47 protein-coding genes and 3 pseudogenes (1 of these 50 only partly in view) are annotated in these 57671 nt (G+C 62.0%); 12 read left to right on the forward strand and 38 right to left on the reverse strand.

The genetic code is table 11. From position 1 onward, the window contains the following. From DJ563_RS08185 to DJ563_RS08200, 4 genes are all read right to left on the reverse strand, one after another. Positions 1–17: the beginning of an urease subunit beta gene (locus DJ563_RS08185; RefSeq protein WP_186655819.1), read on the reverse strand. It extends 301 nt beyond the left edge of the window; only the first 17 of its 318 coding nucleotides appear in the window; it begins with the start codon at positions 15–17; its stop codon lies off the left edge, out of view. Positions 18–36: 19 nt separating this feature from the next. Further along, positions 37–339, reverse strand: a complete 303-nt coding sequence (locus DJ563_RS08190) for an urease subunit gamma (RefSeq protein ID WP_033698369.1) — start codon at positions 337–339, stop codon at positions 37–39. 10 nt (positions 340–349) lie between these two features. Next, positions 350–1183: an urease accessory protein UreD gene (locus DJ563_RS08195; RefSeq protein ID WP_434519233.1), complete on the reverse strand. Its 834-nt coding sequence runs from the start codon at positions 1181–1183 to the stop codon at positions 350–352. A gap of 242 nt (positions 1184–1425) precedes the next feature. Then, positions 1426–2340 (reverse strand): site-specific integrase, encoded by a 915-nt coding sequence (locus DJ563_RS08200; RefSeq protein ID WP_033698373.1) that lies wholly within the window; start codon positions 2338–2340, stop codon positions 1426–1428. 801 nt (positions 2341–3141) lie between these two features. Between DJ563_RS08200 and DJ563_RS08205 the strand changes: the two genes are divergently transcribed. Then, entirely contained in the window at positions 3142–3471 is a 330-nt protein-coding gene (locus tag DJ563_RS08205; protein WP_434519755.1) for a hypothetical protein, read from the forward strand. On the opposite strand, the gene DJ563_RS08210 is transcribed toward DJ563_RS08205, so the two are convergent. The 3 genes and pseudogenes from DJ563_RS08210 to DJ563_RS08220 all read right to left on the reverse strand — a co-directional run. After that, positions 3367–3615 (reverse strand): transposase, encoded by a 249-nt coding sequence (locus DJ563_RS08210; RefSeq protein ID WP_434519234.1) that lies wholly within the window; start codon positions 3613–3615, stop codon positions 3367–3369. The two genes, DJ563_RS08205 and DJ563_RS08210, sit on opposite strands and share 105 nt — an antisense overlap. Continuing rightward, entirely contained in the window at positions 3563–3847 is a 285-nt protein-coding gene (locus DJ563_RS08215; protein ID WP_434519235.1) for a DDE-type integrase/transposase/recombinase, read from the reverse strand. Before DJ563_RS08215 ends, DJ563_RS08210 begins: the two co-directional genes overlap by 53 nt. Positions 3848–4225: 378 nt before the next feature. Beyond that, positions 4226–4525: pseudogene (locus tag DJ563_RS08220) on the reverse strand (transposase); the annotation flags it as partial. On the opposite strand from DJ563_RS08220, the pseudogene DJ563_RS08225 reads away from it, so the two are divergent. Beyond that, positions 4451–4663: pseudogene (locus DJ563_RS08225) on the forward strand (transposase); the annotation flags it as partial. The pseudogenes DJ563_RS08220 and DJ563_RS08225 sit on opposite strands and share 75 nt — an antisense overlap. 35 nt (positions 4664–4698) lie before the next feature. On the opposite strand, the gene DJ563_RS08230 reads toward DJ563_RS08225, so the two are convergent. The 9 genes from DJ563_RS08230 to DJ563_RS08270 all read right to left on the reverse strand — a co-directional run bounded on the left by DJ563_RS08230 (position 4699) and on the right by DJ563_RS08270 (position 17762). Further along, complete coding sequence (locus tag DJ563_RS08230; RefSeq protein WP_434519236.1) at positions 4699–6960, reverse strand: ATP-dependent DNA helicase; 2262 nt, start codon at positions 6958–6960, stop codon at positions 4699–4701. Beyond that, on the reverse strand, positions 6957–8606 hold the full coding sequence (locus DJ563_RS08235; RefSeq protein WP_434519237.1) for a VRR-NUC domain-containing protein: 1650 nt from the start codon (positions 8604–8606) through the stop codon (positions 6957–6959). The genes DJ563_RS08230 and DJ563_RS08235 overlap by 4 nt, the downstream gene beginning before the upstream one ends. A 148-nt stretch (positions 8607–8754) precedes the next feature. Next, positions 8755–10062: an MFS transporter gene (locus DJ563_RS08240; protein ID WP_050506068.1), complete on the reverse strand. Its 1308-nt coding sequence runs from the start codon at positions 10060–10062 to the stop codon at positions 8755–8757. A gap of 99 nt (positions 10063–10161) precedes the next feature. Further along, positions 10162–11379, reverse strand: coding sequence for a fumarylacetoacetate hydrolase family protein (locus tag DJ563_RS08245; RefSeq protein WP_434519706.1), 1218 nt, complete (start codon positions 11377–11379; stop codon positions 10162–10164). A 26-nt stretch (positions 11380–11405) separates the two neighbouring features. Then, a complete protein-coding gene (locus DJ563_RS08250; protein WP_434519238.1) occupies positions 11406–12476 on the reverse strand; it encodes an Ldh family oxidoreductase in 1071 nt (356 codons plus the stop codon). Between the two features lie 16 nt (positions 12477–12492). Then, positions 12493–14073, reverse strand: a complete 1581-nt coding sequence (locus tag DJ563_RS08255; RefSeq protein WP_434519239.1) for an aldehyde dehydrogenase (NADP(+)) — start codon at positions 14071–14073, stop codon at positions 12493–12495. A gap of 35 nt (positions 14074–14108) precedes the next feature. After that, on the reverse strand, positions 14109–15650 hold the full coding sequence (locus DJ563_RS08260) for a UxaA family hydrolase (protein WP_434519240.1): 1542 nt from the start codon (positions 15648–15650) through the stop codon (positions 14109–14111). Positions 15651–15814: 164 nt separating this feature from the next. Next, a complete protein-coding gene (locus tag DJ563_RS08265; RefSeq protein WP_434519241.1) occupies positions 15815–16780 on the reverse strand; it encodes a LysR family transcriptional regulator in 966 nt (321 codons plus the stop codon). A 34-nt stretch (positions 16781–16814) separates the two neighbouring features. After that, a complete protein-coding gene (locus tag DJ563_RS08270; RefSeq protein ID WP_434519242.1) occupies positions 16815–17762 on the reverse strand; it encodes a LysR family transcriptional regulator in 948 nt (315 codons plus the stop codon). Between the two features lie 101 nt (positions 17763–17863). Between DJ563_RS08270 and DJ563_RS08275 the strand changes: the two genes are divergently transcribed. Together DJ563_RS08275 and DJ563_RS08280 are read left to right on the forward strand one after the other, a co-directional pair. Beyond that, positions 17864–19177: an L-fuconate dehydratase gene (locus tag DJ563_RS08275; RefSeq protein WP_274097971.1), complete on the forward strand. Its 1314-nt coding sequence runs from the start codon at positions 17864–17866 to the stop codon at positions 19175–19177. Positions 19178–19243: 66 nt separating this feature from the next. Then, the gene (locus DJ563_RS08280; protein WP_434519243.1) at positions 19244–20545 is read left to right on the forward strand and encodes an MFS transporter; all 1302 of its coding nucleotides are present in this window, start codon (positions 19244–19246) and stop codon (positions 20543–20545) included. A gap of 61 nt (positions 20546–20606) precedes the next feature. Here the strand turns inward: DJ563_RS08280 and DJ563_RS08285 are convergent, their stop codons facing one another. The 3 genes from DJ563_RS08285 to DJ563_RS08295 form a co-directional block, all read right to left on the reverse strand. Then, entirely contained in the window at positions 20607–21962 is a 1356-nt protein-coding gene (locus DJ563_RS08285) for an aminotransferase class I/II-fold pyridoxal phosphate-dependent enzyme (protein WP_434519244.1), read from the reverse strand. Beyond that, positions 21962–23344 (reverse strand): hypothetical protein, encoded by a 1383-nt coding sequence (locus tag DJ563_RS08290; RefSeq protein ID WP_274097974.1) that lies wholly within the window; start codon positions 23342–23344, stop codon positions 21962–21964. Before DJ563_RS08290 ends, DJ563_RS08285 begins: the two co-directional genes overlap by 1 nt. 513 nt (positions 23345–23857) lie before the next feature. Next, positions 23858–24883: a zinc-dependent alcohol dehydrogenase family protein gene (locus tag DJ563_RS08295; protein ID WP_434519245.1), complete on the reverse strand. Its 1026-nt coding sequence runs from the start codon at positions 24881–24883 to the stop codon at positions 23858–23860. A 204-nt stretch (positions 24884–25087) separates the two neighbouring features. On the opposite strand from DJ563_RS08295, the gene DJ563_RS08300 reads away from it, so the two are divergent. Further along, entirely contained in the window at positions 25088–26002 is a 915-nt protein-coding gene (locus DJ563_RS08300; protein ID WP_033698396.1) for a LysR family transcriptional regulator, read from the forward strand. Between the two features lie 179 nt (positions 26003–26181). On the opposite strand, the gene DJ563_RS08305 is transcribed toward DJ563_RS08300, so the two are convergent. Then, positions 26182–27147 carry a tetratricopeptide repeat protein gene (locus DJ563_RS08305; RefSeq protein WP_434519246.1) on the reverse strand — a complete coding sequence of 322 codons (966 nt, stop codon included), beginning with the start codon at positions 27145–27147 and terminating at the stop codon, positions 26182–26184. Positions 27148–27585: 438 nt separating this feature from the next. Here DJ563_RS08305 and DJ563_RS08310 point away from each other — a divergent pair, with 438 nt between their 5' ends. After that, positions 27586–27903 carry a type II toxin-antitoxin system PrlF family antitoxin gene (locus DJ563_RS08310; protein ID WP_434519247.1) on the forward strand — a complete coding sequence of 106 codons (318 nt, stop codon included), beginning with the start codon at positions 27586–27588 and terminating at the stop codon, positions 27901–27903. Further along, the gene (locus DJ563_RS08315) at positions 27903–28364 is read left to right on the forward strand and encodes a type II toxin-antitoxin system YhaV family toxin (RefSeq protein ID WP_434519248.1); all 462 of its coding nucleotides are present in this window, start codon (positions 27903–27905) and stop codon (positions 28362–28364) included. The genes DJ563_RS08310 and DJ563_RS08315 overlap by 1 nt, the downstream gene beginning before the upstream one ends. Before the next feature lie 275 nt (positions 28365–28639). Here DJ563_RS08315 and DJ563_RS08320 read toward each other — a convergent pair. From DJ563_RS08320 to DJ563_RS08385, 14 genes and pseudogenes are all read right to left on the reverse strand, one after another. Continuing rightward, positions 28640–29671: pseudogene (locus tag DJ563_RS08320) on the reverse strand (type II toxin-antitoxin system HipA family toxin); the annotation flags it as partial. A gap of 219 nt (positions 29672–29890) precedes the next feature. Next, positions 29891–30559 (reverse strand): DUF3313 domain-containing protein, encoded by a 669-nt coding sequence (locus DJ563_RS08325; protein WP_434519249.1) that lies wholly within the window; start codon positions 30557–30559, stop codon positions 29891–29893. A gap of 47 nt (positions 30560–30606) precedes the next feature. After that, a complete protein-coding gene (locus DJ563_RS08330) occupies positions 30607–32466 on the reverse strand; it encodes a diguanylate cyclase domain-containing protein (protein ID WP_434519250.1) in 1860 nt (619 codons plus the stop codon). A gap of 55 nt (positions 32467–32521) precedes the next feature. Next, positions 32522–34210: an aspartate-alanine antiporter gene (gene aspT, locus DJ563_RS08335; protein WP_434519251.1), complete on the reverse strand. Its 1689-nt coding sequence runs from the start codon at positions 34208–34210 to the stop codon at positions 32522–32524. Positions 34211–34329: 119 nt separating this feature from the next. Further along, entirely contained in the window at positions 34330–36786 is a 2457-nt protein-coding gene (locus DJ563_RS08340) for a fused MFS/spermidine synthase (RefSeq protein WP_434519707.1), read from the reverse strand. Between the two features lie 157 nt (positions 36787–36943). Then, complete coding sequence (locus DJ563_RS08345) at positions 36944–38509, reverse strand: arylsulfatase (protein WP_434519252.1); 1566 nt, start codon at positions 38507–38509, stop codon at positions 36944–36946. A gap of 100 nt (positions 38510–38609) precedes the next feature. Next, entirely contained in the window at positions 38610–39611 is a 1002-nt protein-coding gene (locus tag DJ563_RS08350; RefSeq protein WP_434519253.1) for an HAD family hydrolase, read from the reverse strand. 42 nt (positions 39612–39653) lie between these two features. Beyond that, entirely contained in the window at positions 39654–40961 is a 1308-nt protein-coding gene (locus tag DJ563_RS08355) for a hypothetical protein (protein ID WP_434519254.1), read from the reverse strand. Continuing rightward, on the reverse strand, positions 40961–42556 hold the full coding sequence (locus tag DJ563_RS08360) for a VWA domain-containing protein (protein WP_434519255.1): 1596 nt from the start codon (positions 42554–42556) through the stop codon (positions 40961–40963). Before DJ563_RS08360 ends, DJ563_RS08355 begins: the two co-directional genes overlap by 1 nt. 1 nt (position 42557) lies before the next feature. Next, positions 42558–43550 carry a vWA domain-containing protein gene (locus DJ563_RS08365; protein WP_434519256.1) on the reverse strand — a complete coding sequence of 331 codons (993 nt, stop codon included), beginning with the start codon at positions 43548–43550 and terminating at the stop codon, positions 42558–42560. After that, positions 43537–44046, reverse strand: a complete 510-nt coding sequence (locus DJ563_RS08370) for a DUF4381 domain-containing protein (RefSeq protein WP_434519257.1) — start codon at positions 44044–44046, stop codon at positions 43537–43539. The genes DJ563_RS08365 and DJ563_RS08370 overlap by 14 nt, the downstream gene beginning before the upstream one ends. Then, positions 44043–44984: a DUF58 domain-containing protein gene (locus DJ563_RS08375; RefSeq protein ID WP_186655930.1), complete on the reverse strand. Its 942-nt coding sequence runs from the start codon at positions 44982–44984 to the stop codon at positions 44043–44045. The genes DJ563_RS08370 and DJ563_RS08375 overlap by 4 nt, the downstream gene beginning before the upstream one ends. A 13-nt stretch (positions 44985–44997) precedes the next feature. Then, entirely contained in the window at positions 44998–45972 is a 975-nt protein-coding gene (locus DJ563_RS08380; RefSeq protein WP_186655933.1) for an AAA family ATPase, read from the reverse strand. Positions 45973–46077: 105 nt separating this feature from the next. Continuing rightward, a complete protein-coding gene (locus DJ563_RS08385; protein ID WP_434519258.1) occupies positions 46078–48432 on the reverse strand; it encodes a tetratricopeptide repeat protein in 2355 nt (784 codons plus the stop codon). 319 nt (positions 48433–48751) lie between these two features. Here DJ563_RS08385 and DJ563_RS08390 point away from each other — a divergent pair, with 319 nt between their 5' ends. Then, positions 48752–49108, forward strand: coding sequence for a hypothetical protein (locus DJ563_RS08390; RefSeq protein ID WP_434519259.1), 357 nt, complete (start codon positions 48752–48754; stop codon positions 49106–49108). Further along, positions 49081–49533 (forward strand): DEAD/DEAH box helicase, encoded by a 453-nt coding sequence (locus tag DJ563_RS08395; RefSeq protein WP_434519260.1) that lies wholly within the window; start codon positions 49081–49083, stop codon positions 49531–49533. Before DJ563_RS08390 ends, DJ563_RS08395 begins: the two co-directional genes overlap by 28 nt. 393 nt (positions 49534–49926) lie before the next feature. Here the strand turns inward: DJ563_RS08395 and DJ563_RS08400 are convergent, their stop codons facing one another. Further along, positions 49927–50571, reverse strand: coding sequence for a hypothetical protein (locus DJ563_RS08400; protein WP_434519261.1), 645 nt, complete (start codon positions 50569–50571; stop codon positions 49927–49929). Beyond that, positions 50568–51860: an AAA family ATPase gene (locus tag DJ563_RS08405; RefSeq protein ID WP_434519262.1), complete on the reverse strand. Its 1293-nt coding sequence runs from the start codon at positions 51858–51860 to the stop codon at positions 50568–50570. The genes DJ563_RS08400 and DJ563_RS08405 overlap by 4 nt, the downstream gene beginning before the upstream one ends. Before the next feature lie 641 nt (positions 51861–52501). Between DJ563_RS08405 and DJ563_RS08410 the strand changes: the two genes are divergently transcribed. The 3 genes from DJ563_RS08410 (at position 52502) to DJ563_RS08420 (ending at position 54398) form a co-directional block, all read left to right on the forward strand. Then, on the forward strand, positions 52502–53197 hold the full coding sequence (locus DJ563_RS08410) for a 3-oxoacid CoA-transferase subunit A (protein WP_274100069.1): 696 nt from the start codon (positions 52502–52504) through the stop codon (positions 53195–53197). An 8-nt stretch (positions 53198–53205) separates the two neighbouring features. Next, complete coding sequence (locus tag DJ563_RS08415) at positions 53206–53847, forward strand: 3-oxoacid CoA-transferase subunit B (protein WP_434519263.1); 642 nt, start codon at positions 53206–53208, stop codon at positions 53845–53847. Positions 53848–54068: 221 nt separating this feature from the next. Next, a complete protein-coding gene (locus tag DJ563_RS08420; RefSeq protein WP_434519264.1) occupies positions 54069–54398 on the forward strand; it encodes a hypothetical protein in 330 nt (109 codons plus the stop codon). Between the two features lie 137 nt (positions 54399–54535). On the opposite strand, the gene DJ563_RS08425 is transcribed toward DJ563_RS08420, so the two are convergent. Together DJ563_RS08425 and DJ563_RS08430 are read right to left on the reverse strand one after the other, a co-directional pair. After that, positions 54536–56305, reverse strand: coding sequence for an alkaline phosphatase family protein (locus DJ563_RS08425; RefSeq protein WP_434519265.1), 1770 nt, complete (start codon positions 56303–56305; stop codon positions 54536–54538). A gap of 5 nt (positions 56306–56310) precedes the next feature. After that, on the reverse strand, positions 56311–57435 hold the full coding sequence (locus DJ563_RS08430; protein ID WP_434519266.1) for a DUF4062 domain-containing protein: 1125 nt from the start codon (positions 57433–57435) through the stop codon (positions 56311–56313). Positions 57436–57671: the final 236 nt, after the last annotated feature.

Raw genomic sequence — 57671 nt, forward strand, 5'->3', positions numbered from 1 at the left:
ATTTCACCTGGGATCATGCGGGGCTCCTGGCCGGGTTCAGACGATGGGGTCATGCACGGTCACCAGCTTGGTGCCATCCGGGAAGGTCGCCTCGACCTGCACGTCGTGGATCATTTCGGCGATGCCTGGCATGACCTGCTCACGGTTCAGCACTTCGCGGCCCAGGCTCATCAGCTCGGCCACCGTGCGGCCATCACGGGCGCCTTCGAGCACGGCGGCACTGATCAGCGCCACCGCTTCCGGGTAGTTGAGTTTCAGGCCGCGGGCCAGGCGCCGCTCCGCCAACAGCGCGGCGGTGAACAGCAGCAGTTTGTCTTTCTCTCTCGGGGTCAGCTCCATGGCGCTTCTCTCAGGTAGCCCAGATACGCGGCGGGCAAGCAGGCAGGCCGATAACGGCCGGGCGCAGGACATGCCACAGGCGTTGCAAGGTGTGTTGCAGGTGTTGGTTGTCGTGGTCGAGCAGGCGGATCACCAGCAGCGACCCAAGCAAGGTCGCCCCAGCGGGATTGTCCAGTTCGTCGAGCAAGGCCCGGATGTGCTCCAGCAGTGCGGGGTCGGCCGGGCTCGCGCAGAAGGTGGCCAGCAGCGGGTGGCCGGCGAGCTTGTCCAGTTGCCCACCTTCGATGCGCAGCCGTTCGTACAGGCCGGGGTCGTCGGGCATTTCGATGTGCAAGCGGCTGTCGAGGGCGCCGTGATCGAAGCGTTCGTTCATGACCGGGCGGCCCAGGCACAAGGTTTCCCAGGCCAGCAACCGGGCGCCCGGCGCCAGGGTGAAACGGCTGTCGAGGCTGGCGCGGGCACCGGCGAAGAAGATGCTGTCCTGGGGCAACCATTCCAGGGTGCTGTCGGCGCCCAGGTGAAAGCGCTGGGCCAAGCGCGCGGTCGGGCCGATGCTGCGGTAGAACTTGCTGGCGCCAGGCATGGTCAGCAACGCATGGCTGCCAGGCTCAAGGTGGATATCCAGCTCCAGCCGGTCGCCGGCGACGATGCCACCAGGCGGGTGCAGCACATACACATGGCACGGCGCCCCCTCAGGATAGAAAGGCCGCTGCACCAAAAGAGGTCCGAAATGCCGCCGCGCACCAAGGCGGGTCACATCGTCGCGTCGGCTAAAACGCAACTGCAGGTAGGCGCTCCAGCCCGCATCGTCTTGCTGTTGTTCGATCTGCTCCGCGAGCGACATCCTGCGGCCCCTGAAATCCGTGACCTGACGGCCGTTTAGAGGGTCAGGCAGGCGGCACTGAAGCGCTGCCAGCCTGACCACTCGATCAAATTCTCAGGCTGGATATAGCAGGTTGCGGGCCAACTACGCAGGTGAACGAAGATGAAACCGTCAGCGCAGCCGCTCTGGCATCGGGCACACGGGGCTACGGCGCACAAAGCGGGGGCGCGCGCAGGCCCTGTTTCGGTGCCGGGCCAGCGGTTTCAGTAGTCGAAGCGGTCTACGGCCCGCCGGCGTTCGTTGTCATCGCGGCGGTCGTAACTGGCGGTGGTCTGGATATTGGCATGGTGCGCGAGCTTCTGGGCAATCGACAGGTCGTGCTCTTCGATCACCCGGGTGATGAACGCACGGCGAAAATCATGAGGCATGATCTTCACGCCAACCTGCGCACCCCGCTGGCGGGCAATGTAATAGATCGCATGCTTGGTGATGCGTGCGCGGGTAATGTGATTGCCGCGGCGAATGCGGTTGAACAGAAATGGGTCGTCGGATGCGCCCTCCGGCAAGTCATCGCGGCGCAGGTCCAGCCACGCCTGCAGCTTTTCGAACGCCCAAGGTGGCGCGTACTTGATCAGCTGCCGGTTGCCCTTGCCCAGCACCTGCAGGCTGCGGGCTTCGAAGTCTACCTGGCTCAGGTCGATGTCCACCGACTCCGACTTGCGCATACCGGTGCCATACAGCAAGGCGATGATCGCCGCGTCGCGCACGCCTTGCGGCCGGGGATCGGCGGCGCACACCTCCATCAACTCGCGGATCAAGCTGCGGCGCAGGTTGCGCCCCGGTGGCAGGCGGCTGCCGGTGGCGGGCTTGACCTCGCGAATCCTCAGCAACTGTTCGTGGTCGATCAGGCCCTGGCGCCACGCCTCGTTCATCACCCCGCGTATTGCATTCACATACAGCGACGAACTGTTGGGGGCATAGCCATCTTCACGCAACGCAGCCACCAGGGCGATCACGTGGCCAGGGTCGAGCCGGTGCCACGGCACATCGACGATATTGCAGTCGGCAAAGCCCAGCCGGTCAGCGGCGTCCTGAAGGATGTAGCGCATGGTTTGCTGGCTGGAGGGGGCCAGGCGGGCCATGTACTGCAGCAGGGGGTTTTTCGAGAAATCGGTCACAACGTGAATCCTGTAGCGACGCTTGGACCGGTACGGGGACAGGCACAGCGCTAAGCGAGTCGGTGCATGGCCATCACCTTGATATTCAAGGAGATGTGCGAAGGTTCGGGGCGTGATCTTACCCCAATTGACAGCAGCTGAATGAAAGAAGGACTGCCGGCTGGTGTGGTGTTTCAGAAGTACCAATGAAAATTACATGCCCAAGGCCCGTGCCCCACGGGCGATAGAGGCCAGGGTGTCCTCGGCTTTTTCAGGGGGGTTGTGAATGCCTGGAGCTTGTATTCGGGGCCACCACGTGCCTGGCTTGGCATTTTCGTCGCCTATCAGATCGAGCGCCGCGCGGGCGGCGCTCGATTTCCGCCCCACCTCCAAACCCAAGACAGGCACCTGGCCCCCATCACCCTATCTCCCGTCAAGCACATAGCAGCCCCACTCCCCAACATTCCGTGAAAATCCACAAAAAAGCCGAGCACACCCTGGCCTCCGTCGCCCGTGCGGCACGGGCCTTGGGCACGTAATATTCATTGGTACTTCTGAAATACCACACTAGTTCAGAAAACAACTAGCAACCACACATTCGCTTACATCAAAACACTCGACAGAAAAGCAACTATCAGCACATGGTTATTTGCCCTGCTCGCACAGACTAATACACACTTAGTTTACAGCTAAGTTAGAGCGTAGGGCATTTCCTACAAATATCCAGCTTTGATCGCACCACTCAGCAAGTTGCTCCATCAACAATGCAAGCACTAACGCCACGGTAGGCATTGGAATAATTATTGGGAAAAGGGATTTCACATGCCTCGCCAATCCGATCGGCATTACAGCTTTCAGCCACTCGTGGGCGATGTTCAATTCGAAGTCGTGTCGTTCACGCTCAACGAGGGCATCAGCCAGCCAGCTCTATCCGTACCGCTGCAGTGGGAGTATGCGTTCGGCGGAAGCAGCCTTATCTATACCAGCTTGCTTTGCAGTGCTCTGGGTGTTTCCCGCAGCGCATTTTATGACTGGGCGTATCGCCGCTCAAAACCTAATACCGAGCGTGATGCGCTCAGGGCAAAGGTTGTGCAGCTGCATGCTGAAAGCAGAGAAAGTGCCGGGGCGGCCCTTGGCAGGCACCCATTCTGACTTGAGCGTGCCGAAAAATCGCTCCATTGGTGCGTTGTCCCAGCATTGGCCTCTGCGGCTCATGCTTTGGGTTATGCCATGTCCAAGCAGCTCAGACTGGAAGCGTTGACTGGTGTATTGGCAGCCTTGATCCGAATGAAACATCAAACCCCGCAGGGGCGCCCCGAACTTCCACTGCCATTCTCAGAGCCTTGGTGACCAGGTTGGCATCATTGACCAGAGAAAATGCCCAGCCAACGACCCGACGGGCAAACAGGTCAATGACTACGGCCAAGTGATACCAACGCTTCCCGACCATCAGGCTGGTAACGTCGCCGCACCAAACCTGATTGATGGCCGTTGGCTCGAAGTTGCGTTCGAGCAGGTTCTTGGCCACAAATGCCTCGACGCCCCTAGAGCGATATTGGTGGCGGGGAAAAGCAATAAAGAGAAGCGCTAGTACGCTAACGACAGCGGAAAAATCAATACAGAGGGTACCCTCCCCTCCCGCTGCCAAGCCAAACGGCCCCTACCGAGACGGGGCGAAAATTAAAGGATCCGCCGACAACAAGCCTTCACCACCTGAACGTCCAAGCTGGCGTGATTCAGAAACCGATGTAGCCAAAAAACTTGAGGGAGACAACTATCGCACCCAAATTTCATTCAAAGATAGAATGGAAGTCCCTTACGGAACAAAGGGAAGTGTTCGACCAGAGCAATATAAACCCGGAAGTAGCATTGAAGTGAAGAATTACAATCTCGAAACCTCCGCAGGAAGTTTGTCGACCTGGGTGATATAGGCCACATTGGCCGCCGTGCCCACCACGCTGTGCACCAGACCCGACTCATCATCGACACCGATGTGCGCCTTCATGCCGAAGTAGTACTGGTTACCCTTCTTGGTCTGGTGCATTTCTGGGTCGCGATTGCCGTCCTTGTTCTTGGTCGAACTCGGCACATTGATCAGCGTGGCATCGACGATGGTACCTTGGCGCAACGACAGGCCTTGATCACCCACATAGCCATTGATCACGGCCAGGATGCCAGCAGCCAGTTCGTGTTTCTCGAGTATGCGACTCACAAGACCGACAAGATCAAAGCTTGGCTGGCAGCACACCCGCGCTACCAGGTCCATTTCACACCGACGTCGGCGTCTTGGTTGAATAGGGTTGAGCGCTTTTTCTCTACGTTGAGTGAGAAATGGATCAAGCGGATGGAAATTATGAGCGTTATTTCTGAAACACCACACTAGTTAATAGCCGTCTGCCACCATCCGGGAAACATCTGCTGCACCCGCGCCTCGGCGAAGCGTTCGTCGATCAGCACCAGCACGCCTTGGTCCTGATCCCCGCGTATGACCCTGCCCGCCGCCTGAATGACCTTGCGCACGCCTGGGTACAGATAGGCATAGTCAAAACCGGCGCCAAACTGGCGCCCCAGGCGCTGCTTGAACTGTTCGTTGACGGGGTTGACCTGAGGCAGGCCGAGCGTGGCGACAAACGCCCCGATCAACCGTGTGCCGGGTAAATCCACCCCTTCCCCAAACGCCCCGCCCAGCACCGCAAAGCCAACGCCGCAGCCGTCCAGTACAAAACGATCGAGAAATGACTGACGCGCCGCTTCATCCATGCCCGCCGCTTGGGCCCAGTGCGGAATGTGGCCGTAACGCTCAGCCAACAAAGCGGCCACTTGCTGCAAGTATTCGAAGCTGCTGAAAAACGCCAGGTAGTTGCCGGGCTTGCGCTGATACTGCTCGGCGATCAGTTCGACAATCGGTGCCAGCGAGGCGTGGCGCTCACGATAACGGGTCGACACCTGGCTGGCGATGCGCACTTCGAGCTGCTCGGCGCGGAACGGCGCCGCCACTTCCAGCCAGGCCGTGTCGGCCGGCATGCCGAGCAGGTCACTGTAGAAATGCCGTGGGCTCAGCGTGGCGGAAAACAGCGTTACGCTGCGCGCCGCCTGCATGCGAGGCGCCAACAGCCGCGCCGGGGTGATATTGCGCAGGCACAGGGTCGCCAGCCGCCGCTTGCGCAGGCTGTCGCGCACGGTAATGTCGAAGATGAAATGCTCGTCGAACAGTTCAGCGACCCGACTGAATTGCAACGCCTGGTAGAAAAACTGCAGCACCTGCGCATCCACCTCGGCAGGTGCCTGATTCAAGCGCTCCTGAATCAGCCCGATGCATTGCTGCAAGTCACGCAAGAAGGCATCCGGCAACTGCTCGCTGGCCTGATACGGCGCCCGCTGCTCTTTGTACAACGCGTTCCACTGCCGGTTGAGGCGGTCCAGCGCACTGCTCAACCCTTGTGGCTTGCTCTGGCGCAAGGCAAGCAACTGGCCTTGATCCAGGCTGGCGCTGTACATGCCTCGACCGCGCTCGACCAGGTTGTGCGCTTCGTCCACCAGCACCGCCACCCGCCATTGGTTGGCCTGGGCCAGGCTGAACAGCAAGGCATGGGCATCGAAGTAATAGTTGTAATCGGCCACCACCAGGTCCACCCAGCGGGCCATTTCCTGGCCTAAGTAGTACGGGCATACCTGATGCGCCAAGGCCACTTCGCGCAGCTGGGCACGGTCCAGCAAGGGCAACCCTGCCGCCGCCTCGCGGGCAGCGGGCAGGCGGTCGTAGAAACCCTGCGCCAAGGGGCAGGACTCGCCATGGCAGGCCTTGTCGGGGTGCTCGCAGGCCTTGTCACGGGCAATCAGCTCCAGGGTGCGCAAGGCCGGTTGCGGCGTGGCATCGGTAATCTGGCGCATGGCATCGAGGGCCAGCGCCCGGCCCGGTGTCTTGGCGGTGAGGAAGAACACTTTGTCGAGTTGCTGCGGCACCATCGCCTTGAGCAACGGGAACAAGGTACCCAGCGTCTTGCCGATGCCGGTACTGGCCTGCGCCATCAGGCATCGGCCTGTGCTCACCGCCTTGTACAGGGTCTCGGCCAACTGGCGCTGGCCCTGGCGGAACTGTGCATAGGGGAAGCCCAGGGCCTGCAGACCGCGGTCGCGCTCGGCCAGGCGCTGTTGCTGATGCTCGGCCCAGCGCAGAAAGCACCGGCACTGGGTCTCGAAGAAGGCTTGCAGCTCGGCAGCACCGTGGTGCTCGCTGATCAGCGTCTGGCCGTCACTGTCCACGTCCAGGTACACCAAAGCCACATCGATGGCCGGCAATTGCCGCGCCTGGCACATCAGCCAGGCATAGACCTTGGCCTGCGCCCAGTGCAGCTGACGATGGTTGGCCGGCTGGCGCGCGAGGTCGCCGCGGTAGGTCTTGATCTCTTCCAGGCGATTGCAGCTGGGGTCGTAACCGTCGGCGCGGCCTCGCACCCTGAGGCTTTCGAACTGGCCTTCGAGAGCAACTTCCGACTCATAATCGGCGGCGCGCCGCGCCACCACCCGCCGATGCCCTTCCATGCCCTCCTGGGCGGTGGGCGATGGGGTGAAGCGCAGGTCCAGGTCGCCGACCTTGGCACTGAACTCGCACAAGGCGCGCACGGCTACGCTGTAGCTCACGCCGCCTCGCTCCAGCGCACATGGCACACCGCAACGGGCAGGCCCTGCGCACGGCAGAACTCCAGCCAGCGCAACTGGTTGTCTTGCAGGCGGTCGCCCGGCCCCTTGACCTCGACCATGCGATAACCACCCTGGTCGGGCCAGAACTGGATCAGGTCGGGCATGCCGGCGCGGTTGTTGCGGATGTCCTGCAACAGCCGCAGGAAGCATTGCTTCAGATGGGCGGGCGGCAGGCAGGCCAGCGCCTGTTCAAGCAAGGTTTCGCTGAGCATGGGCCAGAACACGAACGGCGACTGCAGGCCTTGCTTGGCGGCATAGCAGTCGAGAATAGCCTGGCGATGGCTGCCATCGTCTAACCGCCCCAGGCAGCGCTCGAACTGGGCACTGCGCCGTTGCTGGAAGTCGCTGTCGTGCAAGTCCTGGGGGGCGGCCTGAAACGGGTTGAAGAACGCGCCCGGTACCGGCGCGAAAATCGCTTCCCAGCACAACAGGCCGAACAGGCTGTTGAACAACGTGTTTTCCACGTAATGAACCTGCCCTCCGGCCTCGGCCAAGTGTTGGCGCACGGCCTCCTCGACGCCCAGGGCGGCGTGCTCGCGGGGCAGCACCAGCTCTATCAGTTGCAGTTGCGCAGCGCGCTGGCGCCGTTGCGGCGGCCCGCCGAGCTTGCGCGCCAGGCGCGGCAGCATGCGTTCGAGCGCCTGCACCTCCAGCGCGTTGGCCGGGGCCGCAGCCAGTTGCAGGGCAAGCGCATGTGCCTGTGGCCACTGTTCGCTGCGCTCCAGCACGCGTACCTGGCGGATACGCGCCTGGGCATGCCTGCACTGGCCATACACGGCCATGGCCTGGTCCCAGTCACCCTGGCGTTCGCATTGCTGGCCCAGGGCGAACAGCAGGCGGGCATGGCGCCGGGCCAACCAGGGGTTGTCACTGTGCAGCCCTGCCATCGCGTTGAGGATCGACAGCGGCTCGTCACCTTGCTCCAGCCGCTCGGCGCACTGGTGCAAGGCCATGGCCAGGTCGACCTCGGCGCGATGGCGCAGGGCCCGCGAATCGCTGCTGAAAGGCACGCGCTCGTAGCGCAACAAGCCAAGGTCGGCGAGTACGAAGTCCGACCAGTCCTGGTACAGGTTGCCGAAGAACAACAGGCGCATGCGGTCACACAACGGTTGCAGGCACCACTGGAAGACGCGCACGTCGCTGCCGGCAAACCACTGTGACAACGGCCGGGGCGCGAGCCCCAGGGGTTGCAGCTGTGCGAGCAGGTCGTGCTTGGCGGCCCGTGGGCGGCTCAACTGCCCGGCGAAGCACTGCGCCAGCTCGTCCTTGCGCAGCATGGTGAACAGCTGTTCCAGCGCCAATTGTGCAGGCTCCCGCACCCACCCCAAGGCCTGCAGCGGCTGCAAGGCCTGCTCGGTATCGCCGACTTCGGCGTACACAAGCTTGTCACTGCGAAACAGCTCGCCCTTGCGCATGACCATACGCACCATCAGGGCCTGGGCGCAGCTGTCCAATTGGGCAAAGGCCTGGATGAACGCCAGCTCCTGCTCGTCGAGCAGGTCGTCATAGCGCTGTTCGACCCATGACAGCACCTGGCGGAAGTTGTGCAGGTAATAGAACGGGTCGTCGACGGAATGGGCAATCACGGGGCGAGGTCGGGCAGTGGAGAATGGATACTGGTTATACATACAGATAGCCGGACCTGGCAATAACCGTAGGTCCGTTCTGTTGTATGGGGGGGCGGACTTGCGTCGCGAAAGGCCGCCCCACAGGGATCTGCGCACGCCCGATCGATTACTCGGTCACACCCGCCAGCGTCCCCGACTCGACCTTGGCACTGCCGATCGGCGCCTTCAGCAGCAGGAAGTAGGCCACCGCCGAGCACAGCGCCACGATCGCGCTGATCATGAACGCCGTGTTGAACGAGCCCGAGTACTGAATGCTGAAGCCGGTGACGATCGGTGCCACGGAGCCTGCAATGTAGCCGCCGAAGTTCTGGATCGAGCCGAATGACGCCACCCGTGGGCTGTCGACGATGGTGTTGACGATCATCCAGGCGGTGGCACTGGCCATGTTGATGCTGAACAGCGCCAGGCACAGCAGGATCACGCAGCCGGTCAGGCCGCTGACGTAGGACAACGGCAGGGTGAACAGCGCGGCCAGCACCAGACCGGTGATGACGCTGAACTTGCGGCTGCCAAGGATGCTCATGCCCCGCTTGACCAGCAGGTCGCAGAAGCGCCCGGCTACGATCGTGCCCGCCGCGCCGAAGCCATAGGCCAGCGACACCACCCAGGCAGTCTTGTACAGGTCCAGCCCGTGCTCACGTTCGAAGTAACCGGGCAACCAGGTCAGGTGCAACCAGAGCATGTAGATCACGCCCATGAAGCCCAGTACCGCACCCCAGGTGCTGCGGTGCTTGAACAGGTCGAGCCAGCCCGCGAAGTACGAAGGCTTCGCCGCCTGCGGGATGGCCGTGGCTGGCGACTGCTTGTGCGCGTTCGGCAGCGGTTTGCCTTCGGCGGCGAGTTCAGCCAGGTACTGCGCCTTGCTCTTGTAGAAGGTCAGCCAGCACAGCGCCAGCACCACGCCGATCAGGCCGGTAATGATGAACATGCCACGCCAGCCGAAATTGACCATGAACAGGGTCAGCAAGGGCGGCGCCAGGCATGGGCCCAGGCAGGTCGAGGACCAGACGATACCAGTCGGGGTACCGCGTTCATTGGCATCGAACCATTCGGACAAGGCCTTGGCCGCCGACGGGAACATCGGCGCCTCGCCAATCCCCAGCAACACACGCAGGCCCATGAAGCCGGCAAAGCTGTTGACCATGCCGAAAGTGGCCTGGGCCACCGACCAGGCCAGCAACGAGGCGCCCAGGGCGATCTTGCTGCCCAGGCGGTCGATGATCATGCCCATCGGCAACTGGGCAAAGGCGTAGGCGATGGAAAACGCCGACAACAGAATGCCCATCTGCGAGGGGCTGATCATCATGTCTTTCTGGATCGAGGTGTTGGCGATCGACAGCGCGCTGCGGTCCAGGTAGTTGACGATGCCGATCAACAGCAGGAACACAACGGTGAGGCGCTGATACTTCTTCATAGGGTTCATTGGGTGGCCTTTATTATTATTGTTGCAGCGCGTTCAGCGCCTTGGCGGTCCGTCTATCCTGTTGCGTTCATCCCTGGGGCACGGCAGCCGTCAAGGCTGGCGTGCCGTCACCGCTGCTTCGAGCAGGCCGCGCCGGCTCAGGCTGTCGATCAGCGCGCGCAGGCCAAAGCCCCATTGCGGCGCCTGGTCGCTGGTGGTCACACGGTTGCACAAGGTACCCAGTTGCGCGTTGCTGATGGCGACCAGGTCGCCTGGCTTGTGGGTGAAGCCGTTGCCGGGCTGGTCGCGGTCCTGCTTGGGGGCGAACAGAGTACCGAGAAACAGCACCAGCCCGTCGGGATACTGGTGGTTTTCGTTGAGGGTCTGCTGCACCAGGTCTTGCGGGTCACGGCTGATCTGGCGCATGGAGCTGCGGCCAGAAAGGATGAAGCCGTCCTGGCCTTCGACACGCAAGTCCACTTCGGCGTTACGCACATCGTCCAGGCCAAAGCTTTCATCAAACAGGCGCAGCAATGGCCCCAGCGCGGTGGAGGCGTTGTTGTCCTTGGCCTTGGACAGCAGCAAGGCACTGCGCCCCTCGAAGTCGCGCAGGTTGACATCGTTACCCAGCATGGCGCCCTTGATGCTGCCGTCGCTCGATACCGCCAGCACCACTTCCGGCTCCGGGTTGTTCCAGCTGGACTTGGGGTGGATGCCGATGTCGGCGCCATGCCCGACCGCCGACAGCGGCTGCGCCTTGGTGAACACTTCGGCGTCCGGGCCAATGCCCACTTCCAGGTATTGCGACCACAGGCCCTGCTCCACCAGCACCTTGCGCAGCGCTTCGGCCTGGGCAGAACCCGGTATGATCTGCGAGAGGTCCGCACCGATGCGGCTGGCCAGGGTGTCGCGGATGGCATCGGCCTTGGCCGGGTCGCCCTTGGCCTGCTCTTCCACCACCCGCTCCAGCAGGCTGGCGGCAAAGGTCACACCGGCGGCCTTGACCGCTTGCAGGTCGATCGGCGCCAGCAGCCAGGGCAAACGTGCGTCACGCTGGTTGGGGTCGCTGTTGCGCAGCAACGCCGGCAGAGCGATCAACGCCTCGGGCAACGGCAGCGCGCGCAGATAAGCTACCGGTTCGGCCACTTCGAGCAAGGCCGAAACGGTCGCTACATGGGCGCTGATATCGTGCACGGCGCCCGCCTTGACCAGCACCACGGCGGGGCCCTGATCGGGCAGCCAGACCCGGCCGACCCAGGTGCCGCTGTCGAACACGGCGATGTCGTGGCTTAGTTGCAGCGGTGGCGTTGCATTCGATTGGTCGGTCATGTGGGTACCCTTGTTGTCATTGTCATTCATTGAGCCAGCGCCTGCGAAAGTGGCGCCAGTTGCAACTGCCCAGCCAACTGGTCGAGGTCATCGAGCACGTGCGCCGACAGGCTCACCCCCTCCTCCAGCGCGTGTCGGCGCAAGGCCAGGCCGGCCTGCCCTGGCAGGCGTACCGGGCGTTCGGGGTCTACCGGGCGGCTGGCGAGGACCAATTGGCCGAGGAAGCTGGTTTCGTCGGTGAATGCTTGCAGGCCGCCGAAAAAGCGCGGGTCGATGACCACGGCGGTGGCCGACGCGCCCCACTGGTCCGGGGCGTCCTTGCGGCCATGGCCGGCCAGCCCCGAGGTCAGCGCCTCGACCAGGATCGCCAAGGCAAAGCCCTTGTGACCAAAGGCCTGGCCGCCCAGCGGCAGGATGCTGCCTTGCGGCTGGCTGAAGAAGTCGCGCGGGTCATCGCTCAGTTGGCCGTCGTTACTCATCAGCACCGGGTGCGGCAGCTTGCTGCCGGCATCACGGCACTGGCCGACCAGGCCCAGGGTCACGGTGGACATGCTCACATCCAGCAGGATCGGCTCGCCCTGGGTCGGTATGCCGGCGGCAATCGGGTTGGGCGTGAACACCGGGTCGACCCCGCCATGGGCACAGACCAGCCCCACCGACGGGTCCGACGAATACACCAGGGCCACCAGGCCACGGTCGGTGTAGGGTTTCAGGTACGCTGCCAGGCAGCCGATGTGCGCGGCCCGGCGCACCACAGCAATGCCGATGCCCTGTGCACTGGCCCCTGTGGCCGCGCAGTCGAGGGCGCGGCTGACGCAGTACGGGCCGAGCAGGTAATGGCCGTCGAACAGGCTGGAGACCCCGCTGTCCGACACCTGCTCCAGCGCCTGGGCTTGCGCCTTGACCTGCCCGCTGAGCATGCCGCCGACATAGCGGCTGACCAGGTTCAGGCCATGGGTGCGATGGCCCAGCAATTCGCCTTCGAGCAGCACCTGGGTCACCACCTGGGCGACCTCGGCATCGGCACCTGCTTTTTCGAACAGTTGCTCGACGAATGCAGTGATTGCCTGCACGTCGTAGCGTCTGGTTTGAGTCATGCCTGGCACTCCACGATCAGTTCAGGGCCGCGCGGCTTGGCTTGCCATCGACCAGGCGCTGGATGCCCAGCGGGTTGGCGTTCTGCAAGGCGACGGGCAGCAAGGCATCCGGCACGTTCTGGTAGCACACCGGGCGCAGGAAGCGGTCGATGGCCAGGGTGCCGACCGAGGTACCACGGGCGTCCGAAGTGGCCGGATACGGGCCACCGTGCACCATCGCATCGCTCACCTCGACCCCGGTGGGGTAGCCGTTGAGCAGAACGCGACCGACTTTCTCTTCCAACGCACCGAGCAGATGGCCGTAGCCCGCGAGGTCCGCATCGTCCGCCAGCAGCGTGGCGGTCAATTGCCCGCGCAAGGCCGCGACCGCACGCAGCAGCTCGGCGTCGTCGGCTACCTGAACCACTACCGTGCAAGGGCCGAACACTTCTTCCTGAAGCAGCTCGTCCTGCTCCAGTAGCAGGCTGACAGCGGCCTCGAACAGGTGCGGCTGGGCCTGGTTACCCTGTTGCGCCAGGCCACTCAACCGCTTCACCCCCGGGTGGGCAGCCAAGGCCTGCAGGCCTTTGCCGTAGCTGTTCAAGGTGCCGGCGTTGAGCATGGTCTGTGGCGCTTGGTCAGCCATGTGCCCGGCCAACTGCTCGATGAAAGCATTGAACGCCGGTGAGCGAATGCCCAGGACCAGGCCCGGGTTGGTGCAGAACTGGCCACAGCCCTGCACCACCGAAGCGGTGAGTTCCTTGGCCAGTTGCGCGCCACGTTTGGCCAAGGCCTGAGGCAGTACCAGCACCGGGTTGATACTCGACATTTCGGCGAACACCGGGATCGGCTGGGGCCTTGCCGCCGCCATGTCGCACAGCGCACGCCCGCCCTTGAGCGAACCGGTGAAACCCACTGCCTGGATGCCAGGGTGCTTGACCAGTGCCTCGCCAACGCCGCCACCGAAGATCATGTTGAACACACCGGCCGGCATGCCGGTGCGTTCAGCGGCCCGGGTCACGGCCTCGGCGACCCGCTCGGCGGTGGCCATATGGCCGCTGTGGGCCTTGAAAACGACCGGGCAACCGGCCGCCAGGGCCGCTGCGGTGTCCCCCCCCGCCGTGGAGAACGCCAGGGGGAAGTTGCTGGCCCCAAATACCGCCACCGGGCCTACGCCAATGCGGTACTGGCGCAAGTCAGGGCGTGGCAGAGGCGTACGGGCAGGCAGTGCCTGGTCGATGCGGGCGCCATAGAAGTCACCCCGGCGCAGCACCTGGGCGAACAGGCGCATCTGCCCGCTGGTACGGCCGCGCTCGCCGAGGATACGGGCCGTTGGCAGGGCCGTTTCCTGGCAGGTCAAGGCGATGAAGTCTTCGCCGAGGGCGTCGAGCTCGTCGGCAATGGCCTCCAGGAACTCGGCGCGGCGCACGGATGCCAGGTTGCGAAACAGCGGGAAGGCCGCAGTGGCAGCATTCACGGCGTTATCGACTTCGGCCAGGGTAGCCTGGTGGAAAGCGACCGGCAGGCGTTCACCGGTGTGGGCATCGACGCTGTAGACCAGGGTCTGGCCCTGAGCGCTGCGCTGGCCGGCAATGAAGTTGTATCCGCTAACGTGCATAGGGGTTGCCTCAAAAATCAGGATTGGGCTGTCGATCAGGTCACGGCGCCGATCTGCCAGGGCACGAACTCGTTCTGCCCGTAGCCGTGCTGTTCGCTTTTGCTGCGCGCGCCGGACGCGATGCGCAGCATCTGTTCGAAGATGTACGCGCCGCGTTCTTCGATGCTGGTGGAGCCATCGGCGATGCCACCGCAGTTGACGTCCATGTCTTCTTCCTGGTGCTCGAACACCCGGTTGTTGGTCGCCAGCTTGATGGACGGTGCCGGCGCGCAGCCGTAGGCCGAGCCGCGGCCGGTGGTGAAGGCGATCAGGTTGGCGCCGCCAGCGACTTGGCCAGTGGCCGAGACCGGGTCGTAGCCTGGCGTGTCCATGAACACCAGGCCCTGGGCCCGCACCGCTTCTGCGTACTGGTAGACATCGACCAGGTTGCTGGAACCGGCCTTGGCCACCGCGCCCAGCGACTTCTCGAGGATGGTGGTGAGGCCACCGGCCTTGTTGCCGGCCGAAGGGTTGTTGTTCAGTTCGGCATTCATGCGCTGGCAGTAGTCTTCCCACCAGTGGATGCGGGCGACCAGCTTCTCGCCCACCTCACGGCTGACCGCGCGACGGGTCAACAGGTGCTCCGCGCCATAGATTTCAGGTGTTTCGGAAAGGATCGCCGTACCACCGGCGGCCACCAAGCGGTCGACGGCATTGCCCAACGCCGGGTTGGCGGTGATCCCCGAGTAGCCATCGGACCCACCACATTGCAGGCCGACGATCAGGTGGCGCGCACTGACCGGTTCGCGCTGCACCTGGTTGGCCTCGGCCAGCAGCCCCTTGACCTGCTCGATACCGGCGGCGATGGTCTTCGAGGTGCCACCGATGCCTTGGATGGTAAAGGCGCGCAGCTGGGTGCTGGTAGTCAGCCCCTGGGTTTCGAGCAGGCTTTCGATCTGGTTGGTTTCACAGCCAAGGCCGATGATCAGCACGGCAGCGAAATTGGCGTGTACGGCGTAACCCGCCAGGGTGCGACGCAACAAGCCCAGCGCCTCGCCAGAGGGGTCGACCGCGCAGCCGGCGCCGTGGGTCAATGCCACCACGCCATCAATATTGGGGTAGTCGGCCAGGGCTTCGGGGTGAATGTCACGGCGAAAGTGGTCGGCCACGGCCCGTGCCACGGTCGCCGAGCAGTTCACCGAGGTGAGAATGCCGATGTAGTTGCGGGTGGCCACCCGCCCGTCGGCACGCACGATGCCCTCGAACACCGCCTCACGGCTCGGCGTGCTGCGGGCATCGACGCCAAAGGCATAGTCACGGGCGAAATCGCCCATCTGCACGTTGTGGACGTGTACATGGTCGCCAGCGTCGATGGGCTGGGACGCAAAACCGATGATCTGGCCATAGCGGCGCAGGGGCTGGCCCTGTTCCACACGCTGCGTGGCCACTTTGTGCCCCGAGGGGATCGCCTGGCGCACGGTGATCGCCTCGGCGTCCAGGTGCAGGCCTTCAGGCAAGGCCTGGCGGGCGATAAGGACGTTGTCCAGCGGGTTGAGGCGGATGACGGCAAGGTCACCGGATCGGGCAATCAGTTGCATGGGACCTCTCAGGGCGGTGCGGCTGACTTCTTGTTATGGCGACGCCCGTTCGATGCCGGGCGAATCTGCGACCACTGTAAGAAGCCTTGCGCAACATTCCCAATGAGATGATCCGATCAAGCGATAACCCTGGGTTATCGATAACGCCTATCAGCGGTCATTTATCAATCGCTTGGCGCACCTGGCGCGTCACGCCGTTGCTGCGCGAAGTCGAGCAGAATGTCGACGAACTCCCGGGCCGACGGGGTCAGCGGCTCGTCCTTGCGGGTGACGATGCCGTATTCCAGTGCCGGCAAGTGCAAGGGGCTTTGCAACTCCTTGAACTGGCCGCTGTTCAGTTGCGCGGTGACCATCGACCTGGGCAGCATGGCGATCATCGGGCCGGACTGCAGCAACTGCAGGAACATCGGCATCGAAATGGTCTCGACGCTGTCCGCCGGCGTGGCAATGCCGGCAACCCTGAACGCCTGCTCCAAGCGGTTGCGGATCGGCGTACCCACGGGGTACAGCACCCATGGCCAGTCACCCAGGGCCTCCAACGGGGTGCTGGCAAGGGCATTGAGCGGGTGGCGGCTGTTGACCACCAGGCTGAAGGGCTCGGGCTCCAGGGGCTGATAATCGAACAACTGGCTGAAGCGCTCTTCGGTGAAGCGGCCAATCATGATGTCGAGCTTGTTCTGCTCCAGCATGGCCAGCAGATGGTCACTGGAGTGCTCCACCACCTCGATCGACAGCAACGGGCTGCGCGCCTTGATGGCGGCAATCGCCTGGGGCAGCACCACGGGGGTAGCCGCGAAGATACCGCCAACCCGGATAAACCCATGCCCGCCTTTGCGCAGCCGGTTGACCTGGTCGACGAACTGCTGCGAGTCGGCCAGCACCCCCTGGGCGTAGCGCACCACGTACTCGCCAAGCTCGGTAGGCGGCATGCTGCGTGGCAGGCGCTCGAACAAAGCGAAGCCGAACTGCTCTTCCAGGTCCCGCAGCATCTTGCTCAGGGCCGGTTGGCTGAGGTTCATGCGGGTGGCGGTGGCGTGCATGTTGCGGGTGCGTGCCAGGGTGTCGATCAGCACCAGGTGCTTGAAGCGGACCCAGTTGCAGAAGCTGGAATGGGTAATGTCCGACGGCATCAGAGGGCAACCTCGAAAAGGTGTGAAGGCATGGCTATTGCGCCCGCAGGTACTGCAGCAAGCGGTTCAGGGCCACGGAATTGGGCCGCGAGCGCAGGGTTAGCAAGCCCAGGTTGGCCATGCTGATCGGCAGCTCCACCGGCAGGATGGCGACCATGCCGTAGCGCGCATAGTGCTGGGCCACATCATTGGGCACCACGGCAATCATTTCGGAGGCTTCGAGCATGGCGGTGGTGGCCAGGATCGAGGCGGTTTCGACGATGTCCAGCGATTGCACCATGCCGCCCGCCTGCAAGGCGCTCTCGACCCGCCGGCGCATGGGGCTGCCGATGGGGTGCAGGATCCAGGTCAAGGCCACCAGGTCTGCCAGCTGCAATGCCTTGGCATTGGCCAACGGGTGCCCGGCGCGAGCGATCACGCGCATCTGCTCACCGCCTTCGAACAGTTCGATGTTCAGGTCCTGGCTGTCGCTCTGGTCTGGCAGGCGCCCGACCACCATGTCGAAATCACCGCGTAACAGCGCCGGCAGCAAGGTGTCGCTGGTCCCGACTTCAAGGGAGATCCGCACCTTGGGGTGGTCGCGCTTGTAGGCCAGCACCGCCTTGGTCAGCAGGCCGGGCACCGGCCCCATGACACTGCCCACCCGGACCAGGCCCGAGGCACCGCGGGCCAGCTCGGCGATCTGGGCCTGGGCATGCTCGAACTCGTGCAGCGCGTTCTGCGCATAGCGAATCATCACCTCGCCATACAGCGTCGGCTGCATGCCGCGCGGCAGGCGCTCGAACAGGCGCACGCCCAGGCGTTCTTCCAGTTGCTGCAACAGAAGGCTGGCCGCCGGTTGCGTGGTGTGCATGGCCGCAGCGGCGCGGCGCAGGTTGCCAAATTCGCCCAGTGCGTTGAGCAAGGTGATCTGGCGGCTGGAAATCTTCAATGTGCCGAGAGATTGCGTCAGCGGCGGCGTGTTCGGGGGCATCTGAGACATATCAATTTCGATATCCCTACTTAGGAATTGGCGATTATGCCTGTATCGCTCGACAACCTACAGTCAGGTCTCCCACTGCCCGACCAGAACAAGAGTCCGCCATGAGCATACGCATTACCCACCTGAGCGTTCGTGACATCCGCTTCCCGACTTCGCTGTCGCTGGACGGCTCCGACGCCATGAACAGCGCCCCTGACTACTCGGCCGCCTACGTCGTGCTGCACACCGACGCCGCTGCCCTGGAAGGCCACGGCCTGACCTTCACCATCGGCCGCGGCAACGAGATCTGCGCGGCGGCGGTGCAGTCGCTGGCACCTATGATCGTTGGCCAGACCCTGGAAGACATCACCGCCGACATGGGCGCGTTCTGGCACCGCTTCACCGTCGGCGACAGCCAGCTGCGCTGGCTGGGCCCGGAAAAAGGCGTGATCCACCTGGCCACGGCGGCCATCATCAACGCCATTTGGGACCTGTGGGCCAAGCACGAAGGCAAACCGGTGTGGAAACTGCTGGCCGACATGACCCCTGAGCAACTGGTACGTTGCCTGGACTTCAGCTACGTGACCGACGTGCTGACCCCCGAAGAGGCCATCGCCCTGCTCCGCCGCCAGGCGCCAGGCAAGGCCCAGCGCGAAGCGCAAATGCTGCGCGAAGGCTACCCCGGCTACACCACCGCACCCGGCTGGCTCGGCTACAGCGAAGAGAAGATGCGCCAACTGGCACGTGAGGCGGTGGCGGACGGCTGGACCCACATCAAGCAGAAGATCGGCGCTGACCTTGAAGAAGACATCCGCCGCGCCAGCATCCTGCGCGACGAAATTGGCTGGGAACGCACCCTGATGATGGACGCCAACCAGGTCTGGAGCGTCGATGAGTCGGTGGCCAACATGCGCCGCCTGGCGGCGTTCGAGCCACTGTGGATCGAAGAACCCACCAGCCCGGACGACATCCTCGGCCACGCCGCCATCCGCCAGCGCATCGCACCCATTGGCGTGGCTACCGGTGAGCACTGCCACAACCGGGTGATGTTCAAGCAGATGTTCCAGGCCGGCGCACTGGACTTCTGCCAGCTGGACGCAGCCCGCCTGGGTGGCCTCAACGAGGTGCTGATCGTGCTGCTGATGGCGGCCAAGTACGATGTGCCGGTCTGCCCGCATGGCGGCGGGGTCGGGCTGTGCGAATATGTGCAGAACATTGCCTTGTTCGACTACATCGCCGTGTCGGCCTCGCTGCACAACCGGGTGCTGGAATACGTCGATCACCTGCACGAACACTTCCTCGACCCGGTGGTGATCCGTCGCGGTCGCTACATGCCACCGCAGCGCCCGGGCTACAGCATCGAAATGCACGCTGAGACCCTGGAGCGCTACCAGTACCCCAATGGCGCGGTGTGGCTCGACATCCACCGTTCCTGACCTACCCACCTTGGTGTGCCGCCATTGTCGCGGCACACCACCAGCACTTTTCACGGGGAAAAAACAATGACAATCCTCACTGGCACGACAGCGGCCGCCGCGCCTGCCGTCGCTACCGAACAGCGCCTTAACGGCCTGTTGCTGCGCAAACTGATGCCGCTGCTTATCGTCGTCTACGTGATGAGCTTTCTCGACCGCACCAACATCGCCCTGGCCAAGGCCAGCATGGGCATCGACCTGGGCCTGTCGGCGGCGGCCTACGGGCTGGGCGCGGGCTTGTTCTTCCTGACCTATGCCTTGGCCGAAGTGCCGAGCAACCTGATCATGCACCGGGTCGGCGCGCGCTTCTGGATCACCCGCATCATGATCACCTGGGGCCTGCTCTCGGCGGGCATGGCGTTCGTCCAGGGCGAAACCTCGTTCTACATCATGCGCCTGCTGCTGGGGGTGGCCGAAGCCGGCCTGTTCCCTGGTGTCATGCTGTACCTGACGTACTGGTTCGACCGCGAACAGCGTGCCCGTGCCACCGGCTACTTCCTGCTGGGGGTATGCGTGGCCAACATCCTCAGCGGGCCGCTGGGCGGCGCCCTGCTGGAAATGGACGGCGTGCTGGGCTGGCACGGCTGGCAATGGCTGTTCGTGCTCGAAGGCCTGCCTGCGGTGGCCCTGGCCTACGTGGTGTGGAAAAAACTGCCCGATGGCCCGGCATCGGCGCCCTGGCTGTCAGCCGCCGATGCCCAGGACATCGAGCGCCGCCTGAACGCCGAACGGGCTGCGGCGCCGCAGCAAAGCAAGCTGGGGCAGATGTTTCGCGACAAGCAGATCTGGTTGGCGATCGCGGTGTACTTCGTGCACCAGATCACCATCTACACGGTGATCTTCTTCTTGCCTGGCATCATCGGCACCTATGCCGCGCTGTCGCCCTTCCAGGTCGGGTTACTGACCTCGGTGCCGTGGATTGCCGCCGCCATTGGCGCTGCGACATTCCCCCGCCTGGCGACCTCGCCCAGCCGTTGCCGCACCCTGCTGTTCTTCGGGTTGCTGACCATGTCGGCCGGGCTGCTGCTCGCCTCGCTGTCCAGTTCGTTCATCGGCCTGATCGGGTTTTCGCTGACCGCGCTGATGCTGTTCGTGGTGCAGTCGATCATCTTCGTCTTCCCCTCCAGCCGCTTGAGCGGCAACGCGCTGGCGGCGGGCCTGGCCTTCGTCACCACGTGCGGCCTGTTTGGCGGCTTCGTCGGGCCGTCGGTGATGGGCCTGATCGAGCAGGCAACCGGCAGCACCCGCAACGGCTTGTGGATCATCGCCTCGATGCTGGTACTGGCGGCATTGATCAGCACCCGCTTGCGCCAGGGGCAGGAACAGTAGGCAGACGGGCACCCGCAACAGGGGCCGCAAAGTGGCCCCTGTTACCATTCACCCTCGACTGCTATCCCACTGGCCGGCCGCAACGCAGCTCCAGCGCCTGCGCCAGCTTCTCCAGAGCCTGTTGCAGCGCATCGAGCCCTTCCCCCACCCACCGCAGCGCCAGGTATTGCTGATGACGCACCTGCAGGCTGTGCTGCCCGCCCGGGACCACACGCAAGGCGGTGCCTGACAGCGCCGCCACGATGCCATCCAACGGCACTGGCCGGCGTAACCGCAGCCACAGGGTCCAACCACCCTCGGGCATCTGGAAGGAGACCTGCTCACCCAGTTGCAACCTGAGTTGTTGGCCTAGGCACTCCATGCGCCATTGCAGTTCTGCGCGCAGCTTTTCTGACTGGCGTTCGATTTCGCCTTTGCCGAGCATCAGCGCCAGCGCCTGCAACCGCAAGGGCGCAAGCTGAAAGGCACGCTGGGCGAAGGCCTCGGTCAGCGTTGCATGCCGCCCCAGCACATAGGCGTAGGGCGCTTCGCCGCCCACCGCAGCCTCGAACGAGCCCATCATCAACAGCCAGCGCGGGTCGACCCAATCGCGCAAGCGCGCAGCCGGCGGCCCACTGAAGCACAACTCGCTGTCCAGGTCGTTCTCCAGCAACCACACCGGGTAGTCGCCCAGCAGTTGGCCTATCTGCTGCTGGTCGTGCTGCGACATCAGCCGGCCCTGGGGCATGCTCAGGCAGGACGGCATGATCAGCATGCCCACCGGCTCCGCGCTGAGCAAACGCGCCAGCGCCTGCAGGTCTGCAGCGCCGCACGCGTTCAGTGGCACCTCAAGCACGCGCATGCCGCAACGCTGCAACGCGCGCAGCACTTGCCAGCAGCACGGCGAGTACACCAGCACGGTGCCCCCGCGCAGGGCCAGCGCCGCCAGCACAACCTCAAGCAACGCCTGTACATCGGGGGCAAGATGCACCTCTTCGGCACGCCAGTAATGGCTGGATGAGCGGGTATAGCGTTCGGCCAGCGCGTTACGCAGCCGCGCGCTGCCGACCTCCTCCAGCGGGGCAGCCGCCCAAGCCCGCTGGCGTGCCAGGCGCCGCTCGTGGGTAAACAATGAACGTTCCAGCATGGGCTGCGTCGGTACGTTGCTTAGCCCGCTCGGTGGTGGCAACGGCGGGCCACCCGCCTGCACATCCACGCGCACGAAGTAGCCCGACCTCGGCACGCAATGCACCCGGCCCTCCTCTTCAAGCAAGCTGTAGGCGCTCTGCACAGTGGCCAGCGATACGCGCAAGCGCCGGGACAGCGTGCGCAACGAGGGCAGGCGCCAGGGCTCAAGCCCCTGGGCCTCGTCGATCAGCGATTCGAGGTAGTGATACACCTTGCGATAGGCGTAGTCGCCCGGCAGCGATCGCCCCATCAGGGCAAGCCCTCTAGGCCAGGTCGTCCCGCTACGAACGGCGCCGGCAACAATTTCAGGTGCACATCACGCCGGGCCAGGTTCGCCATCAAGCGCCTGGACGCAGGTTGCAGACGCCCCTCATAAATCGCGCGCAGTTGCACAAGTGCCAAGCCACTGGTATTCACCAGCCAGTCCTTCACCGCATCGGGGCACGGTTTACCTTGCAAGGCCCGATGCAGGTAGGGCAACGCCACCTGCATGTCGGGATGACGGCATTGCAGAAAACGTTCAAGGCCCTTGCCCTGCCTGGCAAAGGGGCTGAACAACAGGCATACCAGCTGGGTCTGGCTGATGCCGTAGGCTTTGCCCGGATGCCCCGAAGCTGGCTCGCGCTGCCCATCGAAAGCGCAAGGGCCGGCCAGCCGCAACGCCTGTCGATGGCCCATTGGCTCGCTGCAACGGGCGCGCAGTTCGTGCAGCTGTGCCAGGGCCCTAGGGTCGATGAATGCCGCCAGCGGCCAGGCGTCCTGGTCAGGGTCAAGGCGGCAGCCGAGCATGAGGTCGAGCTGCTCTTGCTCAAGCAGATGCGGCAGCAAGTCATCGATAGCGATGACCCGCAACGTGGCATCCTCCGCGACCACGCGGCTGGGGTCGCCCACAGGCTCCAGGGGTGACCCGGCAACCCCCTGCAACCTGCCCAGCCCGCTGGCCAATGTCGCCAGGCACTGATGCAGCAGATGGGGCCCGCGCTCCCCTGCCTGGCACAGGCTACGCCGGGCCCAGGCCAGGTAACGGCGTCGCTGCCGGGCAGGTACGGCGGTAATCAGCACATCCGCACGCGACTGCGCCTGCAGCGCAACACCCACGGCACCCGCCAGTTCCAGATGCAGCCGGCTGCCCAGCAGGGCTTCGGGCCGGGCATCGACCCCGTGCCCGAACATCAGCATGGCATTGCGTGCCAGGGCCCAGCGCTCGGTGGACGCCGAGGGCCGACGATTGAACGGCACCACCTCGCAGCCTTCGGTCATCTGCAGTTGTACCCGCGGGTCATCCTGCATGAACAAGGCGTTGAAGCTGCGCTCATGGTTGTCCAGCGCGGCATTGCCGGCAGTCGGCAGGTTGACCACCAGTACCCGCAACTGGAAGGTCACCGGGGCGCGCAAGGCGATACTCAACTGGGCGGCGCGCAGAATGGCCAACAGGTGGGCACTTCGGCGGTCATTGCCCTGCAGTACCAGCAAACGGAATGTGCCGATGTATTCGGGGCCACCGGCAGCCACCAGCAGCCGCTGTATCAGCAACTGCACGGACGCGCGCTGCGCCTGGGACATATGGCTCAACAAGCGTTCCAGCACTTGCTGGTAGATATAGTGCATAGCCTGTTCGTGAATAGCGCTCACGTAATCACCTCATCAACTTCATGCATCCATTACACGGCAAACTGCACACCGTGTAGTGCATCGATCCTGAAGAATTTTCCTACAAGTCTTGGGAAGTAACGATGTGACATGCTCTGTCGCCAAGCCATCGAAAAAAATGCCCCGCACTGATGACCGGCTGCCGCCATACACTGCCCTGGCTCGGGCATAGCCATGCTCATTCCACGCTCCTTGCGCAAACTATCACTAGGCCATTATCGAGAGTTGCACATCGAATAGAAGATACAGATAAGGGTAAAAAAACCATTCAGCCAGTGCGTCAATACACAATGAAGGGAATACTGCAAGCGCTCAACTTCAAATCTCTTCCAGGATATTACCGCAATAATCGGCAACCCTTTTACGTATGTAGTCCACGTACTATTAATTTGTAGGATGCATCTGATTATCTACAAGTATCACGCTGAAAATTTGCAGCCGCAAAACACAAAAACCCGGGACTGTGCCCGGGTTCCTGTTGTCATCAATGTCAGATCACGCAGGCTGCGCCATATCCAGCACCACCCGCCCCCCGCAAGGGCATTCATCCATATACCGATGCGCCTCGACCACCTGATCGAACGGATACACCTTGATGATCTGCGGCGTCAGCAGCTGGTCGGCGGTGAACTGGTTGATATCGCGCAAGGCACGCTGCAGCGCGACCTGGTCCTGGCTGATGCCCAGTTCCGGTTTGCCGGTAAAGTTACCGATGCAGTGCACATAGAACTGGATGTTCTTCTGGAACGCCGCACAAGCCGGGAATGGCGTCTGGTTGCCACCTTGCAGGCCATACAGCACCAGGCTGCCTCGGGGCGCCAGAACATCGCCGAGCAGCGACATCTGCGGCCCACCCATGCCATCGAGGACCATGTCCACGCCGCGACCGTCGGTGTACTTGCCGATCTGCAGCAGCAGGTCCTGCTCCTCGGTGACGATCACTTTGTCCGCCCCCAGCCCCAGCAAGTACTCGCGTTGCTCGGGCGCCTTGGTGGCGGCAAACACTTTCAGTCCCAGGGCCTTGCCCAGTTGCACGAACGCAGGCCCTGCGCAGTGGCTGGCATCGGTGACCAGCGCCGTCTGCCCGGCCTTGGCGCGGGCCAGGTCGACATAGGCGAAATAGGCGATCAGCAGCGGCGTGTAGTGCACGCTGGCTTCGATCGGCGTGAGGATATCCGGATACCGGGTGATTGCCGTGCGTGGCAGCACGATCACGTCGCCGTATACCGGGTGATCATTGGCGCTGGTGGCCGGGAAGCTGGCGACCCGGTCGCCCACCGCAATGTCCTCGACCGCTTCGCCGACAGCCGTCACCACCCCGGCCATTTCATGACCGATCCCCGCCGGCAGGCGGGCCTGGGAGGGAGCCAGGTTCTGACGCCAGAGCACGTCATACCAGCTGACGCCGATTGCCTCGACGCGGATCTGCACCTCGTCGGCGGCGGGCGACGGTTCGGCCTGCTCCTCGCAACGGAGCACATCGGCAGCGCCGAACTTGTGGAATCGGATCATGCGGGACATCGCATACCTCGCCTTGTGAACCTCTAATACCACGGACTTTATCCGGGCTTTGGCCGTTAGACCATCAGTGGTCATTAATAGTCGACATGCTTGTCATCGATTGGGCACCTGACATTCCTATGAATTGGCACCCGGAAATCGGTGCAGGGTAACAGCCTTTGGCCTTAAGATTCACCCCTGCCCCACTTTAGACGAAGCGCACCGATGAATCGAAACGACTTGCGTCGTGTAGACCTCAACCTGCTGATCGTGTTCGAAACGCTGATGCATGAGCGCAGCGTGACGCGTGCCGCCGAAAAACTGTTTCTTGGCCAGCCGGCCATCAGCGCGGCCCTGTCGCGCCTGCGCAACCTGTTCGACGACCCGTTGTTCGTGCGCACCGGCCGCAGCATGGAGCCTTCGGCGCGAGCGCATGAGATCTTCGCCCTGCTCTCTCCGGCGCTGGACTCTATCTCCACTGCCGTCAGCCGCGCCGCCGAGTTCAACCCGGCCACCAGCAATGCGGTGTTCCGCATCGGCCTGTCGGACGACGCCGAATTCGCCCTGCTGCCGCAACTGCTCAAGCGTATCCGCGCCGAAGCGCCGGGTATCGTGTTGGTGGTGCGCCGGGTCAATTACCTGCTGATGCCTACCTTGCTGGCCTCGGGCGAAATCTCGGTGGGGGTCAGCTACACCAGCGAGCTGCCCGCCAACGCCAAGCGCAAGGTGCTGCGCCGCAGCAAGCCGAAACTGCTGCGTGCCGACAGCGTGCCTGGCAGCATCACCCTGGATGACTTCTGCGCCCGGCCGCATGCGTTGGTGTCGTTCGCCGGCGACCTGTCCGGGTTCATCGATGAAGCGCTCGAAGAAATTGACCGCAAGCGCCACGTGGTGCTTGCGGTGCCGCAGTTCAACGGGCTGGGGAGTTTGCTGGCGGGGACCGATATCGTTGCCACGGTACCGGACTACACGGCGGATGCACTGACGGCTGCGGGGGGCTTGCGGGCGGAAGATCTGCCGATTGAAGTGCGCAGTTTCGAGCTGCACATGGCTTGGCGAGGGGCGCAGGATAACGACCCGGCGGAGCGGTGGTTGCGGTCGCGGATACAGATGTTTTTTGGCGACCCTGACAGTCTTTAGGGGCTTCGTCCTCGACCGACTGAAGTCGGCCGATTGCTGCCTTTGGCCATCGGCAGAAATCGGCCAAATGCAGGCGTTTGAGAACGCCCGAGGCGATTCTAAATCCTCGGTCAGTGAGTGCTTGCTCGCCGTTTCAGCTCTTCCAACCTCCCCGACAACGCGTTCCTATACTTCCCGGCCTAGCACGACTCAAGCGCTGCCTCCGTTTGCGCGATCGCAGCGTCTGTCGCACCCAACGCTTCGTGACATTTACTGAGCAACTCATAATAACTAGCGATGCGCTCAAGCCCTTTCTTATCATCTTTAGCAAGCGCAAGAGCACGTTCAGCGGTGCTCAGTCCATCCTCCAGCTTATGAACTCCCAATTCTGCTTCAGCCTTGCGGTATAGGAGCCAATGGTCCCTGTTGAGGGCTTCACTCGGAATCTTCATGATTACATCCAGCGCCTCCGCCGGCATCCTTGCGAAAAGGAGCATTTTGGCTACTGCGCGTGCGTCAAAGCTCCTGATTCCAGGCTTGCTCCCCAGAGCCGTGGCAAATGCAACGCCCGCCGCCGTGATTCGGTCGCGCAAATCAGTCTTGCCTGCACTGCCGGCAGCTGCTGCAGTATTACCAAGCGACTCGCACGCGCTACTCCATTGGCCCTTATCAACCAACTCAGGGGGTGTCGCGAGAATCTCCGGTAATCCCTCAGCCAGCGCCACGCAAATCTCCGGGTGCTGATATGCAAAAATCGAGGTGAAGGACAGGTAGGCTTCATAAAATTGGTCTAGTCCCTCTAGAGCCGACAGAGCAATCACGTCTGCGAGAGCCCGAACCTGCTCGGTATTGCTCACCGTCTCGTTGGCGACTTTCCTGTAAGACCGGAGTCGCGCGACGGACGCCAACGAGACCCGCAATGGCAAATCCCACGGAGCTTCGATAACTCGGTCGACGAGGGTTTGCATCGCATGTGCTCCCGCCATTTTGATTGGGTCATCGGCTTCCTTTTGTGTTCCCATATGCGCAATCTGCAGACAAGTCGCATGCCATTCGGGCCGAATCTCCAGAAGCTTTTGAAAGCAGGTCAGAGCCTCATGCAATCTGCCGCAACGGCGCAATGCCTTGCCCTGGTGGTGCAAAAGCTCAAGGTTTACTTCCCACAAACACGAAACCGCAGAATCCTCATGCGGTTGCTGCGCACGATCAATGATCCCGCCCTGATTAAGGGTAGGTACCAGCTGAGCAGCGGTGCGCGCATGCGAGGACTAGTCGAAGGACGACCGATAGCAGCACTCTGCCAGCACTGCCGCAAATTAGCCTGAATAATGGGGAGCGGTAAACAAGATTGAGGACAATTTTGGTGCAAATCGTCTGAGATTGCGAAAGGACTGGATATATAACCAACCATTTGTGGATCAATCCGCGTCAGACTCAAAACTCGCGGCGCCGTAAAAGCTCCTATCGTGTCCTAAGGGATGGTGTAACTCATGCTGCGGTGCTTCCGAGCTTTCATCCTGCTTATGCTTAATCAGCAGAAAACCAAGATTGACCAAGTAAGGATTATTCCTTACGATTCAATCAATACATCCGGGAGAACGCCCATGCCTGCCATCCACGAAATCGCAACGCTAACCTCGAAAGGACAGGTCACACTGCCCAAATCCGTTCGCCAGCTTTTGGGCATAGACACTGGTGGCAAGATCGCATTCGACGTACGCGGTGGTGAAATCGTGGTCAGCCGCGTAGAAACCACCCACGAAGACCCTGCCATCGGTGCATTCCTGGGTTTGCTGGAGGCTGATATCCGAAGCGGCCGCAACCTCACCACCCTACCGGAAGACTTGGCGCAAACCATGCTCGCCAACGCAAACCACTCCGTGAACCTGGACGAAGATATCGATGGTGAGGTCGCGATCTGATGCTGCGACATGGCTGGACACTGTTGTTCCATGAAGGTGTGACATTACAGCTACGTAAATTGCAAGAAGCCGCCGCCCGAGCCGAGCAGAACGATCCGCAAGGTTTTGAGAGCAATGCCAACGTCAAACTGTTTCGGGTATTGAGCCATCTGATCATGGAGGCTGTGCCTGCCGACCCAGGTCGTGATGAGTTCCGCCAAGGCAACACGCTGGGCACCGCTTACAGACATTGGCGCCGTGCAAAAATCGGCAGGCGCTTTCGGCTGTTCTTTCGCTACGACTCGAGGTCCAAGGTCATCGTCTATGCATGGGTCAACGACGAAAATACCCTACGGTCCGCAGGCAGCAAATCCGATCCCTACGCCGTATTCGAGAAGATGCTGGGCCGCGGTAACCCTCCTGATGACTGGGATGCGCTGACTGCTGCGACGCGTAGCGACTGGGACGAGCCCAAAGCATAAGTTGCGCGACTGGGTGAGGGATTGCACATTTGACACCGGCCCTCCCCTCGGTGCGTCCACTGTAATCCACTCGTAGCTGCTGCAAAAAAGGGTACATCTGGGGGTACAAAACCAATTCTCTATTCATAACCTTTTGATTTATATGGATGTCCAAATGTTCTTTGGCGACCCTGAGAGTCTCTAGGCGTCGTCGAGCGGGCTGTTTAGCTGATCTCGAAAAATCCCACGCTGCTGCTCCCAAACCGCCGTTGTGAATCACCCGCTCCTCCCGTTCTTTAACGGCGACCGCTGCCCGCGTGACCGTGGTGTAACCGAGCGACGTTCTGATCGATGCGGTCTTGGATCGTGCGCAAGGTGTCTTGAGTAATAACCTGTGGGTATAGGTTCTCGGCGATGGTTGCAAACCGGCTCGCTACATCACAAATGCCGTCAATCACTCTTCCTGCAGCGTCCGGGGGCACCTCGGCTTCCTCGGCAAGCCGAAGCATTTGCGTGCGGGAAATCGACAGGGCTTCCCCCATCACATCCATCTGGTGATACCCACTTGGCCCCTCGCAGAAGGTCACATCGTAAGCCGGCGACAGTCTCCACTGACCGTCTTGCGACATGATGTAGGCAAAGTTCTTTGGATGATCGTCTCTGTTGTTAAACGCAACATTGAAGACGGCACGCTCGAAGGCCACCGCCATCCCTCGCACGTCGTTGGTACACATCTGTGTTGCCCGCAAGAAGTTGACGTAGTCCAACACCCCCGGAGACCGGTAATTTGCCCCCGTAAAGGCCGCGAGGCTTTGCATGGGTACGTGCAGACCATCCCGGCGGTCAAATCGCTTACTGGCAAACGCTGCCGACCCATTAGGCAGACTGAAGTACTGCGTGTCAGGGGTCTCGATACCGCACCTACGCAGGCACTCGGCGTAGACCATTTCGATAGCGCACACCTCGGCATGTTCTTCTTTGGCCGGGAACTTGATCAACCATGCTTCAAAGCCCGGCGTGACTGCAGTTGTAAACCCGCCAGTTTCAGGGTCGCGATAGACCAGGGCCTTAGGCCTCGCACCTTGAGGCGAGCCGCCCACCAGCAGCAACGTCTGCAGGAACTCGCCACCGTCTCCATGGAGCACTGCCTGCACTTGGGCGGCAAGCTGCTCCAGCGGGATGTGGACTTCAGATTCCTGCCCTTCGGGTGCCACGGGCTCAAACGTCATGGCACCCATCGCATTGCTACCGATGTAGGCCAGCCGTTCCAGTGAGCCGATGCGCGCCGTGATGAGCCCGCGGCGTCTGAACATACGGTCCATCAACAACTCTTGTCTCCACGTGGCATGGCCGTCACTCCTGAAAAGCTCTCGGTGAACGGTTGAACGCCTGCCCTTCGGCGGAGTGCCGACTAATGGACGAATGGAATATCGTTCGCTGACCTCTGCCCGCCACTGGCATCGCACATGCTGTGGCCGGTCGCATCGTCAATGCTCTCTGTGTTCATGAAAACCGCCCCACGCTGTGTCTCAGTGGGGCGGTCTGGGTCACTTCCTGAGTGCCTGGAAAGAACTCACCATGTCCTTGGCCCAACCATCGAGCACTGCTTTCGCGTCCTTGGCCTGCATGACCTGAGACGAGTTATCCAGTTCCGTCCCCGCCCCCTTGCGCACGACCTCAGCGACCACTTGGTTGGTATCGCCATCCAGGAACGCGGCTTCAGTAGCAATGCTGGTGTCCTGGTCACGGATGCCGGTGGCGGTGCTGATACCGGCGGCTACCAGGGCAATCGGGATGACCTCATAAGGCCGCAGGCTCTTGGTCTTTGCACTGACAGCGGTGATCGCCGGGCGAACCACCAGCACCCCTGGGCCTGGACTTGTCGCCAACGGCAAAACCTGGGAGAAGTGGTTTTTCAGCGTCTGGTCATAATACTGGGTGATGCCCTGCAGCGTGGATTGTGGGATCTTTTCAGTCGGTTGCGGCTTGGGATAGAGCTGGCTGGGTTCCAGGTACACGCTGGTATACCGCTTTGCATCGGTGCCCGGCTTTATCCAGCGCATCACCGGAGCCCCTGATGGGGATTTGTCTTCCTTCAAGACACTGTAATCCTTGAGAAAGCCCGAGTACTGATCGGACTCCACATACTTGCTCGCACAGCCCTGCAACAGCAATGTGCTGAGGCACACCGTTGCAGCCAACGTCTTGATCTTCATGCAGGCTCTCCTTCCATACGATTATGATGTTGCCGCTAGCATTGCCCTCAGCCAGCCAAACAGACTCGCCCACGTTGCTGCTTGGCGTGGTACATCGCCTGGTCTGCCGCCTTGACCAGCATGTCCGCACAGGTGGCATGCGCAGGCGCGAACGCAAGGCCGATGCTCGGTGTGACGAAATCGATCAACACGTCGCCGATACTCACCGGTGCACTCAACACCGCCAATAGCCGCTCGGCCAGTGCTCTGGCCGCCGCCTCGTCGATGCCAGGCAGGATCGCCGTGAACTCATCGCCACCCAATCGATAGACCGAGTCCTGCTCGCGCATGGCATTGCGCAGGCGTTCGGCCATGCAGGACAGCAAGGCGTCGCCGACATCGTGGCCAAAGCGATCGTTGACTTGCTTGAAACGGTCCAGGTCGAGAAAAACCAATGCCAACGGCCAGCGCTGCGTATCGAGTTGCCGCTCCAACTGCTGGTGAAAAGCCTTGCGATTGCCCAAGCCGGTCAGTGCGTCATGGTAGGCCATGTCCAGCAGCGCCTGCTGGTACTGAACATGCTCGCTCACGTCATGCAGGATGCCGCGGTAGCCGATCACGCTGCCAGTTGGGCCATTGATCCTGGTAAATCGCGTTTGGTAATGGCCCACGCTTCCATCCGCACGCTGCAGCCGGGCCGACAGCGGCGCACCTGCTTCGGTGTCGAACACCACAGCTGGGGTGGTCGAGTTGGCCTGCGTACTGCCTTGCAGTGAAGCGAACCTGTGGCCGATGACATCCGCCGCAGCGTAGCCAAGTATTTTGCAGAATGCAGGGTTTACCGACTGGATCCTGCCCTGTTGGTCGAGTTCGAAGTAGCCATCCTCCATGCCGTCCAGGATCACCCGCCCGCGGCTCTCACTCTGCTCCAGACGGTCCAGGGTCCGGTTGGCTTCCTGCGCCAGCAGGCCCAACTCGTCATGCCCTGCATCCGACAAACGCCCGCCCGTTGAATCCGCGCCTATGGCATGAAACTCTCGATGCAGGGTAGAAATCCGCCTGAGCACTGTGAAGTCCAAGGCCAAATAGATCAGCGCCCAGGCCAGGCAGATGATCGCGGCCATAGCCCCCAGCAACAGCTTCAGTTGTTCGCTGCCCTCGATATACAGGTGCCGCTCACGCTGCAACTGCAACTTCACCTGCGGCTCGCCCAGGCTGTCATGGAAGATCAGCTCGATGCTGTGCTGGCGCGCGTCGCTGATCTGGCGATTGCCGATACTGATGAACTCGCCATCCGCTCGCGAGGCATTGCGTTCAGCGCCGGCAGCATTCCACTGCAGCACTGCGCCCAGTTGCCGTTGCAGGGCGGCGATCCGCGCGGCATCGAGAAACGTGCCTGCAAACAAGACGTCTCCTGCGCCTGCCGGGCCGCCATCGACAGCCACAAGAATGAACGGCTGGCCGTGCACCAGCATCAGCTGAGGCGCTGGCGCTGAAGCCATGGCCCTGGTCAAGCGCTCAAGCTGCGTCGACACTTCGCGCTGCAGTGCTGCCAATGACAAAGGCGTACTGTTGCCTGTGGCCCTGAACGTCTCAGGGTCCAGGGGTTTCCAGGCCGCTCGTTGCCCTGTATCCGTGACCAGTACGAAAAAGTCGAAACCGGTCCGGCTGAATATTTGCGCGGGCAAAGGGAACGCCGGGCCGATGGGGCGAGGCAGTGACTCGGCCAACTGCTGCAACCGATCGGCATCGCGTTCGAAGATGCTGCCCAACAGCGCGCGCATGCGGCCTGCCTCGATGACCAGGAGTCGCTCGTCTTGCTTGTCCAGCCGTTCGAGCAGCAAGGCATGAGCGGCAACGTAGCTGAGGAGCAGCACCAGCAACAGTGGCGGCGCGAACAGCCAGAGCAGTTTAGTGCGTAACGACATACCTACTCCCATGGGGCGCCATCCAAACCCTGAACCTCACCTGAGCAGTGCACCCTCAGGTAGCGGTCAACGCAATGATCACAGGCCCACAGACCGCCAGCAGAACATTGGAGATGGCATAGCACACGGTAAAGCCGATGACCGGCGTATTGCTGCCGGACTGCTCGAGGATCTTGTTCATCGACGCCGCTTCGGTTTGCGCTCCGGCCAGGGCACCGAACAGGATCATCGGGTGCAGGCGCAACACATAGTAGCCAAAGTACAAGGTCACCACGGGAGGGATCAGCGTGACTGCGGCCCCGGAGATCAACAACGCCAGGCCTTGCGTCTCGATCGCGGCCAGCGCGGCAGGGCCTGCGAGCAGCCCGACGACTGCACCGAACGCGGTGAGGCCGAACTCTGAAAATGCCCATTGAGCGGCCGGCGGCAGCGCGCCGAAATCAGGATGACGCGAGTTGTACCAGCCAATCAGCAGGCCCACCAGCAGCACCCCGCCACCCACACCCAACTCGACCGGAATGATGCCGATGTGGGTAGACAACATGCCGAGCAACGACCCGAGCACCAACCCCAACGCATGGATCGCGATATCGCTCTTGTGATGATCCTCGCGCACCCGCCCCAACTGCTCGGCCAGCGCTTCGACGCTGCTGGTGCGACCGGTCAGGGTAATCACATCGCCACGGCGCAATACCGTGTCGGGCAGCAGCGGTAAATCCAGCCCCTGGCGCGTAATGCCGACGATGTAACAGCCCATGCGCATGGCGCCGACCAGTTCATGCTTGATCTGCTTCAGGGTTTTGCCTGCCAGCTTGCGCGAGGTGAGCACGATGTGCGCCGTGCGGGTGGCAAACGACATCGAGAGCGGGTCATCCACCTCGGGGCCGATCCACGGGTTGAGCTGGGCAACGGCTTCGCGTAATGCATAAACGCCTAGCACATCGCCACGCTGCAGGCGCAATTGCGCGTCGCGCTCAAGCACCCGGCCGTCACGCACAACCCGCTCGACACTGAGGTTGCGGTGCACTGCCTCGATATCGGCAATGCGCATGCCCTCGGCCGCCGATGCAGTCAATTGATGGGCACGCACCACGATACGCGTATAGGGAATGCTCAACGCAGCGTCCTCCTGCTCGATCCCCAGCGAACGCTCCAATTCCCGCGCAGAACTGGCCAGGTCCACGCGCAGCAGCCGCGGTGCGATGCTGCCAACGAAGACCACCAGGCCGATGGTACCGAACACGTAGGTGATGGCGTAGGCCACTGCCATATGGCTGTTGAGTTGCGCCTTGGTCGCCTCGTCGATAGACAGCTGGGCGATGGCACTGCTGGCCGTGCCCATGATGGCCGTGTCAGTCAAAGCCCCGGCACCGAGCCCGGCCGTGAAACCCGCATCGAAACCGTACACGCTGTACATCGCCAGTATCGTGGCCAGCGCAGTACCGCACAGGACCACCGAGAGCAGCACCAGTTTCAAGGTGCCTCGATTGAGGCTACCGAAGAACTCCGGCCCACTCTTGAAGCCGACGGCGTAGATGAACAAGGCGAAAAATACCGACTTCAGTTCATGTGGCACTTCGAGCCCGATCTGGCCTATGACCAAGCCCATCAGCAGCGCCCCGGCAACCGAGCCGAGGTGAAAGCTGCCCACGCGTATCCGGCCGATCAGAACGCCTGATGCGATGGCCAGGAACACTGCAATTTCTGGGTTTGCACGCAAGGCATGGAGCACAAACTCGATCATTGCCGTTCATCCCTGGGCGCGTCCACGCAACGCTGTGCGCTGGAGGATAGCTGTCGCCTGAACGGCTCGCCAGCAGCCCTGATCAGCCAAGCTGCAGCTTCGCCGAGTGCGCCACCCCTTCAGCGCTCGCCACCCGTGAACCAGCGCATGTACGGATTCTGTGCGCTGATCGGCGCCAAGGCCCGCGCCTCGCGCATCCAGCCCTGGCGATCGCCGTTGTAAGCCAGTAGCGACAAGCCATAGAAACGTCGCAACAGTTGCCACTCATCGTTCACCGCCGCCCGCACTGAAGGGCTGGCGTTTTCCAACGGCGGCGCTACCCGCAATGCCAGCAGCGCTGGCAGTACGCGGGTGATTTCACGCGGCCGGACCCACGGGGCGTATTCGATGCGTGGTCGATCATCGGTAACCGGCTGAGCATCGCCGGCATAGCGCTCCAGGCCCTGCCTATCGGTGACCCAAGTGGCCAGCAAGGCGCCGAGCGAACTCACACCGACCTGTGACAGCGCAGCTGACACCTCAGGCTGCTCGAAGCGTTGGCGGATACGCGGCACATCCAGCACCATGGGCGTGGCCGAGCCGATCAGCAGCATTTCGTGAAACTCGGTGGTCCACAACGTGGCATGCGGAAACACGTCAAGGAAGCTGCGCACCAACGAGCGGCTGTCTTCGTCGTTCTGGGTTGGTAGCGGCAGCCATTGGGCGACCAGCCCATGTTCTTGCAGACGCGACGCCGCCAACTGGTAGAAGTCGCGCGAGTACAGGTTGACCACCCCTGCCGCAGACGGCGGCGGTGGTTCCAGGGTGATCACGTCGTAGCGTTGCTCACTGCGCAGAAGCTCACGGCGCCCATCACGCAGGCGGATGTCCAGGCGTGGGTCGTTCACAGCGTCGTAGTTACCGGAAAACAGCGGCGCCGCTGCCAGTACTTGCGGCAGCAGTTCGGCGACCACCGGGTGATCCAGGCCTGGGTAGCGCAGCATCGCGCCGGCGGTGATGCCGGTGCCGAAGCCGATCACCAGCGCTGAGCGCGGCTCACCGCGATGGATCAGCAACGGCAGCAACGCCTGCAGGCGCATATAGCGCAGTGACGGCATGGCATCGCCGGTGTTGGACACCCCTTGAATGTACAGGCGGTTGAACGCTTGGCCCTGACGCTGCTGGTTGACCACCGCCACCGTGCCGCCGCGGCCCTCCTGGTAGAACACCAGCTCGCCGCTGCGCGCCCCGGGCAACAATTGCGCCAGGCGCTGTGGCGGAGTCAGCGCGCCGCTGACCAGGGTGGCGACGGCAACCAGCAGGATCGCTGCGCGCCTCCCCTTGTGCACGGCGTGGCCACGCCACGCCGCCACTGCGCCGATGGCTGCCGCCCCACAGGCGAGCACGACCAAGGTGCGTACCAGCCCGACCTCTGGCACCAGAACAAACCCGGTCAGCATGACACCGACAATCCCGCCCAGGGTGTTTAGCGCCACCACCACGCCCACGTCCCGTCCCACCTGGCCACTGTCCACGGCCAGGCGCAACGCCAGCGGGAATGCCGCACCCAGCAACGTGGTGGGCACGAATACCACGCACAAAGCGGCAGCGGCGAAGCGCGCGCACATACCTGCCAGCTGACTACCGGTCAGTTGCAATACATGGCTTTCCAACGTGGTCTGCAGGATCACCAGCCAACGCCCGAGCCCGGCGATCTGCAGCAAGGCCAGTAGCCCAGCAGCCGCGATCAGCAGGCCGAACAACCCCCACGGGTCGCGGATGCGGTCGGCGCGCCGGGCGTACACGGCACTGCCCAGTACCAACCCGGTCAGATAGGTGGCCAGCACCACGGAGAAAGCAAAGGCGCGGGTGCTCATGAACTGCACGATCGATTGCGTCCACACCACCTCGTAACCAAGCGCCACGCCCCCCGCCAGGCAATACAAGGTGAGGGCCAAGCGCGCCTGCGGGGAACGTGTTGGCGCAGTATCCGTAGCAGTGGGCAGTGCCCGCTCATCCTTGGCGCGCCCAACCCATGCACCCAGCGCGGCCAGCAGATTCAACAAGGCGGCCACACCGGCGGCCCCGGTTACGCCGAGCTGGGGCAACAGGACGAACGCCGCCAACAAGGTGCCGAGGATTGCCCCGGCGGTATTGGCGGCGTACAGCCGACCACCCGCCTCGCCCATCTGCCCTTCGCTTGGGGTCAGCGCCCGAACCAGCACCGGCAAGGTGCCGCCCATCAGGAACGCCGGCAGCCCGACCAGGCTGAATGGCAGCAGCCAAGCCAACAGGCCGACGCTCGCCTCCAGGCGGGCAAACAGCGCCGCACTCTGCGCCAGGGCCGAGGTCGCCGCCACCGCCACGATTGCCACCGCCAGCTCTAGGCCGGCATAGAGCTTGACCGGACGCCGCAAGCGGTCGGCCCAGCGGCCGAACACCAGCCCGCCCAGCGCCAGGCCGGCAAAAAATGCACTGATGCCTGCGGTGATGGCGTACACCTCCACCCCAACCACCAAAGACAGCTGCTTGACCCAGAGCACTTGGTAGATCAGCGCTGCACCGCCAGAAACGAACAGCAGCGCCGCTGGCAGCATCAGTTGCAGCGGTGTCCGTTTTTCGGTGGCTTGAGGGGTATGAACGCGGGCGCAATTCACAGCTGCTGGCATCGATAAGCCTTAGCGGACCTGTTGCCAAGTCCGCAATGGATGTAGAAAAAATGCGCCCGCCAACGGCGGGCGCGGGGCCGTACGCTCAGTTCTTCATTTTCTCTTCGATTTTCTTGTCCACGTCAGCACGGATCTGATCGATGCTGAAGCTCGCTGGACGCTGGCTCGGCGGATACTCGACGAAGGTCTGCAAGAATGCCGCTGCTTTGCGAGTACCTTGGAAGATCAAGTAATCGTTTTTGGTCAACCAATCGTAGTATTGATCCGAGACGATATCAGCTCGCTCGTAGGGGTCCATGCGAAGGTTGAACATCTTCGGCACGCGCAAACAGGTGAATGGCTCGCTCCAGACTTGCAGCCCGCCAGGGGCGCGCTGTTCGCAGAACACCAGTTTCCAATCCTGGAAACGCATGGAGACCAGCACACCGTCATCGTTGAAGTAATAGAACTCGTTACGCGCGCTCTTGTCGGCTTTGCCCGTCAGGTAATCGAGTTGGTTGAAACCGTCGAGGTGGACCTTGAAGTTCTTGCCTGCCACATCAGTGCCCTTGAGCAAGCGGTCCTTGATGTCGGTATCCCCTGCTGCGGCCAGCAGAGTCGGGAACCAGTCCAATCCAGAGAACATCTGGGTAGACACCGTTCCCGGCTTGACCTTGCCTGGCCAGCGGACCATCGCCGGCACCCGATAAGCACCCTCCCAGTTGGAGTTTTTCTCATTGCGGAACGGCGTAGTGGCGGCGTCCGGCCACGACCACTGGTTCGGCCCATTGTCTGTGGTGTAGACCACGATGGTGTTATCGGTGATTTTCAAATCATCCAGTGTCTTCAACAGTTTGCCTACATCGCCATCATGCTCCAGCATGCCATCGGCGTATTCATTGCCGACCATTCCGCTCTGGCCCCGCATGGATTCACGCACATGGGTAAACGCATGCATCCGCGTGGTGTTCATCCAGACAAAGAACGGTTTGTCGGCCTTGACCTGCTTGTCGATGAAGTTGATCGCCGCCTGCGTGGTCTCGTCGTCGATGGTTTCCATGCGTTTCTTGGTCAAGGCGCCAGTGTCCTCGATCTTGCCGTCGGCGCTGGATTTGATCACCCCGCGTGGTGAGGCGGCCTTGACGAATTCCGCGTCATCCTTGGGCCAGAACTCGCGCTCAGGCTCCTCCTCTGCATTGAGGTGGTAAAGGTTGCCAAAGAACTCATCAAAACCGTGGTTGGTGGGCAGGTACTCGTCGCGGTCGCCGAGGTGGTTCTTGCCGAACTGGCCCGTGGCATAGCCTTGCGCCTTCAATGCCTGGGCGATGGTCACGTCACGGGCTTGCAGGCCGACCGGCACACCGGGCATGCCAACCTTCGACAACCCAGTGCGCAGCGGCGTCTGGCCAGTGATGAAACTCGAACGGCCGGCGGTGCAACTGTTCTCGGCGTAATAGTCGGTAAACATCATCCCTTCTTTACCGATGCGGTCGATGTTCGGTGTCTGGTAGCCGACCACCCCCTGGCCATAGGCACTGATGTTGGTCTGGCCAATGTCATCACCGAAAATCACCAGGATATTGGGCTTTTCTGCGGCATTGGCCGTGCACACGCCCATCGCCGCAGTGGCGGCGAGCGCGAGTGTCGATATCCATCTTCTACTGGACTTCATAAGGCGATCTCTCCGTATCACGTTTACTGGCATGTGCCACGACTACGTGCACGTTCGACCTACTGCTCGGCTGGTTCCCTGTGCCCCTGCGGTGTCTCTTTCATTGAGCCTGCTGGTTTTCAAATGGGTAGATGCGCTGCCATTCCCGGGCCATGTCCACCACGGTCCAGTTCGCGCGCCTGGCGGCGTCCAGAGCCTTGTCCAGGCGCCCGACCTTGCTGTCACGGTCATAAGCCCATTCACGTGTTGCATCGGTGTGGTGGACCAGGCCGGCAAAACGCTTGCCATCGCCGGCCATGGTCCACTGCAGCATTTGCAGGTCGCCATCGGAGTTGCCGAAAGCGAGGATCGGTCGACGGCCAATGCGCGCGTCGATGCTGACCGGCTTGCCGGGCCCGTCATCGTTGTGCAGCAACTTGGGCAGCCGCTCGATCGACAGTTTGCCGTTGTCATCGATAAAACGCGCGTCCAGGGTGGTGCCGATCACTTGCTCCGGCGGCACCCCGTAGACCTCTTCAGCGAAGGCACGCATGAAGGCCACCTCGCCGCCCGACACGATGTACGTTCTGAAGCCGTTGGCCCGCAGGTACTGCAAGAGTTCGAGCATGGGCTGGAAGACCATTTCGGTGTACGGCTTGTGGCTGCGGGGGTGCACGGCCGTTGCCAGCCAACGCTTGGTGTTGGCGATGAAAGCCTCGGTACTGACCCCGGCATGGGTCGCGGCAACGATCTTCAGCAGGCCGTCCATGCCGCTATCGCTCAGCGTCTTCTGATCACCCTGCAGAGCGGCCTTGAACGGCTGCTGGCTTGCCCACTCAGGGTGCTGAGGCGCGAGTCGTTTCACCTCATCCAGGGCAAACAGCACTTCGAAATACAACGGCTGTTCGCTCCACAAGGTGCCGTCATTGTCGAAGACAGCAACCCGCTCGACCGCTGGCACATAGTCCTTGCCGCCCTCGGTGGTCACAGCCGTGACAAAGGCTTCGATGGCCTGGCGTGACGGCCCATCACGCCACGACGGCAAGGGGTCCGCGGCTTGCACCAGCCAGGGCAGCATGAGCAACAGCGCCCACCACCAGCGTACGCGTTGTAGGTCAAGCATGCAGAATCCCTCCTCTGTACTACCGACCCTGTTCGACTCGTATCATGGATTGAGCGGTTTCAAACCGTTGCGCTGACTGCTGCGGACGTGTTCGGGTGCCAGCACCCGCCTGGCCTGCGAAAGCGTCGGGCCCAGCGGCGGCGTCACGTGAGCGGTGCCACTTGGCTTGCCGTAGCGGATCTGGAGCCAGTCTAGTAGACGAATTCCTGATGAGGGGGGCAAACCCTGGGAAAAATCAGACAACGTGTAGTACCCGGTACGGCGTCGAACCCACAGGTACAGCCCGCCAAGCTCAGGGGGGTCTTGTGCAAGTTGCTTGCGGGCCAACTGCCACGCGTAGTCCGCAGACTGCAAGCGTGCCGTGCGGCGCGCCGCCTGCCAACCTTCGAACCGGCGCCAGGCCGCGTACAGCCAAGGCCTGCAGAGATACATCAGCCCCCCACCGCACAGCAACAGGCCGATCAACCACAGCCACTGCGCTGACAGGCGCAACTGTGCCTGGCGACCGAGCGCGCGCAAGTCTCCGTCGATGGAAAAGGGTGCTTTATAGGTGCCTTCGGTGACGTTCAAATCGACGGGCGGCAGCGTTGCCTGCCTGGCTTGGCCGCTGGCGGCGTCCCACCACTGCAGTTCGATGGCAGGCAGTTGGTAGTGCCCGGCGGCGGACACCACGTAGGTCACGCTGTCTTCACGCTGGCCGCCGCTCGTGCCACCACGACCATCACTGAGGGGCGTCACTCTGGGCGTTTGCACATAACGTTTGAGGCCGGCAACTTCGCTCAAGGGCGGTGGCGGTAGCAACATTGCCTGGGCGCCCTCGGCCCGGGTCAGTACACGCCGGGTAATGCTGTCGCCCGTTCTCAGCGGCGCATGTGACAGCTGCGTCTGTTGCTCGAGGCTGACCTTGCGCGCCACCAGGCGATGCCCACCCGTGTCACCCGCCAGTGCCTTGGCCACCCACGATAGCGGTTCGCTGGTGAGCGTCAACGGGCCATCCGACTGCCCCGGGAACACCTGAAAGGATTGCGCCGGGAGGGTGAAGGTCTGGGCTGCCTGCGGGGTGATCTGGTAGGTGTAGCGCAGGCCGAAGAAAGTCTTGCCATCGTGCTGTTGGTTCAGGTGCTGGGCCTCGCCGCTCGGCGCACTCACGGTGGCGCCCGGTAAGTCGATCACAGGCAGCACTGGCGGTTGGGTGAACCAGGTATCGACCAGCAGATCGACCTGCAATTCGACGGTGGCGCCTACCACCGTGTCGCCGCCAGGCACCAGACGCGTCTGCACCCGCGCCTCGGGCGCCGCCATCGCAAGCAACGGCAGGTACAGCCCTAGCAGTAACAGCAAGTGTTTCATCAGCTACCCTCCGCAGTTTGTCGCGAGGCGTCCTGCAGCAGGAACTTGCGCCTGAGAAACTGGGCCGGCGAGGTGGTCAGGTTGTTCAACCAGACCTGATCGGAAGCTGCCTGCGGCGTCTGCTGTTCCTTTTGCTTGGCGCCTTTGGAGGGCGTCTGGTCCTCTACCACCTTGTCAGCCTTCTCATCCGGGGTGCCGGCTTTTTGCTGATCTTCATAGTCCTTGAGCAACGCCTCGGCCAGCGCCAGGTTGGCGGTGGCCTCAGGAAATACGGGCTGCTGCTTCAAAGCCTGCTGATAGGCCTGGACCGCCTGGGGAAACTTGAACTGGCGCACGTAGATGTTGCCCCGGTGAAAGTAGGCCTGCGCGCTGTCAAGCTTGCCGAGGCTGGCCAGGGCGACGTCGTAGTCGGCAGCGTTGTATGCAGCCAGGCCTTTCCAGTAAGGGTCGGTGAAATGCGCAGCGGCCTGAGGGTAGTGGCCATGTTCGAAGGCCCAGCGCCCCTGTTGGTTGGCGGTGAAGAACGCATCGGCCACAGGCCCGGCCTGGGCGTTTTGTGGCTGGGCGCCTAGTAGCACTGCCACCAGTACGCTAGCCATCCACTGCACCGTCCAACCACGGCGCAGGCACAACAGTGCAATGAGCGCCAATGGCCAGCACAGCCAATAGCCTGCGTCCTTCCAGTGCACCTGCTGCGGGTCGCCCTGGGCCGCCTGAAAATGCTGCTGCGCATGCAACTCGACCCAATCGAGGTCATCGTCGTTCAAGGTCAGGCTGCCCAACGGGCCATTGCTGGCCTTGGCCAGCTTTCGCAAAGCGTCTTCGTCGAAACCCGCCTGTAGCGGCCGCCCATCGGCGCCGATCCGCATACGGCCCTGAGCATCCCGCAGCACGCCGGCATCGCGGCTGCCGACCGCCAACACCATCACTTGCAGATCACTGCCCTCGAGCGCTTTTGGGATGGCTGCGAACTGCCCGGCATCGGCGCCATCGGTAAGCAGGACCAGTGTGCCAGGTACTTGCTCGGCGGCCAGCAAGCGCTTGGCCACCTCGATCACCCCCAGCACGTCCTTGCCTGGCTGGCTGATCAGATCGGTGGACAGCGCCTGCAAGAAGGTGTCGAGCAGTTGCGGGTCTTGCGTCGCTGGCAAGACCAGATGCGCGCTACCGGCATAGACAACCAGCGCGGTTCGCGCCCCTGCCCTGCGCATGACCAGGTCGTGCAGCGTGTGTTTGGCGGCCTGCAGGCGCGAGGGCGGCACATCGTCGGCATCCATCGAGGGCGAAAGGTCCAGCGCCAGGATCAACGGTGCTCGATTGTCGACGAACGCCGGAACATCGCGCTGCCAGGTCGGCCCGGCAGCGGCCAGCGCCCCGATGCCGAGCAGTGCAGCGAGCAGATGGACCGGCCGTACGCGCTGCTGTTCTTCTGGGGTGATGATCAAATGCGCGACCAGGTGCGGGGCGATGATGCCCTGCAATTGCCGCTTCAGATCATTGCGCCGCTGCCAGGCCCAGGGCAGCAACACGGCCGGAACCCACAGCAACAGCCAGTAAGGGCGAAGCAGATGCAGCGCGTTGAGGTCGATGTCCATATCAAGGCCTCGCCGGCGCGGGCTTTGCCCGCAACGGGCCGGCTATCGCTGCCAGGCCGTGACTCAGGGCCAGCAACAGCAAAGCCGCGCCTAACGGCCACCAGAACAGGTCCCGCTTGGGTTGGTGGCTGAACGTCTTGACCGTGTGCGGCGTGATTTGGTCGAGCGTGGCGTACACCTGGGCCAAGGCACTGCGGTCGTCGGCGCGGAAGAACCGACCGGCGGTGGTGCGCGCGATATTTTCCAGCGCCTGCAGGTCGACCTTGTCCTCACCGCTGGCCTGAGGGTCGCCAATGCCGACGGTATGAACCGTGATGCCGCGTGCATGTGCCAGGGCTGCGGCGTGCTCCGGCGTGATCGCACTGCCGGTGTCATTGCCGTCACTGAGCAGAATCAGCACCTTCTCCTGCTCCTTGGCCTGGTCCAGCAGTTTGATGGCAAGGCCAATGGCATCACCGATCGCGGTGTTCGGCCCGGCCATGCCAACCCCTACCTCATCGAGCAGCAGCAACAGACTGGCATGGTCGAGGGTCAAGGGTGCCTGGGGGTAGGCACCGGTCCCGAAGACGATCAAGCCAATGCGGTCTTGCTTGCGCTGGGCGATGAAGTCACGCACCACTGTTTTGACCGCGCTCAAACGGTCCACTTGCTGGCCGTTGGCATCGGTGAAGTCCTTGGCCTGCATGGACTGGGAGATATCGATGGCCAGCAGCATGTCGCGGATCGGCTGGTCGTGCTCGATGGCCTTCTCCACCAGCACCGGCCGCGCACAGGCCGCCAGCAGCAGCCCCCACACCAGCAGGTTGATAACCACTTGCCAGCGACCGCCCGAACCTTGTGAGGTGCTTGGCAATTGATTGACCGCCCGGCTCATTGCAAAGAAAAACGGCACCCGCAACGCACTGTGCGCCTCGTGATACGGACGCAGAAACCGGTACGCGAGCCAGGGTAACGGCAGCAGCAAAAACACCCAGAGATAGTCAAACTGCCACATGGTGGGCCTCGATCCAGCGTCGGCAGGTGTGCACCAGGGTGCTGAGTTCTTCGGCGCCGAGCGATTGCACCCGCGCATCAGGCGCATAGGCCAGGGTCTGCAGGCGCTCGGCAAACTGTTCGGGCAGCGCAAAGCGTGCCCGTTGCTGAAGAAAAGCCTGCCAGTGCGGGCCTGACAAACTGTGCACGGGCGGTGCATCGGGCATCGACAGCGCGACGCGCTTGAGTAATTCGGGTAGTTCCCGCAAGGCCTGTAGGCGTTGCTCGGGGATAGCCAGAGCCGCATCGAGTTGGTTCAGCCGTTGCAACGCCTCACGCCGGTAACGTTCACGCTGCCAGCGCCGCCAGGCAAGCACGGCATAGGCAAGCGCCGCCGCCAAGGCCATCGCCAGCAATACCCACCAGCCCCAAGTTTGCGGGGCATAGCTGAACGGGGGTACCGGTAGCGGTAGCTCCTTGAGCTGGTCGATCGTTGCCGCAGGCGCAGGCGCGCTCATCGGGCACCTCCCGCAAGCCGGCCAAGCTCGCGCCGCAGTTGGTCCAGCACCTCTTCACCGGTACTGATCAGCATCAACGGAATCTGGCTGCGCCGCAGCAGTTCGGCCACCGCTTGCAAGCGCCCGGAGAGATAATCGCTCAACGGCCGCTGCACGTGGCGGCGGCCGACTTCAAGGTCGACCTGCAATTCACCTTGGGTCACGGTAAGCCGCCCCTTGTCTGGCACTTCCAGGGCGATGGGGTCGTACACCTGCATGGCGATCACATCGTTGTGCGCACTGAGCTGGCGCAGCAGTTTCAGGGTCTGTTCGGTAACCCCGGCAAAGTCACTGATGATGCACACCAGGGCATCATGCCCGGCGATGCCGATGGCGTCGCGCAGCATGTTATCGAGTTGCACCTGTTGTTCACTGTCCGGGCCTGCTGCGCTTAGGCTGTTGTTGCTGCGCACCACGGCCGCGCAAAACTGCTGTACCCGTGCGCGACTGCGCAGCGGCTTGATATGCACCACCTGCTTATCATCGAAGACCAAACCGCCTACCCGGTCGCCGGCGTGCAGGGCAATCCATGCCGACAACGCCGCAAGCTCGGCGGCGGTAACCGACTTGAAACTGCGCTGTGAGCCGAAGTACATGTTCATGCGTTGATCCACCAGCAGCAGGGTCGGCCGGTCACGCTCCTCGGTGAAGGTGCGCACGAACGGTTTGCCGAAGCGCAACGAGGCACGCCAGTCGAGGTGGCGCAGATCATCGCCAGGGATGTAGCGACGCAGCTCGTCGAAACTCAGGCCGCGACCCCGCAGGCGTGAGGCATGGTTGCCCGCCAGGATGCTGGCCAACGGCTGCCGGGCCAAGAAACTCAACCCGCGCACGCGATGCTCGAACGCCATGAGCTGGCTTAGCGAGGCATAGACGAAACCATCCTGGGTCGGTTGCATGGGCTCACTCCGCTCAGGCCGGGATCGCCACTTTGTCCAGCAGCCGATCGATCACTTGGTCGGCACCGATGCCATCGGCGACGGCGTCATAGGACAGCTGCAGGCGGTGGCGCAACACGGGGTGGACCACCGCCCGCACATCGTCCGGCGTGACGAAATCCTGCCCGGCCAGCCAGGCATGGGCGCGCGCCACCCGGTCCAGGCTGATGCCGCCACGCGGGCTGGCGCCGATCTTGATCCAGCGCCCAAGGTCGGGGTCATGCTCGGCCGGGTGGCGAGTGGCATTGATCAGATCGATCAGGTAGCGATCGACCGCTGGCGAAACTTCAATCCCGGCAATGGCGCTGCGCGCTGCGAACACCACCTCTTGGGGCAAGCGCTGAGGCGCCTGGTGCGCGTGTCCGGCTTGCTGTTCCTCGCTGCGCACCAGGCGAAGTACCTGGGTCTCATCCTCGACTTTGGGGTAGTCCAGTTGCAGCTTCATCAGAAAGCGGTCCATCTGCGCCTCGGGCAACGGATAGGTGCCCTCTTGTTCGATGGGGTTCTGGGTTGCCAGCACCATGAACAACCCAGACATCGGGTAGCTCTGGCCGGCCACGGTAATCTGGCGCTCTTCCATGGCTTCGAGCAGGGCCGCCTGAACCTTGGCCGGGGCCCGGTTGATTTCGTCGGCAAGAATCACGTTGCCAAACAGCGGCCCGGGTTGAAACTTGATCTCGTTGCCCTGCGCGGTCTGCTGGAGGATTTCGCCACCGGTGATGTCCGATGGCAGCAGGTCCGGAGTGAACTGAATGCGCCGCATGCTGGCTTCCAGATGCGTCGCCAGGGCCTTGACCGTGCGCGTTTTGGCCAGCCCTGGCAGGCTCTCCAGCAAGACATGCCCATTGGCCAGCAAGCCAAGGATCACATGGCGTATGGTATCCGCCTGGCCCAGCACGCTCTGCGCCACGCTGGCCTCAAGCTCGGCTATTTGCTCGCGTATATCCACTGATCCCTTCCTTGTCAGCCGGGGCACCGACAGGATGCCCCCTGGATGTTCGCAACTGCTGAAGGCGACGAGGTAAATCTAGACGCTTAGCTCGACAGCGCCAGCTCAGTGAGTACTTTCATACTTTTGCCAATAGGGCTCGATGCTCTGCAATCGAGGATCGTCAGGGGCGACTTTGCGCATGCGCTGGAGATACGCATAGGCTTCACTGCGTTCACCGGCCAAGGCATGCAAGTAGATCAGCGAGTACAGCAGATCGGCGTTCTCCGGTGCCTGCTGCAGCCCACGCTCAAGGGCCACCAAGGCTTCATCGCGGCGGTTCATGCGCGACAGCAAGAGGCCTTGGTTGTAGCGGATGCGCGAATTACCCGGCAGCGCAACGGCCGCATTTTCCATCCAGTTCAGCGCTTCCTCAGGCTGACGTCGCTCTACCAGCAGCAGTGCCAGCATATAGGCCAGGTTGCCGTGGTCAGTGGCCGGCATCTTCTCCAGTGCCAGGCCTGCACGCAGCACCTTTTCCGCCTCATCCAGCTGTTGTTCGGCCGTTGCAAGGTTAGCCAGGTTGACCCGTGCAGGGACAAAGTACGGGTCCAGGCGTAATGCCTGACGGTACTGGTCCATGGCTTCTTCCTGGCGCCCCTGGCGGTTCAACAGCACCGCCAGGTTCAAGCGCCCACCGGGCAGGTCGGCATTGCCGCGCAGACGTGTCTCATAGTCCGCCAACGCAGCGCTGAACGTGTCCAGCGATTGCACCGGCACCTGCGCCTTGGGCACATCGGCGAGCGCTCGGACCGCCTCGTCGCGTACTGCCAGGGCGGGATCTTCAAGCAAGGGCAGCAACGGCTTGAGGCGCTGCTCCGGCGGCACGCTTGAAAAGCCCGACGCTGCGTACGCGCGCACCAGCGGGCTCGGATCCTTGAGTGCCCAGCCCAGGCTGATCAACGCCTGCGGGCCAAGGTCGGCCATCTGTTCGGCGGCACTGGCGCGAACGATGGTCGGCTTGCTCTTGTCTGCCAGGACCGTATTCAACAAGCTCAACGGTATCCCTTCCCCGTTGCGCACCGCCTGGAACGATTCACCAAACAGTGCAGGCCGCTGCTGCTTGCCGAACCACTGCTCGATTGCCTTGGCCGCCCAGGCCGGTTGCTGGTCCTTGTGACAGGCGGTGCAGGCATCGGGGCTGTCGACCTTGCTGGCGAGGTCTGGCCGCGGGATCCGCAAACTGTGGTCACGACGGGGGTCGACCACCATGTAGGTCTTGGTCGGCATGTGGCAGCTGACACACTGGGCGCCGGGGCTGCCCGCAACATGATGATGATGGGCGGGGGTATCGTAATCCTTGGCCTGCAACGTGGCGAAGCGGGCCACCGGGGGGTTGCCGTTGTGGCATTGCAGGCACAGGCCGTTGCCTTCGACTTTCACCTTGCTGGTATGCGGATTGTGGCAATCGGTACAACCAACACCTGCGTTGTACATCTTGCTTTGCGTGAACGAGCCGAACTCGTACACCTCACCGTCGATCTGGCCGTCGGCGTGATACAGGCCGCTACGCAGCGTCGCCGGCAGGCTCTGGTCAAGCTGCGGGTGACCGGGCAGTTGGCCCACGCCCAGCGTTTGCCGGCGGCTGTGGCAGAACGCGCACTGCTCGACCTGGCCCTGGCTGCCCAGTGCCTTGTAGTCGACTGCCAGGCCGATGTCCTTGGCCGACGCGTGGGTGTGATCGCCAGGCGCAGCTTTGTTCGCCCAGTCGACATGCGCCTGGCCGGGTCCATGGCAACTCTGGCAACCGACATTCTGCTCTTTCCAGGTGGAAGCGAAGCTGTCCTGACGATCGTCGTAGTTCTTCATCAAGCGGGTTGAATGGCAATCCGCGCACATGCCGTTCCAGTTCTGGTAGCGGCCAGTCCAGTGCAAGGGGTCATCGGGGGCAAAGCGTTGGCCTGGGTAGAGCGAGAACCAGCGTTGCCCGCCCTCCCCCTTGGTTCGGCTGTCCCAAGCGATGGTCAAGGCCTGCAGGCGCCCCCTGGGCAGGGCTACCAGATACTGTTGCAGCGGATAGTGGCCGAAGGTGTAGAGCACTTGAAAATCTGCCGGTCTACCGTCTTCACCTTCGGTATTGACGAAAAAACCACCCTGGTTGCGGAAGAAGCGTGCCGTTACCCCGGCCTCGTCGAACGATGCCCGCTTGAAATTGCCCAGGACATTGGCCTCGGTGGCATCGCGCATGGCCCAGCCGTGATCTGAATCTTTCCATGCTTTGGCCTGCGTGACATGGCAGCCAAGGCATGTCGTGGTAGCCACGTAACCTTCGGACTCGGTCACAGGCCTGGGTGCCTGGCCGGCTTCCTGAGCAGCTAACGCAAAGCCCGACGGGCCGAGCACCAGGGTGATCAACACCGCCACACACCACCAAGCCTTCAGTTGCCAACCCAGGTCCTTCTTGTCGGTACGACGCCCCATCCCTTAGCTCCACGGTCAACGCGAACAATCGGCCCTTTGGGCTCTTCTGGCGCGCCATGCGCCTATGCCTGCGTGATCAGGCTAGCGCATGGGGCCGACAATGAAAGGCCAATGCGCCCCGACACCTGAGGTTGGAGCACTTTTCCGGTAGACGACCCCTATGGCAACCCGGCATTTCCCGTCCGGTCTGTGTCTGAAGTACACTCCCGCCCTTTCCTGAAATTACCGTACTAGAGCCCAGTCAAATGTTTTTCGGCGACCCGGACAGCCTCTGAATCGGCATACGTACAAACGCCCAACCGCTCCAACGGGGCCCAGGATGTCTCTTCAACTGCTCTGCCCAGACGCTCTGCCCGATAACTGCAGGGGCCTGCTCTATGCCCTGGCGACGGCGTTCCCTGGCAAGGGGCGAGCTTCGCTGCTCAAACAGCTGAGAACCATGGGTATCTGTGACTCGGGTGGCAAGCTGCTTGATGCCGCTACGTTGGTCAGCCTGCTGCAATTGCTGCAGGACCAAGGCTGGGTCGACGTGGAGCAGCGTAACGAAGGGCGGTACTTCGCCGTGGCTGCACAGCGGCGCAACAGTGTGCTGCTGAGTCTGCTGGGGGCGGCCGATGGTGCCCTGCGGTTAATGGCCACAAGGCCTTGGTGTTCAGCCAGTACGTTGACCATTTGAGCATCGTCCGCACCCTGCTCGCGGAAAAGCGTATCGCCTACCAGTACCTCGATGGCAGCGTACCCACCAAAGAACGGGAGCGCCGAGTGAATGCCTTCCAAGCGGGTTCAGGTGAGATCTTCCTCATCAGCCTGAAGGCCGGCGGCAGTGGCCTGAACCTGACCGCTGCTGACTATGTAATCCATCTTGATCCTTGGTGGAACCCGGCGGTGGAGGACCAGGCCAGTGGCCGCGCCTATCGCATTGGTCAGCAGCGCCCGGTGACCATTTACCGGCTGGTCGCCGAGAACAGCATCGAGGAGCAGATCGTCGGCTTGCACGCTCGCAAAAGGGACTTGGCCGACAGCCTGCTGGAAGGTGGTGAAGTGAGCGCAAAGCTGGATGCCGACGCCTTGTTGGCACTACTCGCTGGGACGGGGGATTGAGGTGGCTTGAGTGTTCATTCTCGTCGCAGTCCCTCTCCAGCTTTATGATGGACTTGCAGTGGACGCAGACTCGAATGTTGGGTTGAAGGTACCCTCAATGGGTACCCGTTCCGTCACCCCTCGAGAAGGCAACAGACGAGAAAAAGGTCATCGACTTCGTTGACTGATATCTCGATACAGTCCAGCGCTATTTTTCGCAGTAAGGGAGGCAGGGCTGCATTTGGCACGGCTGGCCGCCAGCGCTTCGGGGGGGCGTAATCAGGTTGATGGTTACCTTGCTGGCGGCGTTGCTACCCACATTTGGACCCGGGTGCATCTTCTGCCGCTGACTATGCTGGAAGGCCCACCGAGCCTGACGAGCCCTGTACAGCAACCGAGGATCTCTTGCAGCGTTTAGGCCCCCAACTGCCCTTCGATCTCCCTTGCCAAAAACGGCGCGCGCCGACGCAAATAGTCCAATGTGATGTCACCATCGAACAATGCGGTTGCGTACTCCTCACGAACCTTCAAACAATAGTGATCGTTCAGTTTCAGGCGCTCGATAGTGGCGAGCACCCGCGCCTCGATCATTGGATCAAGGCCTTCGCCTGGTATGACCTGATAGCTGACCAGTTCAAGACGAAACCACCCATCCTCAACCTCGAAAGGGTCGAGTACATCCTGATAGTTATTTTTGCGGGCATTCATCAGGGTGCAGGCCAAACGATAGTTCTGCCACTCATAAATATCCTGCCACGCATAAGACTTGGGTAGCATATGGTCCACTGAACCGCCGCCGGTGACGCGCTCAATATAGATGCAGATATAAGCGCAGAGACGGCCGTATGCCGCCATCAAGTCCGGCAGGGCCTGAGTCCATACAGCTGGAAACTTGTCGGCCGGAATAGCGTCCCGGGTCTGCGCCACTACCTTCCTGGGCCGCCCTCTACGCGCGGGCAAGCCCTCTTCACCTACCAGTTCGGCAATGGCACGAAGCCCGGGTTGTCTTACTGTCTCATCAAAGCGCTCAGGCTCACCCTCTGGCTCGACTCGGATCATTCGTTGCCCAGCCTCTGCTCGCGAAAATGGCTCCAGCGAATCCAGAAAGAATCGACATCACTCAGGCTACCCCGAAGTGCCGAATCAATATCGCAGAGCGTGTGCTTCTGCTCAGCTGTCAATGGCGCCTTCTGCAGGCTGACTTCCCGCAAGAATGTCCGCGCACGCCCCAGCGCCTCTTCTGCAGCCACGGAGCTGGGCTCCTTCAGGTTGAAAACCGCAGAAGACAGCCAGGCATTCACATCCCCTTTACGCGAGTACGGATAGAGCGATGCTTGCACTTCGGTACCGACAAGATCGAAATCCCAGATGCAGTCACGCGACTCATCAAAATCAGGTTCGACCGAAGCCAGCACCAGCGGCGAATGAGTCGCCGCCAATAGCTGTACAGGTACCTCACGGCTTCCGGTCAGTGCATTCATCACATTGAGCAACGCTGGGACGATACGGCGTTGCCACTCCGGATGCAGGTGGCACTCTATTTCATCAATCAGAAAGATGATCTCTCTTGCCGGTTGTACCCGGTAACGCTCGTAAGCCAGTTGATGCTCCCGCCAGGTCCATACCAACAGGTAGGCTAATGCCGCGATACGACGCATTCCAGCCGATGCCTGAGTCAACGGTACATCTTGCCCGTATGGCATGCGCAACGAGGGAATGTCACGAACACTCTCCCCTACACGCATCGGCTCCCCTGGCTTCATTTTTTCTACACCAGAAGGTGAGAGAGCATCCAACACTTTGACCAGATCATCGAAAGCAGGCTTGCTACCTTCCTGCCACAGAACCCAATCACTGATCAGCCCGTTGCAGAGTTGGGTTTTGCCGTCGCTGGAAAGCAAGCCATTCCAAACCGCATCAGGCGAAAAGTCGAAGCTACGTGGGCGGTTCGGCGCTGCGGTCTCTCCTGTGTCTCCCTTCCAGTAGTTACGCGCCGGATCCCAGACGGAGAAGCTGCCATCAACGCCTGCATAGATCACTACTCCCGGAATCGCCGGGCGGCTCTGTTTGACCGACCATTGCTGGGACTCATGGTCAAAGTTACTTTTGTAAGCAAATTCGCCGGTGCTACCTTGATAGCAGTACGCGATGCTCGACTGCCTGGCATTCTTACGCGGGGTGGCTATGCCATCTCTGGGCCAAGTGCGCGTTAATGACCACCAAGCGATGTCCAGAACAAAACTTTTTCCCAGGCCATTGTCACCGGTCAGGAAGTTCAAGCGCGGTTTGAAGTCGATGGCGAGCCTCTCTGCAGGACCAACCCCTTCAAACGTCAGGTTTTTAAGCATGGGCGGTGTCTCCAGTCATTCAGGGCCGACCCGTAGGCGCAATGGAATGCTCCCAAAACCGTAGGGTGCTGTCCGGCAACAAGGTACTTGCACCTGTCATCGAGCAATCCTATTCAGGAAAAGTAGTCGAGTCTCCAACGCGCTGACCGCCCAGGTTGGGCAGGGTCGTGCGCTGGATTTATCAGAGGCCGCCAGCCAAGCTCGCACACTACGTACGCTACATGGACGCTTGGTTTCCTGGGCAATAAGTTCAGCCGCTTGGGCTTGGGTGACGCCTGATTGCTCGATAAGCCACAGGAGCTTGTCTTTCGGGTACATGGAAAGCCTCGTAGGCACATGTGCCTATTGTAAAGCATCGCGGCGAACTCGTCGAAAGCCCTAACGCAGGCTGCGGGAGCTGATGTTTGAGCGGTTCTCAGATCAGAATGCAGCGGGTCGACAGGCGTTGCACTCAATACTCACACATCGCACAACAGTTCGATAATCGCACAAAATCCGCTTAGCTCCCTCTACTTGTGCACGATCTTGCGGCACGCTAGTACGCAGTCACCCAACAATTCCTAGGTGCTGATTGGCCCACCGCTTCGCCACGCGAAGACAAGGTCGATAACCCACACTCCAGGAAAAACCAGGAGCTCGCTTTGATCAATAAAACGTTTGAGTCCATCGCCAGCGCGGTGGAAGGCATCACCGACGGTTCGACCATCATGGTCGGTGGTTTTGGCACTGCCGGCATGCCGTCTGAACTGATTGATGCCCTGATCGCCACCGGTACCCGCGACCTCACCATCATCAGCAACAATGCCGGCAACGGTGAGGTCGGGCTTGCCGCACTGCTCAAGGCGGGCAGCGTACGCAAGGTGGTCTGCTCGTTCCCGCGCCAGTCCGACTCCTACGTGTTCGACGAACTGTACCGGGCCGGCAAGATCGAGCTGGAAGTGGTACCGCAAGGCAACCTGGCCGAGCGTATCCGTGCTGCGGGCTCGGGCATCGGTGCGTTCTTCTCGCCGACCGGCTACGGCACCCTGCTGGCCGAAGGCAAGGAAACCCGTGAAATCGACGGCCGCCAGTACGTTCTGGAGATGCCGCTGCACGCCGACTTCGCGCTGATCAAGGCGCACAAGGGCGACCGTTGGGGCAACCTGATCTACCGCAAGGCCGCCCGCAACTTCGGCCCGATCATGGCCATGGCCGCCAAGACCGCCATCGCCCAAGTTGACCAGATCGTCGAACTCGGTGAACTGGACCCGGAACACATCATCACCCCGGGTATCTTCGTCCAGCGCGTGGTCGCCGTCACCGGCGCTGCCGCTTCTTCGATCGCCAACGCTGTCTGAGGCCTGCCATGACCATCACAAAAAAACTCTCCCGTACCGAGATGGCCCAGCGCGTGGCCGCAGACATTCAGGAAGGCGCGTACGTAAACTTGGGCATCGGCGCACCGACCCTGGTGGCCAATTACCTGGGCGACAAGGAAGTATTCCTGCACAGCGAAAACGGCCTGCTGGGCATGGGCCCAAGCCCTGCGCCGGGTGAAGAAGACGATGACCTGATCAACGCCGGCAAGCAGCACGTGACCCTGCTCACCGGCGGTGCCTTCTTCCACCACGCCGACTCCTTCTCGATGATGCGTGGCGGCCATCTGGACATCGCCGTACTGGGCGCCTTCCAGGTGTCGGTCAAGGGCGACCTGGCCAACTGGCACACCGGCGCCGAAGGTTCGATCCCGGCCGTAGGCGGTGCGATGGACCTCGCCACGGGCGCCCGCCAAGTGTTCGTGATGATGGACCACCTGACCAAGTCCGGCGAAAGCAAGCTCGTACCCGAGTGCACCTACCCGCTGACCGGTATCGGTTGCGTAAGCCGCATCTACACCGACCTGGCCGTGCTGGAGGTGACGTCCGATGGGCTGCAGGTGATAGAGATCTGCGCCGACATCGACTTCGACGAGTTGCAGAAGCTCAGCGGCGTGCCGCTGTTCAAGTAATCCACCCTGCCCGTATGACGCCCGGAATCCCCGGGCGGCTCTACTTGGCCGAGCTGGGCCAAGTGCGCGTTAGTGAGAGGCGTTGATGACATTTCGTGATACCTCGGCGTCACTCAGGTAAGCTCTGCCCCCTGTAAGGCAGCGCATGGCGCGTCTTGATTGAATCAACGGCCGCCATGGGTTGACCCGCCGACATCACCACCAACCGATAAGGAAATCTCATGCGTAAACTCAAATTCTTGCTCATGGCGTTGCCGTTCTGCGTACTGGCCGGCTGCGGCGGCGACGCGCTGGAAGGCACTTACGAACAAACCACCACCGTGATGGGCTTCCAGGGTCCCAAGCAGACGGTAGAGTTCTCCAGCGACTACATCATCGCCAACGGCAACAAGGTCAAGGTCGACGAGTGGGAGCGCAAAGATGATGTGGTCACTGCTCGCAACAAGGACGGGGTAGCCCTGATCAACGTTCGCGTACTGGATGGCGGCAAACGCCTGGAAGCCGTTGGTGGCAGTGACATGGCCAAGAACGTGTTTGTGCGGGTAGATTGATCTGACGGGGCGGGCGTTGGCTTGCCCCCACACCGACCGTGGTCTGATCAGGGTCAAGCCGAGTGAGCCAATCTGATGCTCGCAATGGCCGCAGGATGCCGATCGGCTGCACTGAGGCCCGGATTTGTTGGCACGCTCTACTTCTGAGCCGGATGCACCGCCTGCAGGTGGTTGGAAAACCCTGCCTCCGTTTCACAGCGCCAGGTCGCCCACAGCTTGCTACCGACCTCACCGCCCATGTCCAACTCAAACGCCAACCAGTTCCGGGATGGCATCACATAGCGATTGAACCCCGGGAACAGCATCATCTCGACACAGTGCTGCACATCGATGGACTGTACTTTGCTGGCGGTGTGGTTCAGCAACTGCAGAAACAGCCGTTCGGCCACGCCGATCAACGATGGATGCACCACACCCGACGAGGTGAATTGCTGAATCTGCGCCCAGTTCGAGGTCGGCGGGATGTCTCGGCGATAGCAGCTGCCCCACGCCGCGACATGCACATCCCCAGACGCGATGGATACCCGCAGCAACCTCTGCTCGGCAATCCGGGTCAGCGATTCCAGCAGGCGCTTGCGCTCGCCCTCGTGATCGCCGTGCGACCAATGGTCCTTGAGGTCGTCAGCATTGCTGTCGAGCACATGGTCCTGGCCGAAGGTATCGAGTAACCCTTCAGCCAGGGACAGTTTGGGGTGCGCGACTGGCACCGAGGACATGAAGATCAGGTGCTGGCATTTGCTCCCCGGATGAGCAGGCTCACCGTCACGCAGTGTGCCGAGCCAAGCCTGCATGGCAGCCCAGGTCGCGGCCCCCATCACCTGGGTGCGTGAACGCTCGGTGCGCAAATCAGCCACGAACAGTGATACCGGCCCTATGTGAAAGCCGAAACTGAAGCCCGGTTGGCCATCCAGAAGTGGCAAGGCCAAACGGTCCCCTTTCAGCCGTGTGCGCCATGCTATCGGCTCGTACTGAGGGTCCTGCTGGGAAACATTTGCACGCTTCAGCCCTTGCAGCGGCGGCAAGTCATTCAGGGCATGCTGCAACTGAAACACCCAGAACGCCTTGCGCGCGTGGCGCATCATCACCTGGAACAACTCACAGTGCTGCATGGCGGGGCTGTAAGACCCCCAGCCGTCGAAGATGTCGTGGTCGTCCCACATCATCACCGTGGGGATTCTCGCCATCGCATCAGCGGCATCCAGGTTCGGCTTGGCCTGGCCCCAGTCACGCCGAGTATCCGGCAGCCAACGTTTGGCATAGAGCCCGAAATAGTAAGATTCGATCTCCTTGTCCAGCGTCACGCCTACCTTGAATGCCAACTGCTCCTTGCGCGACAGCCCGACCCATTTCTTGAGCGCGGTTATATCTTCCCAGATCGAGTCGAAGTAAATCTGGTCGCCCCCCATCAACAGCAATTGAAAGCGCTTCAAGCCCTTGTCATGGATACGGGCTTCGTGCCAAAGCTGCTCCTTGTCCAGCACGTAACCTGCATCGCGCAGCGCACTGTCATGGTTGCTGATCAGGTCAGCCCAGACGGCGTTTTCAGGGCGCACCAACTTGCGCATGCCACTAGGGTCGGAAAAGCCATTGCAAGAGACGTAGGCCATTCTCGGGGCATAGTCTCGGCCGGGCACGCAGAACTGCCATTGCGGCCCGCCCTGCGCTACACCAAATTGCACCGTTCGCTCCTGGGCCTGTTGCTCGCAGCTCAGGTCATAGCGAAGGATGGTTTCCTTGCCATGCTCCAGCAACACCTTCGGCGCAGCGCATGCCCGCCCTTCAATAACCAGCGCGGGGACTGCAGAACCCTTTGCAACCCCGAGCAACGCAGTCACTTGCCACTGCCCGGCTTCGCTGACGCCGCGAAAAGACAACACCGGCCCTACGGTAAAGCGTGCTTTGGACATCCCTGTTATCTCCCCTCAAGCTCGGCAGCAACAACGCTGACAATTCTGGCGCGCGAAACGGCTCTCTTGGCCAACCTCTGCGCTTCACCGGTCTGGTCCAGCCATTCTCTGAAGCGCTGCAGCGCATGGCGCGTTTGCGACGCATCGCGGCAGTTGGCCAGGAAGGCAAACTGTACCTTCTGTACATCATCGGCGACAAACACACCGAAGGGTCCGCTGACCACCGTTGCATCAGCAAAGCCCAGCAACGCCGTGGCCTGAGTCTCTGTAGCCCCCCGATGGCAGGCAATCAGGTGCACCGGCCCATGCGCGTCTTGCAATAAATGAGCATGCTCATGGTCCCGAAGAAAGGGCTTGCCCACCAACTCACGCGCAGCGGCAACGGTGAACGCAGCCGGGATTGCATGGACAAACACAGCGATATTCACGTCGGCCATTGGAACAATGGCATACGCATCGCCCACAGGGGCCTCGCCCCCCGTAAGCGCCTGCAGCAACACCGTTTCCATCGCGCGTTTGCGCTGACGAAAGTCCATCCGTGTCCAATCGAGCGCCTGGCCCATGTCGAAGCGGCTCGAAGCGGCAGCGGTTACCCCACGCTGGGTCAGAACGACCACTGCGTCGAGCAGCGCTTCCTGAACGCGGTCGCGCAACTGCTCGACGGTTGAGACCATTCCCCCCCTGAACGGGGTCTGTTGCGCGATAAACGCCTGGAAGCGCTGGTTACGTGCTGCCTCAGCTTCCCGGGTATCACCGACCGGAATATTCGGCATGGCGATGAAGCGCACCTTCCCGCGCGTGGTGGCAAGCCCTTCCATGTACTCCGCATGGCAGATGCCGATGTCACCGTCACCACTGGCCCAGCCGGCATTGCCATTGGACAGCACCAACAACACATCGCAATCGCGCACGGCTTGTAAACAAGCGTCCCAACTGTCATGCATGCCATCGGCCGGGGGTGCATCTTCGTTGATCCAGACTTCGAACAGTTGTTTGCCGAACAGCGTCGTGCCTTCTATTTCACGCTTGAGCTGCGCGCGGATACTGCTGAGGGTTTGATCGCTGCCAGCGGGAAAACGGTCGTTGCAGCGACTGGACAACATGACTCTGATTTTCTTTGACTGGGCCATCCTTGCTCCTGCCCCACGTGCGAGGCCTCAACAGTCTTTGATCGATAACAGGTTTTCGCCCCTAGCATAGATCAGGCGAAGACCGTGTCTAAAAACATGGGCATGATGCTGTTCAGGCCCGTGCCGCACGAGCGACTGAGACAAGGATGTCCTCGGCTTTTTATGGTTCTTCAAGGAATGTGGGGGAAGTGAGGCTGCTATGCCCTTGTCGGGAGATAAGGTAATGGCGGCTAGGT

Origin of the sequence: Pseudomonas sp. NFX1 (genome assembly GCF_051123555.1) — a bacterium.
Taxonomy (GTDB): domain Bacteria; phylum Pseudomonadota; class Gammaproteobacteria; order Pseudomonadales; family Pseudomonadaceae; genus Aquipseudomonas; species Aquipseudomonas capeferrum.

Excerpts from the sequence above, each read along its gene's own strand:
- DJ563_RS08375 (WP_186655930.1), bottom strand. The coding sequence starts at position 44,984 with ATGCAACCGACCCAGGATGGTTTCGTCTATGCCTCGCTAAGCCAGCTC.
- DJ563_RS08295 (WP_434519245.1), bottom strand. The coding sequence starts at position 24,883 with ATGTCCCGCATGATCCGATTCCACAAGTTCGGCGCTGCCGATGTGCTC.
- DJ563_RS08345 (WP_434519252.1), bottom strand. The coding sequence starts at position 38,509 with ATGAAGTCCAGTAGAAGATGGATATCGACACTCGCGCTCGCCGCCACT.
- DJ563_RS08240 (WP_050506068.1), bottom strand. The coding sequence starts at position 10,062 with ATGAAGAAGTATCAGCGCCTCACCGTTGTGTTCCTGCTGTTGATCGGC.
- DJ563_RS08340 (WP_434519707.1), bottom strand. The coding sequence starts at position 36,786 with ATGCTGCCAGCGGCGCTGCTGTTCGTTTCTGGCGGTGCAGCGCTGATC.
- DJ563_RS08210 (WP_434519234.1), bottom strand. The coding sequence starts at position 3,615 with ATGTTTCATTCGGATCAAGGCTGCCAATACACCAGTCAACGCTTCCAG.
- DJ563_RS08310 (WP_434519247.1), top strand. The coding sequence starts at position 27,586 with ATGCCTGCCATCCACGAAATCGCAACGCTAACCTCGAAAGGACAGGTC.
- DJ563_RS08360 (WP_434519255.1), bottom strand. The coding sequence starts at position 42,556 with ATGGACATCGACCTCAACGCGCTGCATCTGCTTCGCCCTTACTGGCTG.
- DJ563_RS08205 (WP_434519755.1), top strand. The coding sequence starts at position 3,142 with ATGCCTCGCCAATCCGATCGGCATTACAGCTTTCAGCCACTCGTGGGC.
- DJ563_RS08400 (WP_434519261.1), bottom strand. The coding sequence starts at position 50,571 with ATGATCCGAGTCGAGCCAGAGGGTGAGCCTGAGCGCTTTGATGAGACA.
- DJ563_RS08390 (WP_434519259.1), top strand. The coding sequence starts at position 48,752 with ATGTCTCTTCAACTGCTCTGCCCAGACGCTCTGCCCGATAACTGCAGG.
- DJ563_RS08190 (WP_033698369.1), bottom strand. The coding sequence starts at position 339 with ATGGAGCTGACCCCGAGAGAGAAAGACAAACTGCTGCTGTTCACCGCC.
- DJ563_RS08300 (WP_033698396.1), top strand. The coding sequence starts at position 25,088 with ATGAATCGAAACGACTTGCGTCGTGTAGACCTCAACCTGCTGATCGTG.
- DJ563_RS08425 (WP_434519265.1), bottom strand. The coding sequence starts at position 56,305 with ATGTCCAAAGCACGCTTTACCGTAGGGCCGGTGTTGTCTTTTCGCGGC.
- aspT (WP_434519251.1), bottom strand. The coding sequence starts at position 34,210 with ATGATCGAGTTTGTGCTCCATGCCTTGCGTGCAAACCCAGAAATTGCA.
- DJ563_RS08255 (WP_434519239.1), bottom strand. The coding sequence starts at position 14,073 with ATGCACGTTAGCGGATACAACTTCATTGCCGGCCAGCGCAGCGCTCAG.
- DJ563_RS08280 (WP_434519243.1), top strand. The coding sequence starts at position 19,244 with ATGACAATCCTCACTGGCACGACAGCGGCCGCCGCGCCTGCCGTCGCT.
- DJ563_RS08365 (WP_434519256.1), bottom strand. The coding sequence starts at position 43,550 with ATGTGGCAGTTTGACTATCTCTGGGTGTTTTTGCTGCTGCCGTTACCC.
- DJ563_RS08405 (WP_434519262.1), bottom strand. The coding sequence starts at position 51,860 with ATGCTTAAAAACCTGACGTTTGAAGGGGTTGGTCCTGCAGAGAGGCTC.
- DJ563_RS08245 (WP_434519706.1), bottom strand. The coding sequence starts at position 11,379 with ATGACCGACCAATCGAATGCAACGCCACCGCTGCAACTAAGCCACGAC.
- DJ563_RS08250 (WP_434519238.1), bottom strand. The coding sequence starts at position 12,476 with ATGACTCAAACCAGACGCTACGACGTGCAGGCAATCACTGCATTCGTC.
- DJ563_RS08270 (WP_434519242.1), bottom strand. The coding sequence starts at position 17,762 with ATGTCTCAGATGCCCCCGAACACGCCGCCGCTGACGCAATCTCTCGGC.
- DJ563_RS08260 (WP_434519240.1), bottom strand. The coding sequence starts at position 15,650 with ATGCAACTGATTGCCCGATCCGGTGACCTTGCCGTCATCCGCCTCAAC.
- DJ563_RS08355 (WP_434519254.1), bottom strand. The coding sequence starts at position 40,961 with ATGAAACACTTGCTGTTACTGCTAGGGCTGTACCTGCCGTTGCTTGCG.
- DJ563_RS08275 (WP_274097971.1), top strand. The coding sequence starts at position 17,864 with ATGAGCATACGCATTACCCACCTGAGCGTTCGTGACATCCGCTTCCCG.
- DJ563_RS08315 (WP_434519248.1), top strand. The coding sequence starts at position 27,903 with ATGCTGCGACATGGCTGGACACTGTTGTTCCATGAAGGTGTGACATTA.
- DJ563_RS08330 (WP_434519250.1), bottom strand. The coding sequence starts at position 32,466 with ATGTCGTTACGCACTAAACTGCTCTGGCTGTTCGCGCCGCCACTGTTG.
- DJ563_RS08385 (WP_434519258.1), bottom strand. The coding sequence starts at position 48,432 with ATGGGGCGTCGTACCGACAAGAAGGACCTGGGTTGGCAACTGAAGGCT.
- DJ563_RS08350 (WP_434519253.1), bottom strand. The coding sequence starts at position 39,611 with ATGCTTGACCTACAACGCGTACGCTGGTGGTGGGCGCTGTTGCTCATG.
- DJ563_RS08285 (WP_434519244.1), bottom strand. The coding sequence starts at position 21,962 with ATGGGGCGATCGCTGCCGGGCGACTACGCCTATCGCAAGGTGTATCAC.
- DJ563_RS08370 (WP_434519257.1), bottom strand. The coding sequence starts at position 44,046 with ATGAGCGCGCCTGCGCCTGCGGCAACGATCGACCAGCTCAAGGAGCTA.
- DJ563_RS08415 (WP_434519263.1), top strand. The coding sequence starts at position 53,206 with ATGACCATCACAAAAAAACTCTCCCGTACCGAGATGGCCCAGCGCGTG.
- DJ563_RS08420 (WP_434519264.1), top strand. The coding sequence starts at position 54,069 with ATGCGTAAACTCAAATTCTTGCTCATGGCGTTGCCGTTCTGCGTACTG.
- DJ563_RS08325 (WP_434519249.1), bottom strand. The coding sequence starts at position 30,559 with ATGAAGATCAAGACGTTGGCTGCAACGGTGTGCCTCAGCACATTGCTG.
- DJ563_RS08195 (WP_434519233.1), bottom strand. The coding sequence starts at position 1,183 with ATGTCGCTCGCGGAGCAGATCGAACAACAGCAAGACGATGCGGGCTGG.
- DJ563_RS08430 (WP_434519266.1), bottom strand. The coding sequence starts at position 57,435 with ATGGCCCAGTCAAAGAAAATCAGAGTCATGTTGTCCAGTCGCTGCAAC.
- DJ563_RS08265 (WP_434519241.1), bottom strand. The coding sequence starts at position 16,780 with ATGCCGTCGGACATTACCCATTCCAGCTTCTGCAACTGGGTCCGCTTC.